This window comes from Lysinibacillus sp. ACHW1.5 (assembly GCF_022014815.1).
Taxonomy (GTDB): domain Bacteria; phylum Bacillota; class Bacilli; order Bacillales_A; family Planococcaceae; genus Lysinibacillus; species Lysinibacillus capsici.
Map to the genome: position 1 here is coordinate 922746 of NZ_CP091777.1, position 57671 is coordinate 980416.

Consider the following 57671-nt stretch of genomic DNA (forward strand, 5'->3'; position numbering starts at 1 on the left):
ATTTCCGTTACTTAAAAGAAGAACTATTAGCTCATGGCATTAAGCAGGTTGATGGTATTTTATATGACTTAGGCGTATCTTCTCCACAATTAGATACACCTGAGAGAGGCTTTAGTTATCACCACGATGCACCACTTGATATGCGTATGGACCAAACTGCAACACTGACAGCATCAGATGTTGTTAATCAATGGGCATACGAAGATCTTGTTCGTATATTTTTCCGTTATGGAGAAGAAAAATTTTCTAAACAAGTTGCTCGTAAAATTGAAGAGGCACGAAAAACAGCGCCGATTGAAACAACTGGTCAACTTGTAGAATTAATTAAAGAGGGTATTCCAGCAGCGGCACGCCGAAAAGGTGGACATCCGGCAAAGCGCATTTTCCAAGCAATAAGAATTGCTGTTAATGATGAGCTAGGCGCAGCAGAGGATTCATTAGTCGATGCGATTGATATGATTAACGTAGGGGGGCGCATTAGTGTCATTACGTTCCATTCATTGGAGGACCGCCTATGCAAGACAATCTTTAAGGAAGCGTCATCATTACCGGAATTACCGCCAAATTTACCTGTAATTCCTGATGACATGAAGCCAACTTTAAAGCTTATTACACGAAAGCCTATTATTCCTTCTGATGAAGAATTGGCAGTTAATAATCGTGCGCGTTCAGCGAAGCTTAGAGTGGTGGAGAAAATTAACGACAAAGGGCGTGAGTAAATGGCAGCAGTTCGTGTAAGGCAACAGCACCAACATCAACAAGTGCAACAACCGATAACACCACCTAGTCCACAACCCACTATCATACGTCGTAAAAAAACGAACCAGAAGTTTGAAAAGACAATGCTAATTGTTTTAATTGGCATTATTGCTGTACTAGGAATTCTTGTATTAAATAAACAAGCAGCGATTCAAACAACAAGTATAGACATTCAAAAAATCGAATCAGAAGCAGAAGAGATTGCGAAACAGAATGTTGACTTAACGGTTCGTGTAAGTGAACTTTCTACATACGAAAACATATGGAAAAAAGCCAAAGAACTCGGTTTAACTCAAAATGAGAAAAATGTAAAGGTAGTGCCGGGAGAATGAAAAAAAAGAGATTTCGATTCCAATGGGGAGCCTTTCTATTATTAATTTTTTATGGAGGGCTCTTTTTTCTATTATTCACAAGAATGGTGACATTACAGGCTACAGGTGAAGTGGAAGGACAAGAGCTTGCAGCGAGAGCAGCAGCTAAGTATGGTAAGGAAAGTGTAATTACAGCTAATCGTGGGAAGATTTATGATCAAAATGGACAAGTAATTGCAGAGGATACATTGAGTTATCGCATGATTGCCATTGTAAGCGAAAAGGCTACAACAGATCCAAAGAATCCTCGACATGTAGTAGATTCGGAGAAAACGGCAAAAGTACTAGCGAAATATATTCCAGCGATGAAGGAAAAGGAAGACGAGATTGTTAAAAAATTGAACAATCGATATAGAAGTGATGGTGAACCTTTATATCAAGTTGAGTTTGGTAGCGCAGGCCGTGGCATTAGTCACGAGGTCATGAGTAAAATAAAGGAAGAAAAATTACCAGGAATTCTCTTTGTGAGTGACTTAAAACGGTATTATCCAAATGGTGTATTTGCCTCTCATTTAATTGGCTATGCTCTCAAAAAAGATAATGAAGATGGCACGGTTACAACCAAGGGAGAAATGGGTCTAGAATATACGTATGATAAAGAATTAACAGGCGTTAATGGCAAGGTGGAATATGAGACAGATGCTTTCCGCTATTTGCTTCCAAACAGTGAGAAAATGATTACACCTGCAAAAAATGGGGACGACATTTATTTAACACTTGATAAAACAATCCAAAGCTTCTTAGAGGAAGCAATGACAAAGGTTGAACAGGAATATAATCCTGAGTCCATGACCGCGGTAGTAGCAGATCCGAAGACTGGGAAGATTTTAGCAATGTCACAGCGTCCTACATTTAACCCAGAAACACGTGAAAGTCAAAATATGAAGTGGCTGAATGAGGTGATTGAGGAGACAATTGAGCCTGGCTCAACGATGAAAACTTTCACGCTTGCTTCAGCTATCGATACTGGAAAATGGACACCGAATGATAGGTTTATGTCAGGTTCATATACAGTATTTGACCGTACGATTCGAGATCACAATAGATATGGTTGGGGTCCAATTACTTATTTAGAAGGTTTTCAACGCTCTGCCAATACTGGTATGGCCCATTTATTAACTAAGATTGGCGATGACGTATTTATTGATTATCTGGATCGCTTTGGTTTTGGGCACAAAACGGGAATTGATTTACCGAATGAAGCAGCGGGTACTATTTTATCGAAGTACCCTATTCAACGAGTAACAACAACTTACGGCCAAGGTTCAACAGTAACACCTATTCAGTTAATCCAAGCGATGACTGCTATTGCGAATGATGGCAAGATGATGCAACCGTATGTTATCGACCGTATTGTTGATTCTTCTACAGGGAAAATTATTCAAAATCATGAACCAGTTGAAAAAGGACAGCCGATTAAAGCTGATACAGCGAAACAAGTACGAGAAATCCTAGCTTCAACATTAACATCAAAACATGGGACAGCGAAGGATTTTATATTGGAGGATTATGAGGTTGCAGGGAAAACGGGGACTGCCCAAATTCCGAAAGCTAGTGGTGGATATCTTTCAAACCAATACCTTTATTCATTTTTAGGCTTAGCTCCTGTAGATGATCCACAGCTAATTGTATATGTCTCAGTGAAAAAACCTAAGCTGAACAATGAGCTTGGATCTGTACCAGTATCAAAAGTCTTTAATCCAGTTATGTTAAATAGCTTAAAGCACCTTAATATCAACCCAGACGATGTTCAACATGTCAATAAAGTCAGCATTCAGGACTTTACAGGTCAAAGTGCTGAAGCGGTTGAAGTAGAATTAGCCAATGATGGTTTACAACCAATTGTTGTTGGTAGTGGTGGTAAAATTATTGAACAATATCCATCGAACACTCAAAAACTGGTAAAAGGTAGTTTTGTATTTTTAAAGACAGATGGCGAGGTAACATTGCCAGACTTTACGAATTGGTCATTACGTAATTTACTAGTCTTCAAATCTATGACTGGACTCGAGATGGAAATATTCGGCGAAGGTTTTGTAGCAAGTCAAAGCGTTTCAGCTGGAACCGTCATCACTGATAGTTCCCCGATTGTTGTTAAGCTTAAAACACCTGCCGAAAGCTTTGTACAAGACGTTGAAGCTGCCTCTGAGGGCGAAGTTGAAGAAGTAGAGGATGAATAATACTGAATAGAAGTCCACTTTATTTCATACGTTGTAAAAAACAAGGTGTGATGTCGAATGAAGTGGATTTCTATCCATTCTAAAAAGCGTTTACGTATTTTATATGTGTTGTTTATGTGTGTAGCAGTGGCAATTGTTGTTAGGTTGTTCTTTTTGCAAGTGTTAGATCAAAAAGAATTGACTACCAAGGCAGAGGAGAACTGGGACAGGGAAATTCCATTTGCGAATGAACGAGGGCATATAACAGATCGAGATGGAGAGAGTATTGTAACTAATAAGCTAGCGCCTACTTTATATTTCATGCCTTCACAAAGCAATGATATTGAAGGAGCTGCTGAAAAAATTGCCCAGGTTCTCGAAGTGGATAAGGCGAAGCTATTAGAGAAAATGCAAAAAAAAGCGTACTTAGTGAAACTAGCACCTGAAGGCAAAAATATACCTTATGAAAAAGCAGTAGAATTACAAGGCATGCAAATTGAAGGGTTATATAGTGGTGTTGATTATTCTAGGGATTATCCTTACGGCACGCTATTATCTCGATTTTTAGGTTTTACAGGGTATGATGCCCAAGGATTAGCTGGAATAGAATATGAATATGATAAATTTCTGCAGGCTAATTCTTCTGCGATCCGTCTCTTTACAGATGCAAAAGGTAATAATTTGCCTAATGTTTCAAGTGCTTGGAAAGCAGGAGAGGATGGTGCTACGATCGAGCTAACAATTGACGTTGATGTACAGCAAGTCGTAGAGCGTGAGATGTCGCAAGCAATGAAGCGCTATGAAGCTGACCAAGCACTAGCGATTGCGATGAATCCAAACACTGGCGAAATTTTGGCATTAGCCTCTTATCCTACTTTCCATCCAGCTGAATATCAATTAGTAGAGCCAGCCATCTACAATCGAAATTTACCTGTATGGATGACGTATGAGCCAGGTTCTACTTTTAAAATTATTACCCTTAGTGCTGCGTTGGAAGAAAACCTAGTGGATTTGGAGCATGAAACCTTTTATGATCCAGGTTATACGATGGTGGCGGGTGCAAAGCTTCGCTGTTGGAAACGTGAAGGACATGGGCATGAAACCTTTTTAGAGGTGGTTGAGAACTCCTGTAACCCAGGCTTTATAGAATTAGGTCAGCGCCTAGGCAATGAACGACTACTACAATATATTAAAGACTTTGGTTTTGGAAAAAAGACAGGGTCTAATATAGCTGGTGAAGCATCGGGTATTTTATTTTCTAAGGATGCCTTTGGTCCTGTTGAGCAGGCCACCACTTCATTCGGGCAAGGGGTAGCCGTGACACCTATTCAACAAGTTCAAGCAGTAGCTGCTGCCATAAATGGAGGCAAGCTTTATACGCCATATGTTGTGAAAAAGGTATTTAATCCAAATACAGGAGAAGTCATACAAGAAACACAACCAGTTGTTAAAAATCAGGTAATTCGTGAAGAAACCTCTGCTAAGGTTCGAGGTGCTTTGGAATCAGTAGTAGCGAATGGTTCAGGTCGACAAGCCTTTCGAGATGGACTGCGCATTGGTGGTAAAACTGGTACAGCACAAAAAGTTGAAAATGGCCGTTATAAAAGTGGAGAATACATCGTATCCTTTATTGGCTTTGCACCAGCAGACAATCCGCAAATTGTTGTCTATGTAGCTGTTGACAATCCGAAAAAGACAACCCAGTTTGGTGGTGTTGTAGCAGCACCTATAGTGGGGCAAATTATTGAGGATGTTGCGCCTTTTGTAGGTATTGAAAAATCGAAGGAACAACTGGAAAAGGATTATCGTTATGGTGACCCAATTACTGTGAAGGTACCGAATTTTATTGGTCAAACAAAGGATGATATTGCCAAGCAATTTTATCCATTCCGTATTGAATGGCATGGAGAAGGGACTAAAATTGGTAATCAATTACCTGAAGTGGATAGTGTTATCAAACAAGATGGTACCATTCATTTATATTTGGAGAACTAAAATAACTTTACCTTTAAAAATTGGGAAAGAACCACTATTATTATGAAGGGTAGTAATAATAAAATGAAAGTTAATGCTTTTTTCTTAAAGAAGAAAGTGAAACAAGATTTAAAGGAGATTTTTCAATGAAACTCGCAACAACACTTACCATTTTAGCTCTTGCTTTTATAGTAACAGTTATCCTGGCACCAATTAGTATTCCACTTCTTCGTCGTCTCAAGTTTGGGCAAAGTATTCGAGAAGAGGGACCAAAATCACATATGAAAAAAGCTGGTACACCAACAATGGGGGGAATCATTTTCTTAATATCCATCCTCCTAACAACTGTTGGTGTAGGTAGCTTTTTAGATTTATTAACGACACAGACCGTAGTACTTTTATTAGTATTAGCAGGATTCGGCTTAATAGGTTTATTAGATGATGGTTTAAAGGTTGTATTTAAAAGAAATTTAGGTTTAACCTCTCTTCAAAAATTGATTGGTCAAATTGTTATTGCTATTCTTGCGTATTTCCTTCTACATGTAGGATCGTTTGATACAACGTTAGCTATTCCTTTTACGGAGTGGACAATTGATCTTGACGTATTCTATGTAGCCTTTTTAATTTTCTGGTTAGTAGGCTTCTCCAATGCAGTGAATTTGACAGATGGACTAGACGGGCTAGTGGCGGGTACTGCCTCCATTGCCTTTGCAGCATTCGGTGTTATTGCACTATTCCAAAGTCAGGCAGATATTGCACTATTTTCGTTTGCTGTAACAGGTGCTTTATTAGGCTTTTTATTATTTAATGCAAATCCTGCAAAGGTATTTATGGGGGATACGGGGTCATTAGCATTAGGTGGAGCATTGGCTATGGTATCTGTCTTAGTAAAAGAAGAATTCTTGCTTTTACTAGTTGGTTTAGTGTTTGTGATCGAAACACTTTCCGTTATTTTGCAGGTAGGTAGCTTTAAGCTTCGAAAAAAGCGTATTTTTAAAATGAGCCCTATTCATCATCATTTTGAATTATCGGGTTGGTCAGAATGGAAAGTAGTGCTTGTCTTCTGGTCAACTGCCTTAGCAGTAGCATTAATTGCAGTCTTATCGGAGGCGTTCTAATGAAAAACTATACAGATTTACAACATAAAAAAGTACTTGTGTTAGGTCTAGCAAAAAGTGGTGTGGCCGCTGCGGAAATTTTACATGAGCTTGGTGCATTTGTAACAGTAAATGATTCAAAACCATTTGATGAAAGTCCAGATGCACAAGGGCTATTACAGAAGGGGATTACTGTAATCTGTGGTCGCCATCCTGAAGATTTACTTGATGAAGGCTTTGAGTTAGTGGTAAAAAATCCAGGTATACCTTATAGCAATCGAATTGTGGCTGATGCCCTTAGTCGAGAGATTCCAGTCTGGACAGAGATTGAGCTAGCTTTTTTAATTAGTGATGCACCATTTATTGGTATAACAGGCTCAAATGGCAAAACAACGACGACAACTTTAATATTCGACATGTTAAGTAACGGAAGTAAAAATCCGTTAATTGCTGGAAATATTGGGACAGTTGCTTGTGGCGTTGCAAAAGAAGCTAATCAAGATGACATCATTGTAACAGAATTGTCTTCTTTCCAATTGATGGGGATCAAAACATTTAAGCCTAAAATTGCTATTTTGACAAATCTTTATGATGCGCATCTAGATTATCATGGAACATTTAATAACTATGCTGAAGCGAAGTTTGGCGTAACTCGTAATCAAGATGACAGTGATTATTTTATTTATAATGCCGACCAACCGATAGTGGTTGGATATGCAGCACAATCTCATGCACAGAAGATTCCATTCAGTTCGAAGGGGCGTACTGCAAATGGGATTAGTGCAGATGATACAACAATTTATTGGCAAGGTGAACCATACATGGATCGCGCGAGCATTGCCTTGCCTGGTAAGCATAATTTAGAAAACATCCTAGCAGCTGTGGCAGCCTGTATTTTAGTTGGCTGTGACAAAGAGAAGATGGAAGAGGTTTTAGCGACATTTGGTGGAGTTAGACACCGTACACAATTCGTACGTGAATGGAACGGTCGTAAGATTTACAACGACTCTAAGGCAACGAACTGTTTAGCGACAAAGAGTGCTTTAGATGCTTTCCAAGCTCCTGTCATTTTACTCGCAGGTGGCTTAGATCGTGGACATTCTTTCGAAGAACTTCGCCCTTGTATGAGTCATGTAAAGGGTGTTGTTGCGTTTGGAGAAACTGGCTTACGATTTGTAGAATTTGCAAAATCGTGTGGTGTCGAACATACCGTCATTGCTCAAAATGTAGAAGATGCTGTTCAATATGCAGCACCGATGTCTTCAGAAGGAGATGTTATTTTACTATCTCCAGCATGTGCAAGTTGGGATCAATATGACAGCTTTGAAATACGTGGAGATGTTTTTATTGATGCTGTAATGAAGCTGTAATGAGCCTGTAACTATTTTAGAATATACTTGACTTGGAAGGATGGCATTACTGAGAGGTAAAGAAAGCTACTTATTGCTCGTCACAACTTTGATGCTATCAATAATCGGCATTATTTTCGTCTATTCTGCAGGTACCTATTGGAGTGCCGTTCATTATAGTGGAAAAATGCCGTTTTATGTGAAGCAAAGCGTATACTTTGTGGTAGCCATTATCGTATTTTTAATCACGATTCGATTAAATATTTTGAGAGAGCAGTCCTTTTGGAAAATGGCCTATATATTTTCGTTAATTTTACTCGTTCTTGTACTGATTCCTGGTATAGGATTGGTGCGAAATGGTTCGCAAAGCTGGATTGGTGTAGGTCCATTAACAATACAGCCAGCAGAGCTAACGAAAATTACCGTCATTGTGTACTTGAGCCATATATTAGCCCAACATAAAACGGGCACTCCTGTTGTTAACTGGCGACATGGTTTCATCCTGTTACTTCCTGTTGTTCTTATCATGTTGCAGCCGGATTTTGGCTCAGTATTTATTCTCGTTGTATCTGTGTTTTTATTGTTTTTTGTCGCTGGCTATCCGCTCAAACTATACGCTATGATTATGCTTGCTGGCGTCGCTGGATTAGTAGGTCTCATAGCGACAGCGCCTTATCGTCTAAAGCGTATAGAAGCATTTCTTGATCCATGGGCTGATCCCTTGGTTAGTGGGTTCCAAGCGGTGCAATCTTTAATGGCTATCGGTCCAGCAGGAATTTTTGGGCATGGCTTTGGACAAAGCCGACAAAAGTTTCTGTATTTACCAGAGCCTCAAAATGATTTTATTTACGCCATTATTTTAGAAGAAGTCGGATTGATTGGTGGCCTCGTTATTTTAGCGCTTTTTGTACTAACGATTTATGCAGGCTACAGATTTGCTGTACAGGCTAAAAACCGAACGTCCTATTATGCGATAATCGGGCTAGTCACAATGCTTATGGTGCAGGCTTTTCTAAATATAGCCGTAGTAATAGGTTTAGTGCCAGTAACGGGTGTTACATTACCTTTTATTAGCTATGGTGGAACATCTTTAGTAACAATGTGGTTAATAATAGGTATTATTTATCAATTAGCGAAATAAATATAAAGGAGGAGTACTTTTGTGGAGAAAGTAATTGATATAGAAGAACGCATACCTACGCTAAAAAAGCGACGAAAAAAGCGTACAAACCGGAAATTTATAGTGCTAATATTACTTTTCTTTATTGTGTTAGCAGTACTCCTTTATTTTCAGTCTCCATACAGTAACATCAATAAAATTACAGTCAATGGTGCTAAGCTAGCGAATGACCAATATTATTTGGAGGCAAGTACTCTTGCACCAGGAAAATCAATGTGGAGTTTCAAAGTGGAAGATATTGAGCAGATTTTATTAAAGGATAAATGGGTAAAAGAAGTACAGGTTAACCGTAACTGGCTACAAGGCGTAACAATTGATATTAAAGAATGGAAAAAAGTTGCGTACTTAGCTGGAGATGGGACTTATTATCCTTTGCTAGAAAACGGCAAGCGCTTTGAACAAACGGGAAATGATACACCCATTGATGCACCTGTTTTTATCGGGATAACTGGTGAAAAGACAATTAATAAGCTTGTTGAACAGCTAGCACAATTAAAGCCAGAAGTATTAGCTTTAATTTCTCAGGTTAACACGAATAGTAATGAAGCAAATCCAAATGCAGTCAAGCTTTATATGAATGATGGCTACGAAGTACGTGCTGTTATTCAGACACTAGCGGAAAAGTTAAATTACTACCCCTCTATTGTCGCACAAATTGCTAACTTAGAAAAAGGTGTGATTGATTTAGAGGTCGGTTCATACTATCGTCCCTTTAACGAGGAATACAACAAGATTAGTATTGACATGGAAGTAAATGCAGATGGTGAAATGGTTAACCAGGAAGTGACAGAAGATGAACAACAAGAAGACGAATAGCAAAGGTAGTTTTTTTACTAGAAAACAATTCGAATTACTAATTGTTTGTGTAACAACAGGATTTATCATCGGCTATTCATACAACCAGGCGAAAGATAATCGAGAAGCAGGCACTCTTAATTCTGAGCTTTTTGAGCAAGAAGATTCTTATCGTGAGGAGCTAATCACTCAACAAGAGCGCAATAAAGAACTCACGGAAGAACTAAATAATTTACAAGAACAAATTCGAAAGTATGAAAAATCCTTTGCTTCAAACGAAAAGGACTATAAGAAGCTTGTTGAGCAAGCAGAAGATTTACGGCTTTTACTCGGTGAACTAAAGAGTGAGGGGAAGGGCATACGTATAACCCTTCAAGATGGAGACTATGATCCAAAATCCTTAAATCCAAATGACTATATTGTCCATGAAAGTCATGTATTTAAATTGTTAAATGAACTAAAAATTTCAGGCGCACAAGCTATTGCTATTAATGGACAACGTGTATTAGCGAGTTCTTATATTCGCTGTAATGGCCCAGTAATAACAATTGATGGTACACAACATCCAGCTCCGTTTGTGATCGAAGCGGTTGGTGATTCAGATACATTAATAGCTTCTTTAAACTTAAACGGGGGCGTGGTGGATCAATTATTAAATGACAATATTGTGGTGTCACTTGAAGAAAATCAGAAGCTTACCATGCCAAAAGTAAAAATAGAAAGTTAGGACAAGTTCTATACTTTAAATTTCATGTTTAATTTAGCCTCCAGTTATATAGTCGATTGTAGAAAATTATACAATGCAAAGTCGTATTCTGAGGGGCATACGATACGTCTAGGAGGGGCTATTTTGAAAAGAAATATGTACACCCGAATAACGATCGTGCTATTTATTATCGGTTTGATGATAGCGGTACAATACAATACCATACAAAAACCAGCTGAGCGAGATACACGAGATATTTGGGCAATAAGAGAGGAATTAGCACAAGAAAAACAAAGACATTCCGCACTACTGGCAGAAATTCGCTCACTTCATGAAGTAGTGGATCGCTATGAGCAATCTGAAAAAGTAAATCAGCAAGCAGCCTTAAATGAAACATTAAATCGTTTAAAGCTGCAAGCAGGATTAACAGAAGTTATAGGGCCAGGTGTTGTACTTCGAGTTGAACCTGCACCTGAACTGATAGAAATGGGCTATGAAATTCAAGAGATTTCACCTGATTTGTTAACTCAATTATTGAATACCCTTTTTAAGAACAATGCTACTAATGTCTCAATTGATGGTAATCGTGTAGTACAAACAACAGCCATACGTGATATCAATGGTAAGACAACGGTAAACAGTATACCACTGTCTTCGCCTTCATTTGAGATATTTGTTGGGACAAGCGATTATAAAGCAGCGCAAAAAATGTATAATTCCTTGCTGGCCTCAACATTTATAGACTCATTTTATTTAGACAATTTTAATTTAGTAATTGAAGAACCAATTGAACAGTTACAACTTCCAGCATTTGATCAGCCGTTGACAAATGATTATTTAGCAGAGGTAAAAAAAGGAGATTAATATATGTGGCTACCATTTTTAGGTTTGATATTTGGACTTGCCCTTGGCTTGTTAACAAATATACAAATCCCCTCTATGTATGAAAATTATCTGTCAATAGCTGTTTTAGCAGCTTTAGATACATTATTTGGAGGTATTCGTGCTCAATTACAGCAAGTTTACGATGATAAAGTTTTTGTATCAGGATTCTTTTTTAATATAGTTCTAGCAGCAGGATTAGCTTTTATAGGAGTGAATTTGGGGATAGATTTGTATTTAGCAGCGATTTTCGCTTTCGGAGTACGTTTATTCCAAAATATAGCAATCATTAGGCGTATATTACTAACTCGGTTAGATGAGAAACGTCACAAGCGGAAAAAAACTTCCATAGAATGAGAGAAAAATTGACCAAAATACTCGATTTGCTTAGACATTATGCGAAGTTTACAATAGAATGAAAACAAGAGCATTTTTCAAGGAGGTGCAGCGAATTGAATCAGCAAGATTTATACATTTCCCTTGATATTGGGTCCTCCTCTGTCAAGGTATTAATAGGTGAAATGAGTGACGGGCAATTACATGTAATTGGCGTCGGAAATGTAAAGTCGAATGGAGTTCGAAAAGGTGCGATTGTTGATATTGACGCAACAGTACAATCTATTCGAAAAGCAATAGAACAGGCCGAACGAATGACTGGTTATCAAATCCATGAAGTCGTTTTAGGCGTTCCAGCTAACCAGACGATGTTACAGCTAGTTAAAGGTGTTGTCGCTGTAAATAGTGAAAATAGAGAAATTACAGATGATGATTTAGACAGAGTGGTAGAATCTGCACAAGTCATGTCAATACCTCCTGAACGTGAATTAGTTAACATCATTCCAAGACAGTTTATTGTGGACAACCTTGATGAAATTAAAGATCCTCGTGGTATGATTGGCATCCGTCTTGAAATGGATGCAACAATGATAACGACATCCAAAACGCTTTTACACAATGTTCTTCGCTGTGTTGAGCGAGCGGGTTTAAGTATACGAGAAATATATTTGCAGCCATTAGCATCAGGCTACTTTGCATTAACAGAAGATGAAAAAAACCAAGGAACTGCCTTCATTGACTTAGGTGGCGGATCTACAACAATTGCAGTTTTTGAAGAGGGATTATTAACGCATACGGGTGTCATACCAGTTGGTGGTGATCATATAACGAAAGATATTTCAATCGTTTTAAAAACACCAACAGAACAAGCAGAACAAATTAAACACCAGTTTGGACATGCCTTTTATGATGACGCATCAGATGATGAACTCTTTGAAGTGCCTGTCGTGGGTACAGATTCTACTGATCAGTACAGCCAACGCTATATATCGGAGATTATCGGTGCTAGATTAGAAGAATTACTAGAGTTAGTTATAGATGAATTAGCACGTTTAGGTGTTAGAGATTTACCAGGCGGTGTAGTTTTAACTGGTGGTGTTGCAAAGCTTGAGGGGATTGCCCAATTAGCACGTCAAATTCTACAAACGCGTGTTAGAATCTATACACCCGATTATATCGGTGTTAGAGAGCCTTCATTTGCGACGGCAGTTGGACTTATTCGTTACGCCTATTTAGAAGATGATTTTTACGGTAAAAGTACGAATACGCAGCCTGTTGAATATGCAGTTGTAGGGGCTCAACCAGCTATAAGCAAAAAGCAAGAGTATTCTGCACCTTCAGAACCAAAAGAAAGCGTAATTGGGAGAGCAAAAAAATTATTTGATAAGTTTTTTGATTAACTAGAATGCGTAATGAATGATACAGAGTCGAGTTACCGTGGGAGGAAAAAGAGATGTTAGAATTTGATACAAGTGTTGACGAACTTGCAGTAATAAAGGTCATAGGTGTTGGTGGCGGCGGTAACAACGCTGTCAATCGAATGATAGAACATGGTGTACAGGGTGTTGACTTTATCGCAGTTAACACGGATGCACAGGCATTAAATTTATCCAAAGCGGAAGTAAGGCTACAAATTGGGGCTAAATTAACGCGTGGATTAGGTGCAGGTGCAAATCCAGAAGTAGGAAAAAAAGCTGCTGAAGAGAGCAGAGAACAGTTAGAAGAGGTTTTAAGAGGCGCCGATATGGTATTCGTGACTGCTGGTATGGGCGGCGGAACGGGTACTGGAGCAGCTCCAGTGATTGCACAAATTGCACGTGAATTGGGAGCCCTAACAGTAGGTGTTGTCACTCGTCCATTTACTTTTGAAGGTCGTAAACGTCAAACACAAGCAATCGGTGGAATTGGCGGTATGAAAGAAGCAGTAGATACACTGATTGTGATACCAAACGACAAGCTACTACAAATAGTTGATAAATCAACACCGATGTTAGAAGCCTTTAGAGAAGCCGATAATGTATTACGTCAAGGTGTACAAGGTATTTCAGATTTAATTGCTACACCTGGTCTTATTAACTTAGACTTTGCAGACGTGAAAACGATTATGTCCAACAAAGGTTCAGCTTTAATGGGAATTGGTATTGCAACAGGGGAAAACCGAGCTTCTGAGGCTGCAAAGAAAGCTATTTCAAGTCCATTGCTTGAATCATCCATTGATGGCGCTAAAGGTGTTCTTATGAACATTACAGGTGGTTCAAATCTTAGCTTATTTGAAGTACAAGAAGCAGCAGATATCGTAGCTTCTGCATCAGATGAAGAGGTAAATATGATTTTCGGTTCTGTAATTAATGAAAATCTTAAAGATGAAATTATTGTTACAGTTATTGCGACAGGCTTCACCGAGGAAGCTTTACAGCAACAACGACCTACAGCAAAACCAACACTTAACATGAACAGACAATCTGCTCCACAGCAACAAGCACCTATTCGTGAACAACGACAAGAAATGCATGTTCAACATGAGCAGCCACGTCAAAATCAGCAAAATTATGCACAGGATGACATGCTTGAGGTTCCGGCATTTTTACGTAACCGCAAAAATCGTGGTTAATTAACTTCTAAAAAGCTCGTATTTTACATATGTAAAATACGAGCTTTTTATATTGACTGCCATGATGTTCGAATGTGTAAGGAAACCATGTTTTTTGTCAAAACATTTTTAGGAAATGATGCGATTGTTTGACAATATTTGTGGGAGTAACGTGCTAACTTTGTAAGTAGGAGGCGGCTGTTATGTATGGAGAATGGCTGGTGCTCATTAATACGCTTTTTAATCTAGCGATACTCACGTTTACGGCAAGAGTAACAGGAGTCCTTGTAAAAAATTCAAGATTATTAATGAGTTCTATTTGTAGTAGTTTTGTAGCTGTCATTGGCGGTCAAATGCTGTGGACGACAATTCTGAGTTTTATATTGTTAATTGGTATAGCGTTTCACTTTAAGATTCGAAGCTTTCAGAAGCAAGGACCGATTGTATTAACAGCAACGATCGTCATTGGCGGATTGTTAACAGCGCTACAACCTTTTTTTAAAAATCTTTCTGCCACCCATTTCATTATGATTTGCTTTTTGCTTGCAGTTTTAAATCTTATTGCATTTTATAAGCAATGGGGTTTTGTAAAGCTAGAACGCTTAAGTGGTCAATTTGTATTTGATACAACTTTAACAATCTTTGGGGCAAAAATACCACTTTCTGCCTTTGTAGATACAGGAAATCAAGCCATTGAGCCATTATCAGGAAAGCCGGTTCATTTTGTTTCCTATACTGCTTTGAGACCACATTTACCTTCAGCGTTCCGGGAATCATTAATGAAATGGCAAGAAACAGATCCGTACAATGTATCTATGTTTTCAGAAGATTATCAGCGTTATATACGATTTATTCATGTCAATACAGTACAGCAGCAAACCGTTGTCCTTGGTTTTCGCTTTGATGAGTGGCATATAAAGGGGGAGCCTTCGCAAGTGAAAATGAATGAATATATCGTATTAACCAAAAAAGCTAAAAATTTTCCACATAGCACAGCAGCAATTTTACATTTTTCAGCGCTTTCAAATAACTCATAGAGGGGGAGAACTATTGCTTCTTAGGCTACTTGCTAGCTTGAAAAAATTATGGAGTAAGTTTCGGAGTCGTGAAACGTACTATATAGGGGGAAATGATTCATTGCCAGTGCCATTAAGTCGAGAAGAAGAAGTTACAGTCATTGCATCCTTTATGAATGGTGATTTACGAGCTAGAGACACACTAATTGAACGTAATTTACGTCTTGTTGTTTATATTGCTAGACGTTTTGATAATACGGGAACGCCAATCGAAGACTTAATCAGTATTGGCTCCATTGGTTTAATAAAGGCAATTGAGACGTTCAATACGGATAAAAATATTAAGCTTGCAACATACGCATCACGCTGTATTGAAAATGAAATTTTAATGCATTTACGAAAAACAAGTCGTATGAAGGGTGAAGTATCCTTAGATGAACCATTAAATTCTGATGCAGATGGAAATGAATTATTACTGTCAGATATTTTAGGAACAGAAGAGCATATTATTTTAGATAATGTAGAGAAAAAAATTGAACGTCAGCATATGTTCCACGCTATTAATTTACTAGGTGCGCGTGAACGTTATATTATGGAATGTCGCTTTGGTCTCAATGGAAAAGTTGAAATGACACAAAAAGAAGTTGCAGATCATTTAGGCATATCGCAATCATATATTTCCCGTTTAGAAAAGAAAATTATTCAAGATTTACGTGAAAATTTAAATCAACCAATTTCTTAGAAAGGGAAATTTATCCTACCTAAAATTGGTCGCAGCTTTTGTGCATATTCTTGTTTCTCTCGGACAAACTGATGTCACGGTTTAGTCAGAGAATAACATCCGGAGGAATCGAATATGCGAACAAAAGTAGATCTTTGCGGCTTAGATACATCGACTTTGCCAATTCTAAAGCACGAGGAAATGAAGGAACTCTTCATCCGATTGCAAGCTGGAGAAACAGAGATTAGAGAAGAGCTTGTGATGTGCAATTTAAGGTTAGTGCTTAGTATTGTCGGTAGATTTGCCTATAGAGGTGAACAGGCAGATGATTTATTTCAAGTTGGCTGTATTGGCCTCATGAAAGCCATTGATCATTTTGATTTAAAGCATAATGTACGATTTTCGACATATGCTGTACCAATGATTATTGGTGAAATTCGTCGCCATCTGCGTGATCATCATGCATTACGTGTATCTCGCTCTCTAAGAGATATAGCTTATAAGGCAATGCAGGCAAAAGAGCAATGGATAACCGATAATTTGCGAGAACCAACGATTGAAGAAATTGCCGAGATGATTGACATGAAAAAGGAAGACGTTTTATTTGCTTTAGATGCCATTCAAGATCCAGTTTCATTACAGGAACCCATTTATTCAGATGGCGGAGATGCAGTTTATATGATGGACCAATTACGTGATGATGATGTATCAGAGGATCAATGGGTTGCCTATGTGTCGGTAAAGGAAAGCTTGCAAAAGCTAGATGAACGTCAGCAAATGATCGTTGCCAAACGATTTTATTATGGAGAGACCCAAACTGAGATTGCCAAAGAACTTGGGATTTCTCAAGCACAAATATCACGTCTTGAAAAAAATGCAATTGAAACAATGCAAAAAGATTACAAATAAAAAAATGCGCATCGTATAATTCGGTGCGCATTTTATCTTCATTCAATGAACAAATGATACATAAATATAAAGTAACAGCAAAGTTTGATGGTAGTAGAAATGTTTATACGAAAGTAAACAATAGAGGAGGTATGTCATTGCGTTTTTCGATGTTACAACAAAAAGAAGTCATTGAAGCAGGAAATGGACGATTTATAGGCTTTGTAATAGATGCTGAAGTATCAAAAGAAACAGGCTATGTGACAGCATTTTTGATTGCAGAGCCTCGCAAATATCTTGGTTTTTTTAAAGGTGAAGAGTCTGTGAGAAAAGTGTATATGAAGGATGTGCTTGTTGTTGGTAAGGATGTCATTTTAGTCAAAGCCCTTTCCTAAGACATAGGCACATTAAAATTGTGAGAATTGTATGCTGACATAGGTCAGGCTATTCATTGATAAATCAAGCATTGCTTGTTACAATAAAAGAAACTATTGTTGTAAAGTTGGGAAAAACAGTGACAAAAATCTTAACAAATTTAAACAAACTAAATGATTTAATAACAGCAGCAGAAAAAAAAGGGAATCGTGAGGGCGAAAAAGTCCAAATAATTGCCGTGACGAAGGAAGTTTCTGTTGAAAGAACACAAGAAGCAATTGAAGCAGGGCTCACTCATTTAGGAGAAAACAGACCAGAGGGCTTACATCGTAAAATTACTGAGATACATGCTGATGTTCATTGGCATTACATTGGGTCGCTTCAAACACGTAAAGTAAAACAAGTGATTAACAGCATTGATTATTTACACTCCTTAGATCGTTTGATTTTGGCAGAAGAAATTGAAAAAAGAGCCGAACAACCTGTTAAATGTTTTGTACAAGTAAATATTTCTGGTGAAGAATCAAAACATGGTTTAACTATCGAAGAAGTTTTGCCTTTTGTAGAAGCATTAAAAGGTTTTACGAAGATTCAAGTTGTAGGTTTAATGACTATGGCACCAAACACCGAAAACGAAGCAATTATTCGCTCTGTTTTCAAGCAATTAAAACAATGTCAACAGCAAATAGCCGAGCAAGGATTCGCACACGCACCTTGTACCGAGTTATCAATGGGCATGTCTAATGACTTTGAAATTGCGGTAGAGGAAGGGGCTACTTTTGTTCGAGTCGGAACGGCTCTTGTTGGAAATGAAAGAGGGGAACAGGATGAGCATGAAAAATAAGATTAAAAACTTCTTTTACCTTGAAGAAGAATTAGAAGAAGAAATCACGCAAGCTCCTATTCAGCAACAACAACCCATACAACAACAGCAACCGATTCATTCAGTTAAGCCAAAAAAAATGATGAAAGAACGCAAAGCACCTATTCATGAAATCATGCCACAAAGCACAGCAACTCCTAATAACATTGTCAGTTTGCAGGCAGCTATGAGTTCTAAGGGAGCAAAAGTTGTTTTAATAGAACCGAGAGTTTATGCAGAAGCACAAGATATCGCAGAGCATTTAAAAAATAAACGTGCAACAATTGTCAATTTGCAACGTATCGAAAGAGAGCAAGGCAAACGCATTATTGATTTTTTAAGTGGCACAGTCTATGCTCTTGCTGGAGATATTCAACGTATTGGTAAAGATATCTTCCTTTGTACGCCAGATAATGTAGAAGTGACTGGTGAAATTACAAACTTTATTTTAGACGATAATTAATAGCGAGGATTGTAGTTTATATGACTTTTTTTATTATACTTGGTTATGTATCATTAGCATTTAAGATTTACTCATTCATGCTAATTGCATATATCTTAATGTCTTGGGTGCCTGCCGCTCAAAATTCAGCAATTGGTCGCATGCTTGAAAAAGTTTGTGAGCCATATTTAGGTATTTTTAGGAAATTCATTCCGCCTCTTGGTATGATTGATATTTCGCCAATTGTGGCCATCTTTATGCTGAATTTTATAGAAAGAGGGCTTTATATAGTCATTCAGAAAATATATTTTATGTTCGCTTAGAAATAAATCCTCACGTTTTGGTGGGGATTTTTTATTTATTTTAATTATCCTCGCTACAAAGCGACTAATAAAAAATATTAAAACAATGACGTCCAAACGTTATGAATTGGGAATACTAAGTTTCCAACTAACAAAGCAAAAAGGAACTAGTGAAAGAGGAGACAACAAGATGGAACACTTAATCCAGCATTTTCGAAAAGATGAACAGCCCTTTATTGAACAGGTAATAAGCTGGCAGCGTGAGGTTGAAGATCGTTATGCGCCTAAGCTGACAGATTTTCTTGATCCAAGACAGCGTTTTATTGTGACATCGATTATCGGGCAAGATGATACGCTAAAAACTGCATGCACAGGTTTATTTGAAGAGGCGGAGAGGCAGCGTATGCTTATTTTTCCTACTTACTATGAAGTGATAGAGGAGGACTTTCAGTTAGTGGCATTTACGATTCAATATCCAGTGAAATTTGTCCAATTACGACATCCTGATGTTTTAGGTGCGTTGCTTTCATTAGGTTTAAACCGTGGCAAGTTTGGTGATATTCGGGTAAATGATCAGCAGGTGCAATTCGTTGTAGCCCAAGAGGTAGCAGAATATGTTCGGTTACATTTAACAGGTATTGGTAAAGTTAAGGTGCATATTGAGTCTTTAAAAGAAGCGGATTCCCTTATTGTAAATGAGGAAGAATGGTTGGAGGAATCTCATACAGTATCTTCCATGCGCTTAGATGTAATTATTGCGACTGTATTAAATGTATCACGCCAAAAAGCTCAAGCTTTAATAACTGGAAAAAAAGTTCGTGTAAATTGGACAGAAAGAGATACAGTTGCTTTTGAATTACAGGAGGGAGATATTTTATCGATACGTGGAAGTGGACGGATGAAAATTATTATGACTGAAGGCCGAACTAAAAAAGATAAAATCCGTCTTCAAGTCGGTCGATTGGCCCAAAAAAGCTGAAAGTGAAGTAAATTTCATTAATTTTTACTGCTAAGTTGTCGGAACAATTGTATAATAGAAATTACGAATGTACATGTAAAGGAGAGAAGGATTGTATGCCATTATCACCTATTGATATACATAATAAGGAGTTTACAAAAGCCTTCAGAGGTTATGCTGAAGATGAAGTAAATGAATTTTTAGATCAGATTATTAAAGACTATGAAATTCTGCTTCGTGAAAAAAAAGAGGTTGATAAGCAATTAGAGATGGCTTTAGAACAAGCGAGACATTTCAACTCCTTAGAAGAAACTTTGCAGAAGTCTATTGTCGTTGCACAAGAAGCGGCTGATGAAGTGAGAAGAAATTCTCAAAAAGAGGCAAAACTCATTGTAAAAGAAGCTGAAAAAAATGCTGATCGAATTGTCAATGAAGCTTTGACGAAGGCTCGTAAGGTGACGATTGAAATTGATGAGCTTAAAAAGCAATCTAAGGTATTTCGTAATCGTTTCAAGATGCTTGTAGAAGCACAGCTGGATTTACTTAATGCAGATGACTGGGATCATTTGCTGCAATATGATATCGATTTAACAGAAATTCAAGCATCTGTTGAAGAAGCACAGGATTCTGAGGATATTTAACTTTTCTTTTTAATTGCTGTAATTGACAAATGAAACTTGACGCGATTGTTTGAATTTCATATACTTTGTAATAGTAATTATTTTGAACAGATATGCATAAAAGCAGAGACGAAGACAGTATTTGTTAGGCGTTGTTAAGCGATTTGGGGACAGTGAGAGCCCAAACATACAACTAGCATTGAACATCACTTCTGAGCTAAATAACTGAAAAAAGTAGGTTATTTCGTGATGCACGACGTTAAACGTGCTTTTAAGAGGTAGTGCAATTTTTTGTACTACAATTAGGGTGGTACCGCGAGTAGAAGCTTCTCGTCCCTTAGTGGGATTGAGGGCTTTTTTTGTTTGTTTCCGAATCGTTTTAGATAAGTTTGCCAATAACTGTCTTATGAGAAAAATGTCTACCTGTTTGTGTAAAATAAAGGAGGAATTTTAATGGTTGAATACAAAGATACTTTATTAATGCCAAAAACAGATTTCCCAATGCGTGGAAATTTACCGGCAAATGAGCCAAAAATGCAAGAAAAATGGAATGGCATGGATATTAACAAATTACAGATGGAACGTACGGAAGGTCGACCAGAATTTGTTCTACATGATGGTCCTCCCTATGCAAATGGTGATATCCATATCGGCCATGCTCTAAATAAAGTATTGAAGGATATGATTACACGTCATCGCTCCATGACTGGCTACCATGTCAATTATATTCCAGGTTGGGATACACATGGTTTACCAATTGAGCAAGCATTGACTAACAAAGGTGTAAAACGCAAAGAGATGTCAGTAGCAGCATTCCGCCAACTTTGTGAAGAGTATGCTTATGAGCAAATTGACAATCAACGTGCCCAATTCCGCCGTCTAGGCATTCGAGGTGATTGGGAAAATCCATATATTACATTAAAGCCTGAGTTTGAAGCTCGTCAAATTGAAGTATTCGGTAAAATGGCGGAAAAAGGTTATATCTATAAAGGGTTAAAGCCGGTTTATTGGTCTCCTTCTTCTGAATCTGCTTTGGCGGAAGCTGAAATTGAATATAAGGACATCAAATCTCCATCCATTTATGTAAGCTTTGCAATTAAGGATGCGAAGGGTGTTGTTCCAGCAGATGCTAAATTTATCATTTGGACAACAACACCATGGACATTACCAGCAAACTTAGGGATTTCTTTGAATCCTGAATTTATCTATGTAGTAGTTGCAGTGGCTAATAAAAAATTCATCATTGCCAAAGAGTTATTAGAGTCAGTGGCAACTACGCTTGGATGGGTAGACTATGAGGTTGTCCAAGAGGTAAAAGGAGAGGCATTAGATCGTATTGTAGCACAACATCCATTCTACGATCGTGAATCGCTTATTATGGTAGGTGAACACGTAACTGCTGAAGCGGGTACAGGTTGTGTTCATACAGCCCCAGGGCATGGTGAAGACGATTATCATATTGGTAAACAGTATGGTTTAGGTATTCTTAGCCCTCTTGATAATAGTGGCTGTTATACAGATGAAGCACCTGGTTTTGAAGGCGTGTTTTATAATGATGCAAATAAACTCGTCACAGAAAAACTAAAAGAAGTAGGAGCGTTAGAAAAGCTTGATTTCTTTACGCACTCCTATCCACATGACTGGCGTACGAAAAAGCCTGTTATTTATCGTGCGACACCACAATGGTTTGCATCTGTTGAAGCATTCCGTGGGGAGTTATTAGAGGCTGTAAAAGCAACAGCATTTACACCAGCTTGGGGAGAAACTCGTCTTTATAATATGATTCGTGATCGTGGAGACTGGGTAATTTCACGTCAACGTGCGTGGGGTGTGCCGATTCCGATTTTCTATGCTGAAAATGGTGAACCTATTATTACACCTCAAACAATTAGTCATGTCTCAGCATTATTCCGTGAGAATGGATCAAATATTTGGTTCCAAAAAACAGCAAAAGAGTTATTACCAGAAGGCTTTACACATCCAGGTAGCCCGAACGGCGAATTTACAAAAGAAAATGATATTATGGATGTATGGTTTGATTCCGGTTCATCACACCAAGGTGTACTAGTAGAACGTGGTATGAAATATCCAGCTGATCTCTATTTAGAGGGTTCTGACCAACATCGTGGTTGGTTTAATTCCTCTCTTATTACATCTGTAGCTATTAACGGCTATGCACCATACAAAGGACTTTTAACACATGGTTTTGTACTTGATGGTGAAGGACGTAAAATGAGTAAATCTTTAGGGAATGTGATTATTCCGCAAAAAGTAATGGATCAGTATGGAGCAGACATACTTCGTTTATGGGTTGCTTCTGTTGATTATACAGCAGATGTGCGCATCTCTATGGATATGTTAAAGCAAGTATCTGAGGTGTATCGTAAAATTCGTAATACTTTCCGTTTCTTGCACGGCAATATTGCTGATTTCGATCCTACGAAAGATCGTGTAAGTTATGCTGAGCTTCGTGAAATGGATCAATATGTGTATATGCGCTTACAGGATGTCTTAAAAACTGTACGTGCTGCCTATGATCGCTATGATTTTGCTGCTGTCTATCATGTAGTCAATAATTTCGTTGCTGTAGAGTTATCTTCATTCTATCTTGATATTGCCAAAGACGTAGTCTATATCGAGGGTCATGACAATAAGGATCGTCGTGCGATGCAAACAGTTATTTATGATACATTGATGACATTAGTAAAAATCATGACACCAATTATCCCACATACAACGGATGAAATGTGGTCTTATTTACATGTTCAAGGTATTGTAGAAGAAGTTTCTGTTCAATTAACAGATTTCCCAGAGGTAGATGTTCAAGCGAATTTTGACAGCCTACGTACAAAATGGGAAAAAATTATTGATGTACGCGATGATATTTTAAAAGCATTAGAGGAAGCACGTAATGCGAAAACAATTGGTAAATCACTTGAAGCAAAAGTCACTGTCTACGCGAAAGAAGATGTTGTCGCATTATTGAACGATGCCAACATTGACTTTGCACAACTTTCCATCGTTTCAGCTTTTGAGGTAGCTGCTATCGAGGAGGCACCTGCTGAAGCTTTAGCACTTGAGCATGTTTCCATTGTTGTTGAGAAGGCTACAGGTGAGAAATGTGAGCGTTGCTGGTCAATTTCTGAAACAGTTGGTTCAAATGAAGCACAACCTACAGTATGTGCTCGCTGTGCAGAAGTTGTAGAAAAGTATTACGTTTAATCTATAAATAACAAGAATCTGCATTTAAATGTAGAGGATGTGCAAGTCTCCTTGTTGGAGGCTTGCTTTTTTCATGGAAGTTTTGCAGATTCTTTTCCATTATTTAAATAAAATTTCTGTCGTATTGCGATAGTCTGTTGGAGAGATCCCTACATATTTTTTAAAAGTTAAGCTATAGTAATTTGGTGTATTGAAGCCACAGGTGGAGGAGATTTTTTCTATGGTGTAGTCGTACTTGCGTAAAAAAGGTAAGGTTTTGATAATGCGTGTATAAGCAACATAGTCAACAAAATTGCGACCTGTTTCTTTTTTAAATAGTCTACTAAAATGAGTTGGGCTAAAGTTAATATATTTTGCAACATCACGAATGGTCAGTTGTTCGTCGTAATGTTCTTCAATATACTGAATAGCTTTTTGCAGCTGCTCATGTCTTGTTAAATCTTCGTAATATCGGATGTGTATATTATGGATAGGTGGTTTTCTACGTGCTTTTCTAGCCTGGCTATAGGATTCCTTCACTTGCATAGCATCCTGAAATACACCTCCAACTCCCATAAAAAGATGAATAGAACAATCCCTTTTTAGGGTCTCGATAACCTCTAATAAACAGGCTTCACCCTCAGTCCAATGTTTGAAAGAGTTATAAGCAGTAGGAATTCGCATGAGAAGTAATAAATAGCGTTCAAAATGTAAAAAGGATAATGAGGCCTTCTCCGCAAAGTGCTGACGAAAAACAGTTGTAATACGACTACTTGCATCGTGTGGGACAGCTCTCTTATTATCCCCATCAATATAGCCTTGAATTAAAAATACAATATTAGGAATACAGCTTGTCGATAAAAATGAAGCAGATTGTATTATTTCTTGTTCATTGTCAATTTCTCCACGGATCAGGCGTTTTAAAAATGCTTCCCTAAATGGAGAGGTATGTTGTTGGGACACTTGTTGTGATAGCTCAAGTATTGTAAGCGTACTCGCCTTTTTTTCCTGATAGGACGTATACAGTTTTTTTACGATTCGTAAAAATTTTGATTTTTGTAATGGTTTTATGAGAAGTGCAGGTAAAGCTAATTCAATTGCTATACCAGTCGAGTAGGTAAGGTGTTCTGTAACAAACGGGACAATAATACTATTAGGATAGTTTCTTTTTAATCGATTAATTTTTACCCAGTCAAATAACCGATTGACTTCATAGACAATAATGACCTCATCTTCTGGCTTTGGCACTTTACATTCCTCTAAAGCGTTTGGTAAAACCTCTTTTAACCATTCACTCATCTGCAGCTTGTCAAATGAGCTTTCCATATACCATACCACCTTTAAAATGCTACCAGCCCCCTACGAATAAAAAGATAAAAATATTTTAACTTAAAATAGCAATTTTTTGTACTAATACAGCAATATTTTATATCTATATTGAAGTTGAAATAGAATAGAATAATTGTAGTGAATAATAATTTGAAATTTCAGATAATTATTTACTTATCAGAAAAGGGGGAGTTGGCTTATGGCGGAAGTAGGCAGTCATGATTATGACTATGTAGAAGCAGGAACAATTGATGTGAAAGATCTACCACCTTTAGATGCAACAACAAACAAAATTATGAAAGATGAATTTACAACAGGTTTAGGTTTATCGATATTTTACTTTATTTTGATTTTTAGTATCCCTGTTATGAATTGGTTTGCGCCAGCATTTGCGTTTAAGAAAATCTGGGGTGGTATGACAGTCACATGGTTTGTGACAACGATTGTAATGATGGCTATGGCATTTATTATTGCATATGTTCATACAGCCATGTACGAGAAACGTCTAAAAAAATACGATATAGCAAATAAGTAGTTGGAACAAAGGGGGAAATGTTGAATGATGGAAGCTCTATTAGAACCAAAGATGTTAATGACCATTGCTTTAATGGGGACAATTGTATACATTACGTATTTAACAAAAAGAAATGCAACAGCATCGGATTTCTTTGTAGGTGGCCGAAGCTTCGGATGGTTTACAAATGGTTCTGCCATTGGTGGGGATTACTTAAGTGCAGCAACATTTCTGGGCATCGCAGGGTTAACATTTCAACTTGGATATGATGGTGCTTATTATGCTTTTTGCTTTTCCATTGGGTTAACATTATTAGCGATTTTTGTGGCAGGTCCTTTAAGACGCTTCGGTGCATTTACCGTTGCAGATTTTTTAGGCTATCGTTTTCATAGTAGACGAGCACGGCTTGTAGCGGTAGCGGTGGTTTTAGCAATTTCTGGCTTTTATGCAGCTCCACAATTATTAGGTGCCGCACAAATTTTAAGTATGTTTTTTGGTACTTCTTATGAATTCGGCATTATATTTACTTGTGTTGTTATGATTTTTTATGTAGGTATTGGTGGTATGAAAGGAACAACCATCAACCAAGCATTAGAGTTGTGGATTCGTCTAGGTGCGTTTATCGTGATGTTAATTGCAGCAGTTTATGGCGGTTTACATTATGATAAAATTTTAGCAGCCATCCATTCATTTAGTGGTCCGATCACTGGCACTTCACCGTATGCCCTAGATGGCAATGATATCAATTTTGATGGTGCTGCTTGGACAGGCACAGGCTTCTATTTCCCAACGTTCTGGCAAACAATTAGTATGACGATTGGGTTAGCACTAGGAACAATTGGACTTCCACATATATTATTGCGTTTTTATACAAATCCAAGTGCTAAAGCAGCCCGTAAATCTGCACTCATGGCCATTGGGATTGCAAGCGCGTTCTTCTTGTTAGCTGTTTATTTAGGTGTTGTAGGTCGATCTATTTTCATTTCTGGGACAGCTAGTGAGGAAGTTATGCGTGATTTAGTGCTGGGTGGGAATAATATGGTCATTCCTACTACAGCCCTTGCACTAGGTGGCAAATGGCTACTTGGATTAGTTATAGCAGGAGCATTTGCAGCTATTTTCTCCAATCTTTCAGGATTGTTTATTACAAGCTCGGGTGCACTAGCTCATGATTTATATGCCAATATCATGAAAAAGGATATTACACAAAAACAACGAGTTATTGCTGGGAAAGTGGCTATTGTAATATTAGGTATTTTATATGGAGCATTGGGCTTACTTGTAAAGGATGCATCCATTGGCCATTTAGTGGCGCTCGCCTTTACTGTCGCTGCAAGTACATTTACCCCAATATTTATTTTAGGTATTTGGTGGAGAGGCATGACAGAGAAAGGAGCCATTGCAGGATTATTAATAGGACTTGGCGTGTCTATGTGGATGATCTTTTTACCAGGAACGTTACCAAGCTTCTTGCAGTTTAAAATTCCGGGTATTGTGACAGTGCCTGTGGGCTTCTTATCTGTTATTATCGTGTCTTTAATAGATCGCAAAGTTCCTGCTGATGTTAATGACTTCATGAAGCGAGTACATTCAAAAGAATCTGAAACTGTCTAACCAATAAGTTATGGCTATTTCTATTGCTTAAACGTAATAGGGGTAGCCTTTTTATATTTCTTGAAGAGATTTAGATTAGATAGGATATTAGTTATTGTGAATGGAACTGTTATGGTAGAATAGGTAAGATGTTGAGTGAACGGAGGAATGTCTGTGTATAAATATTATGGATTAGCTGCTTTTGTCGTTTTACTGGATCAATGGACAAAATGGCTGATTGTGAAAAATATGGAATATGCTGAACGCATTGCTGTATGGGACCCTTGGTTTGGTATTTTGTCTCATCGAAATAGAGGGGCAGCATGGGGGATGCTAGAGGGGCAAATGTGGTTGTTTAGTATTGTCACAGTTGCTGTTATCTGTGCGATTGTCTATTTTTATCATAAAGAAGCAAAGGGAAAGCCTGTTTTTCAAGTCGGCTTAATGCTTTTGCTTGGTGGTGCAGTAGGAAACTTTATTGACCGTCTATTTAGAGGAGAAGTGGTCGATTTTGTAGATGTTTTAATTCCGATTATTAATTATGATTTCCCTATTTTTAATGTGGCAGATGCTGCATTAACAATAGCGGTTGTCGTGCTGATGATTGGCTTAATTATGGAAGATAAAAAAGAGAAGAAACAGGTGAAACAATGATGCAAGTAACATATACAATCGAAGAACAGCAGCAAGGAGAGCGCATTGATAAAGCACTTTCCAGCTTACAATCTGAGTGGTCACGCACGCAAATTGGGAACTGGATTAGTGAGGGAGTCATTAAAGTAAACGGTGATGTGGTAAAGGCAAAATATAAGGTTAAAGCTGGTGACATCATCGCTATTGATGTACCAGAAGTGGAAGAATTGGATGTTGTCGCAGAAAATTTAGATTTAGATATTGTTTATGAGGATGCAGATGTTCTTGTTGTGAATAAACCAAAGGGTATGGTGGTACATCCAGCACCGGGCCATATGGGAGGTACACTGGTAAATGGCTTAATGTATCATTGTAAAGACTTATCAGGGATTAATGGTGTACTACGACCAGGGATTGTCCATCGTATCGACAAAGATACATCGGGCTTATTGATGGTTGCTAAAAACGATACGGCTCATGAATCATTAGTCAATCAATTAGTGAATAAAACAGTTACTCGTAAATATATTGCTCTTGTCCACGGGCATATTGCGCATGATAAGGGGACAATTGATGCACCAATTGGTCGTGACCAAAAAGATCGCCAAAAACAAGCAGTTGTCGATAATGGTAAACATGCTGTCACACACTTCCAAGTTGTTGAACGTTTTGGTGACTATACGCTTGTGGAATGTCGTTTAGAAACAGGACGTACACACCAAATTCGTGTGCATATGAATTATATTGGCTTCCCACTTGTTGGAGATCCAAAATATGGTCCGAAAAAGACAATCGACTTTGGGGGACAAGTTTTACATGCAGCGACTTTAGGTTTCGATCATCCTTCATCTGGAGAATATTTGGAGTTTGAAACACCACTTCCAGCTGATTATGAACAATTATTAAATGATTTACGAAATAGGCATTGACGTATACGAAAAGAAAGTCTATACTAACGACAGTGAATGAACAACATAACTAAATATTCACCTTTAATGGCAGTCCAGAGAGGCTGAGAAGGGACATGTGATAGTGTTGTGGAAATTTGTGCTGCAAATTTTTCCAACATGCTTTTTCGACACGTATACAACCCTCTCAGGCTATTCGCCTCGAGAGGTTTTTTTATGGACACATGGCCGATAATAGATTGGAGAGAGGAGGATACGAATATGGCACAAAATGAATTATTAGATGGCCCATCAATGACACGAGCATTAACACGTATTGCCCATGAAATAATTGAACGTAATAAAGGAATCGATGAATGTATTTTAGTTGGCATTAAAACAAGAGGTGCCTTTCTAGCCAGACGTTTGGCGCAGCGAATTGAAAAAATTGAAGGTAAACCGATTCGTACAGGGGAACTTGATATTACACTTTACCGAGATGATTTAACAACGAAACATGAAAACGAACAAGCACATGTAGAACAAGTTGATATCGAGTATCAAGTGAAAAATCAAAAAATCATCTTAGTGGATGATGTACTTTATACAGGTCGAACAGTACGTGCAGCTCTAGATGCTGTAATGGATTTAGGAAGACCGGCACAAATTCAACTAGCTGTTCTAGTAGATAGAGGACATCGAGAGCTACCAATTAGAGCAGACTATGTGGGAAAAAACGTTCCAACTTCTGGCTCTGAGCGCATTGTTGTCAATTTACAAGAGGTAGACGGAGAAGATTGCGTCATTATTTATAAAGAAGACGAACAATAAAGTGAGGAAACAGTATGTCAAATGCAGTTTTAGATATTAAGGATAAACCGACCCCGCTCCAGCTAGTGACATTAAGTTTCCAGCATATGTTTGCGATGTTTGGTTCAACGATTTTAGTACCGCAGTTAGTAGGTCTTAGTCCAGCGATTGCCCTTTTAACAAGCGGAATTGCTACATTATTCTTCCTATTAATTACAAAATTTCAGGTACCAGCTTATTTAGGATCATCCTTCGCCTTTATTGCACCAATCCTACTTGCTGCAGGTGGTTTAAATGAAGACGGTTCAAGTGTAAACCCAGGCAATGCCATGATCGGTGCTATGGCAGTCGGCATTACGTACGGGATTGTATCCTTAATCATTTGGAAAAGTGGTTATAAGTGGATTATGAAAATTTTGCCACCGATTGTGGTAGGCCCAGTAATTATGGTAATTGGGCTTGGACTTTCAGGTACGGCTGTGAATATGGCAATGAACGTCAATGGAGAGTATAGCTTTTTACACTTCTCAGCTGCTTTAGTGACGGTCTTTACAGCTATCATCTTTACGATTTTCTTTAAAGGAATTTTAAGCACTATGCCAATTTTGATGGGCCTAATTGTAGGGTACATTTACTCCATGATGATCGACATAGTAGACTATACACCGATTGCCAAAGCAAAATTCTTCGCAATGCCTGATTTCTTAATACCAGGTGTGCATTATGAGTTTGAAATAACAACAAAAATTCTACTTATCATGGTACCAATCGTAATTGTAACAATTTCGGAACATATAGGACATCAACTGGTATTAGGAAAAGTAGTAGATCGGGATTATATTAAAGAGCCAGGACTACACCGTTCGCTACTAGGTGACGGGCTTGGCACATTTGTGAGTGCTTTAATCGGAGGTCCTCCGAAAACAACATATGGTGAAAATATTGGTGTACTAGCCATTACTCGAGTATACAGTATCTACGTTATTGCAGGTGCAGCAGTGGTTGCTATCTTACTATCATTCTTCGGGAAAGCAATGGCAGTAATTGCAACGATTCCAACCGCAGTACTTGGTGGAGTTTCCATCTTACTCTTTGGAATTATCGCAGCAAGTGGCTTACGTATGCTGGTAGATAATCATATTGATTTTGGTAACAGTCGTAACCTAGTAATTGCTTCAGTGATTTTAGTCATTGGTATTGGCGGTGCCAAGTTTGTTATCTCAGAATCATTGAGTGTAGAAGGAATGGCACTAGCAGCGATTATTGGTGTGCTATTAAATGCGATTCTACCAGGTAAAAAAGAAGCTGATATACCCGTACAATACAATCAAAATAAAGATTCATAGTAGTACCTTTTAATGAATTGTCCAGAGAGGCAAAAAAAGGGAAGTTGTGGACAGGCTGAAGTGGGATGTATGTCTTGCTGTAGTTTGTCACGCCTCCTCATGCCTCGTTGATGACATCAACGGGGCTTTTACTTTATATACAGAGAACGTCATACATAGGCGTTCACGATTCACAACCTAATGGAGGTCACATGATGAAGAACTTATTATCGATGGAACATTTAACAACAGAAGAGATTAACCAAATCCTAGATCTTGCGCAAGCATTTGAAAATGGTGAAACATCATCGTTATCTCGCACACACAAAGTGGCCAATCTATTCTTTGAACCAAGTACTCGTACAAAAACAAGCTTTGAAATGGCAGAATACAAAATTGGCTGTCATGTTATCCCTTTTGATGCAGGGTTTTCGAGTGTTACGAAAGGGGAAACGATGTACGATACGGTCAAAACATTGGAAATGATTGGTTTAGATGCTGTCATCATTCGAGCGTCAGAAGATGAGTATTACAATGAGCTGCTGGATGGTATTAATGTAGCGATTATTAATGCAGGAGATGGTGCTGGGCAACACCCTTCACAATCCTTATTGGATCTTTATACCATCAAAAAGGAGTTTGGCTATTTCGAAGGGTTGAATGTCACAATTGCAGGAGATATCTCTCATAGTCGAGTAGCGAAATCAAATGCAACAGCATTACAAAATTTAGGGGCAAATGTTCATTTCCTTTGCCCAGAAGAATGGTCTGGCGGTTTTGAAGCGCACCATTCATGGGATAATCTGATCGAAATAAGTGATGTCATTATGTTACTACGTGTGCAACATGAACGTCATAAAGTAAATAAAAGCTTCTCAAAGGAAGGTTACCATCAAGAGTTTGGTTTAACAATTGAACGAGAAAAGCAAATGAAAGAATCGGCCATTATTATGCATCCAGCACCCGTTAATCGTGATGTCGAAATTGCTTCTGAGTTAGTCGAGTGTGATCGCTCTCGAATTTTTGAACAGGTGCGGAACGGTGTTTACACAAGGATGGCTATTATGGAAACCATTTTAAAGGGGAGAGAATAACATGACAAAGGTACTTCAAAATGTACAAATGCTAGATGAACAAGGTGAATTAAAGACAGTCAATATTGCAATGGCAGACGGAAAGATTACGGCTATTGGTCAAGATGTGACTGTAGCAGGTGCAGAACTGATTGAAGGACATGGTTTAATCGTAGCACCAGGCTTTATCGATGTTCATACACATTTACGAGAGCCAGGATTTGAGCATAAGGAAACCATTGCAACAGGTTCGGCATCAGCAGCAAAAGGTGGCTTTACGACAATTTGCGCAATGCCTAATACAAAGCCAGTACCTGATTCGGTTGAAAACATGCAACTCATCAATGGGCTCATTCAGGACAGTGCGGTTATTCGAGTACTCCCATACGGTTCCCTAACAAAGGATATATCGGGTGAGGTTCGAACAAATATTGAAGAATTAAAAGCACATGGAGCAGTGGCATTCTCAGATGATGGTGTTGGTATCCAGCTAGCCTCAACGATGTATGAGCAAATGAAAGATGCGGCCCAGCACGATATGGTCGTTGTAGCGCATTGTGAGGACAACTCATTAATCTATGATGGCGTGATGCATGAAGGAAAGCGTAATAAAGAGCTAGGCCTCTCAGGAATACCTTCCATCTGTGAATCCGTACAAATTGCACGAGATGTACTACTTGCAGAAGCAGCAGGCGCTCGTTACCATGTTTGTCATGTATCGACGAAGGAATCAGTGCGTGCGGTAAGAGATGCAAAGGCTGCGGGAATCCGTGTTACAGCAGAAGTTTGTCCACATCATTTATTGCTAGAAGAGATGGATATTCCATCTGATGATGCTAATTGGAAAATGAACCCACCATTACGCGCAGCTGATGATAAAGATTCTCTACATGCAGCACTACTTGATGGTACAATCGACTGCATTGCAACAGATCATGCGCCACACACAGTAGAAGAAAAATGCTGCGGTATGGTTGGCGCACCATTTGGTATTGTAGGTTTCGAAACTGCTTTCCCACTACTTTATACACAGTTTGTAGAAACAGGAAAGTGGACGTTAAAACAATTAATTGATTGGATGACAGTGAAAGCAGCTGAGATTTTTGATCTGCCATATGGCACATTAGAAGTAGGTGCTTCAGCTGATATGATTTTAATTGATATTCAAAAAGAACAAACGATTGATGCAGAAGGCTTTGTATCAAAAGGTCGTAATACACCATTCAACGGCTGGGTGGCAAAGGGTTGGCCAGTACTAACGATTTTTGAAGGCAATATCGTATATCAGGAGGCAGAGTAATGAAAAAACGTTTACTAGTTTTAGAAGATGGCACAGTATTTACAGGTACAGCATTTGGTAGCGAGCGCGCTTCACAAGGTGAGGTTGTATTCACAACAGGGATGACGGGTTATCAGGAAACGATTTCAGATCCTTCATTCTATGGACAAATTGTCACTTTAACTTATCCTTTAGTTGGTAACTACGGCATTAACCGTGATGACTTTGAATCGATTACGCCAGCAATTCGTGGATTTGTTGTACGTGAATTAGCTAAAAATCCTTCGAATTTCCGCTGTGATTTAACTTTAGATGACTATTTGACATCAAAGGATATCCCAGGAATTGAAGGGATTGATACACGAAAATTAACACGTATTATTCGTAGTAAAGGTTCCGTAAAAGCGATTTTGACAGCTGCTGATGAAGAAGTAAATGTGGATGAAATTGTGGCACAATTACAAGCAACGCCAGCCATTACGCACCATGTTCGTGAAGTATCACCAAAAGCAGCCTATCCATCTCCAGGACGTGGTAAACGAGTTGTTCTAATTGATTATGGAATGAAGCATGGAATTTTACGTGAGTTAAACAAACGTGATTGTGATGTGCTAGTCGTACCGTATAATACGTCAGCTGAGGAAATTTTAGCTTGGCATCCAGATGGCATCATGTTGTCGAATGGACCAGGAAATCCTGAAGATGTTCAAGAAGGCATTGAAACAGTACGTAACTTAATTGGAAAAGTGCCAATGTTCGGTATTTGTTTAGGCCATCAAATCTTTTCTTTAGCAAGTGGTGCGAAAGCCTTTAAATTACCATTTGGACACCGTGGTGGTAACCATCCAGTAAAAGATTTACGCACAGGTCGTACAGATTTAACATCTCAGAACCATGGCTATGCCATCGATATCGAATCATTAAAAGATACCGATTTAGAATTAACACATATCGCGTTAAATGATGGAACATGTGAAGGTGTACGTCATAAAAAATATCCAATTTTCACAGTGCAATATCACCCAGAAGCATCACCAGGTCCAGAAGATTCAAACCATTTATTTGATGAATTCATCGAAATGATGGAAGTAGAAGCAGGGAAGGGGAAACAACATGCCTAAACGTACAGATATTGAAACTATTTTAGTAATCGGCTCAGGCCCAATTGTTATCGGACAAGCAGCAGAATTTGACTATGCAGGAACACAAGCATGTCTTTCATTAAAAGAAGAGGGCTACCGCGTTATTTTAATTAACTCAAACCCTGCTACAATCATGACAGATACAGAAATCGCAGACAAAGTCTATATTGAGCCAATTTCTCTTGATTTTGTATCGCGTATATTACGTAAAGAACGCCCAGACGCGATTTTACCAACACTTGGTGGTCAAACAGGCCTAAATATGGCGATCGAATTAGACAAATCAGGTATTCTAGATGAGCTTGGAATTGAAATTCTAGGTACTAAATTAGATGCCATCCATAAAGCGGAGGACCGTGATTTATTCCGTAATTTAATGTATGAGTTAGGAGCTCCAGTTCCTGAATCTGATATTATTCATAACTTAGATGAAGCGAAAAGATTTGTTGCAAAAATTGGCTACCCTGTCATTGTTCGACCTGCCTTTACACTTGGCGGTACAGGTGGCGGTATTTGCTACAACGATCAAGACTTAGAAGAAATTGTGACATCGGGTTTAAAATATTCCCCTGTAACGCAATGTCTATTAGAGAAATCAATCGCAGGCTATAAAGAAATTGAATACGAAGTAATGCGTGATGCAGCTGACAATGCCATCGTTGTATGTAACATGGAAAACGTTGACCCAGTAGGGATTCATACAGGTGACTCAATCGTTGTTGCACCAACGCAAACACTATCTGATCGCGAAAACCAAATGCTACGTAATATTTCACTCGATATTATTCGCGCTTTAAAAATTGAAGGTGGCTGTAACGTACAGCTTGCACTTGATCCATATAGCTTTAATTACTATGTGATTGAAGTAAATCCACGTGTCTCTCGTTCATCTGCGTTAGCATCAAAAGCAACAGGTTATCCAATTGCTAAGCTAGCCGCTAAAATTGCAGTAGGCTTAACGTTAGATGAAATTAAAAATCCTGTAACAGGTTCAACATATGCTTGTTTTGAGCCTGCACTGGACTATATCGTAGCAAAAATTCCTCGTTGGCCATTCGATAAATTCGAATCTGCTAAACGTAATCTTGGTACGCAAATGAAAGCTACTGGTGAAGTAATGGCGTTAGGTCGTACTTTTGAGGAAGCTATGCTAAAAGCGGTTCGTTCTCTTGAGACAGGTCAAGTACACTTAGAGTTAAAACATGCTGAAGAAAATTCAGATTCTTGGATTGAAAAACGTATTCGCAAGGCTGGGGATGAACGTCTATTCTTCATCGGTGAAGCTTTACGTCGAGGTGTAACAATTGAACAAATTCATGAATGGTCAGCAATCGATCTATTCTTCTTAAATAAATTTAAAAATATTGTGGATATGGAACAAACGCTTGCTGACAATAAGAATGACAAAGACGTACTACGAACAGCTAAACGTTTAGGCTTTGCAGATAAGAAAATTGCTGAGCTTTGGGAAACAACACCAGAAGAACTGTATGCTTATCGTAAAGAGCATGGGATTATGCCAGTTTATAAAATGGTGGATACATGTGCAGCAGAATTTGAATCAGAAACACCATATTTCTATGGCACATATGAAGACGAAAATGAATCGATTAAGTCTGAAAAACCTTCTGTGGTGGTACTAGGTTCAGGTCCAATCCGCATTGGCCAAGGTGTAGAATTTGACTACGCCACAGTACACTCAGTTTGGGCGATTCAAGAAGCGGGTTATGAAGCGATCATCATTAACTCAAATCCAGAAACAGTGTCAACAGATTTCTCAATTTCCGATAAATTATACTTTGAACCATTAACAATTGAGGATGTTATGCATATTATCGACTTAGAACAACCAATTGGTGTTGTTGTTCAATTCGGTGGTCAAACGGCTATTAACCTTGCTGATAAATTAGCTGCTAATGGCGTGAAAATCTTAGGTACGTCTCTTGAGGATATTGACCGTGCAGAAAACCGCGATAAATTTGAGCAGGCGCTACGTGAATTAGATATTCCACAACCTCAAGGAGAAACAGCAGTTTCTACAGAGGAGGCTCTTGCCATTGGTGAGCGTCTAGGCTTCCCAGTGCTTGTTCGCCCTTCTTATGTACTTGGTGGACGTGCAATGGAAATTGTTTATAACCAAGAAGAATTACAGCACTATATGGAAAACGCGGTAGAGGCATCTCCAGATCATCCAGTATTAGTAGACCGTTACTTAACAGGACAGGAAATTGAAGTAGATGCTATCTGTGACGGTGAGAATGTGTTAATACCAGGAATTATGGAGCATATCGAGCGTGCAGGAGTTCACTCTGGTGACTCAATCTCTGTTTACCCACCGCAAAAATTAACACAGGCACAAAAAGATACATTAGTTGACTATACAACTCGTCTTGCGAAGGGGCTAGGCATCATCGGCTTAATGAACATCCAATATGTCATTTCACAAAACGAAGTATTTGTTATCGAGGTGAACCCACGTTCATCACGTACAGTACCGTTCCTAAGTAAGATTACAAATATCCCAATGGCTAATATTGCAACAAAAGCAATCCTTGGCAAATCCATTGTAGAGCAAGGCTATCCAACAGGCCTAGCAGCTGAGCAAAGAGGTGTATTTGTAAAAGTACCAGTGTTCTCATTCGCTAAATTACGACGTGTAGACATTACATTAGGACCTGAAATGAAATCTACTGGTGAAGTAATGGGGAAAGATGCAACATTAGAAAAAGCTCTTTATAAAGGCTTAGTTGCAGCAGGTATGGAAATACGAACAGAAGGTACAGTATTATTCACTGTGTCTGATAAAGATAAGGAAGAAGCGATTGCATTAGCAAAACGCTTCTCAACAGTAGGCTATCGCATTGTAGCAACAGAAGGTACAGCAAAAGCATTTGAAGCAGCAGGTGTACGAACTGATGTAGTAGGCAAGATTGGAGCGAAAGGACAAACATTGATTGACCTTATCCAAAATGGGGAAGCTCAGCTTGTTGTCAACACTTTAACAAAAGGCAAGCAACCAGCTCGTGACGGCTTCCGAATTCGTCGTGAGTCTGTAGAAAATGGTGTACCTTGCCTAACATCTTTAGATACAGCAGAAGCAATGGTACGTGTTATCGAATCTATGACATTTACAGCAGAACAAATGCCAAAAGCGGAGGTAGTACACTAATATGATACGTCAAGAGAAAATGACGGTCGTCTCTCAAAAGCAAATTGCGACAAACATTTTCGAACTGACACTTCATGGTGAACTGGTTCAGGAGATGACTCCTGGCCAGTTTGTCCATGTAAAGGTGTCGGATTCACTGGAGCCGCTTTTACGTCGACCAATTAGTATTGCAAATATTGATAAAGACAACAATGAGTTTACAATGATCTATCGTGCTGAGGGGCGTGGTACGAAAGTTCTGGCAACAAATCGAGAAGGTCAGCTGGTCAACATACTTGGACCAATTGGGAATGGTTTCCCAGTAGAAGCGGTGCAGGAGGGAGGTACTGCACTACTAGTTGGTGGTGGCATTGGTGTCCCTCCATTACATGAGCTAGCCAAGCAATTGAATGCTCGTGGTGTGAAAACAATCCACGTCTTAGGCTTCCAAACAAAAGACGTCTGCTTTTATGAGGATGAATTTAGTGCACTTGGTGAAACGCATTATGTTACGGTGGATGGCTCGAAAGGCACAAAAGGCTTTGTAACAACGGTTTTAGAGTCGTATGCTCCTGAATTTGATGTTTTTTATTCCTGTGGCCCCTTACCAATGTTAAGGGCATTAGAAGGCTTTTATCCTGAAAAAGAAGGCTATTTATCATTTGAAGAGCGTATGGGCTGTGGTATTGGAGCTTGCTTTGCATGCGTATGTAAAACAACTGATCAAGTTGAAAAAGACTATGTTAAAGTATGTTCTGATGGTCCAGTTTTCCCGAAAGGAACGGTGGCACTATGAGTCGTTTAACAATTCAAATACCAGGCTTAGATTTAAAAAACCCTATTATGCCAGCTTCAGGTTGCTTTGGCTTTGGTCGTGAATATGCACAGCTTTATGATTTGTCAAAACTAGGTGCTATCATGATTAAGGCAACAACGGTCGAAACGCGTGCAGGTAACCCAACGCCACGTGTTGCCGAAACAGCGGCGGGGATGTTAAATGCCATTGGTCTACAAAATCCAGGCATTGAAAAAGTGATGAATGAGGAATTAAAATTTTTAGAGGATTATGATGTACCTATCATCGCGAATGTTGCTGGAACAGAGACGGCAGACTATGTGGAAGTAGCACGCCGTATTTCAGCAGCACCGAATGTCAAAGCATTGGAGTTAAATATTTCTTGTCCAAACGTGAAATGTGGTGGTATTCAATTTGGAACAGATCCTGCTACAGCACGCGAGCTTGTCAAGGCTGTCAAGGCTGTGTCAGAAGTGCCAGTCTATGTGAAGCTATCACCAAACGTGACGAACATCGTTGATATTGCCCTAGCTGTTGAAGCAGGTGGAGCAGATGGTATTACCATGATTAATACATTGGTTGGTATGCGTTTAGATGAGCGTACAGGTAAGCCAGTCATAGCTAATGGCACAGGTGGACTATCTGGTCCTGCTGTAAAACCTGTAGCAATACGAATGGTTTATGAGGTGTACAAGGCTGTCAATATTCCGATAATTGGTATGGGCGGTGTAACGGAAGCACAGGATGTCATTGATTTTATGTCCGCAGGTGCTTCAGCTGTAGCAGTAGGAACAGCTAACTTTGTTGACCATTTCGTTTGTCCAAACATCATTGAAGAATTACCAGCAAAGCTGGATGCATTAGGTGTAGAACATATAACAGAGATTATTGGAAGGAGCCATCGTTGATGAATACGAAACCTATACTAGCTCTAGATTTTCCAGGAGAAAAAGAAGTATTCGATTTCCTTAAAAAGTTCGATGAGCCTCTTTTCGTGAAAATTGGAATGGAATTATATATGCAAGAGGGACCTGATATCGTACGCAAAGTAAAGGAGTTAGGTCATGATATTTTCCTTGATTTAAAATTACATGATATCCCGAATACAGTAGGCTCTGCGATGAAGGGTCTAGCAAAATTAGGGGTAGATTTAGTCAATGTCCATGCTGCAGGCGGACGTCCTATGATGGAAGCAGCTCTAGAAGGACTTGAAGCAGGAACACCAACAGGCAAACAACGTCCTGCACTAATAGCCGTTACTCAATTAACATCTACAACAGAAGAACAAATGCAAGCTGAACAAAAAATTGCTCTTTCATTGAAAGAGTCTGTCCTACACTACGCAGGGCTGACAAAGGAAGCAGGTTTACAAGGTGTTGTTTGCTCTGTCCATGAGGCTAAGGCGATTGCTGAGGTGTGTGGAGATGAGTTTCTACGTGTCACACCTGGAATTCGTTTAGCTGGTGGTGCTGCACACGATCAAAAACGTATAGCAACACCTGATGGGGCAAAGCGTGATGGTTCATCACTCATCGTTGTTGGCCGTGCTGTAACAGGTGCACAGGATCCAGTAGCAGCATATAAAATCGTAAGTGAATTATGGGAGGCATAAATTATGACATTACAAAATGAAATTGCACACGCTATGTTAAAAGTTGGAGCTGTAGAATTAAATCCTACAGAGCTATTTACATGGGCATCTGGTATTAAATCACCTATATACTGTGATACACGCTTAACAATTTCCGATCCAGTTATTCGTAAACAATTAGCAAATGGTTTAGCCTCTGTCATCAAAGAAAACTTCGGAGCGACAGAAATTGTAGCAGGAACAGCTACAGCAGGTATCCCACATGCGGCGTGGGTAAGTGATATTTTAGAATTACCAATGGTTTATGTACGCTCTAAAGCGAAGGAGCATGGCCGTGGTAATCAAATTGAAGGAAAATACGCAGCAGGACAAAAAGTAGTGGTTGTGGAGGATATCGTCTCTACAGGTGGTTCTTCCATTACAGCAGTAGAAGCATTGCGTGCAGCAGGCTGTGAGGTGCTTGGAGTTGTTTGTGTTTACACATATAATCTTCCACGCGCTGAACAAGCATTTGATGAGGCTGGCATTCAATACGTATCATTAACTAATTTTGATTATCTGATTGAAGCAGCAAATGAATCAGGCGCTATCAAAGAAGAAGATATTCCATTCTTAAAAGAGTGGCATGGAAAATTAAAAGCTGGAGAATTGTAAAAGTAGTAGTAAAACATAGAGTTACTGGAATATAAAAGAGAGCAAATGCATAGAAACAACTATCGATACTTTTGTTGATAGTTGTTTTTTGTGTTTTTTCGACGTAGTCAAAGGAAAATAAACTTTATTAACTTTTAAGAGAAGTATGGCCTGTAGATTAAAGAAATTGTAAAAATAATTTATTTTTTTAATGTAATATAAAACACTTCATTTGTTTAGTGCTTTAGTAAATAAAATTATTCGTTAATAATAATTAGGAAAATTTAGTATCATTCTATGAATTAAATAAACAATAAAAATCCTTTTATAATCATGTTTTCCAAATAAAAGTAAATTTTGACATAGTATGTGTGGATCAAATGAGTAGGTTATTATTATTTTAATAAAATAAAAAAATGATACTTTAGGCAAATAAAGTTGAAAATGAACTAATATTCAGTATGCTAAAATCTAAAGCATCCAATCTGAAATGGTATAGTTGTATGGATTATTTTGTATGTAATATTATAAGAATTGTAAAAATTCACTTGATTAAATGTATTATTTCCAGATAAAATAGCATTACGCCTAATTGTCAGAATATTATATACCGATCCAGTTACTATTACATTTGGAAAATAGGATCAATTTATGTAATGAAGATGTTCTCTTTAAAATTTGATGTTTTTTTTAGGTAATATAATTTTGAAATAGGTTTAACATCTTATGATCTAATTTTTCGGAATATTGAATCTTATGAGGGAAACCAAAAGCTAATTTCTATTTACATCTTTTACTTAAAGAATACATTTTAGACATATGTTTCTGTTGCTTACATAAAGGATGTAGTGATTTTTAGTAAAAAAATTAAAGGTGTGATATTAAATGAGCTTAATGTTAGAAGTGAAAAACCTTAAAACTGGTTTCGATATAGATGGGGATATCTATCATGCTGTTGATGATGTTTCTTTTTCAGTCAAATCAGGTCAAATTATTGGGGTAGTTGGAGAATCTGGATGTGGAAAAAGTGTCATGTCACTTTCAGTTATGCAGCTTCTTCCAAAAGGGATTGGCAAAATCACAGGCGGAGAAATTAAGTTTGAAGGAAAAAACATCGAAAATTATTCTAGCGATGACATGAATAAGATTAGAGGAAAAGATATCAGTATGATTTTCCAAGAACCCATGACATCATTAAATCCCGTTTTTACAATTGGTTCACAAATACAAGAGATTATCTTAAATCACTCTAAAATCTCAAAGGCTGAGGCTAAAAGTAAAGCAATTGACTTATTAAAACAAGTCGGCATACCCAGAGCGGATCAAATTGTAGATGAGTATCCTCACCAATTATCTGGTGGAATGAGACAAAGGGTTATGATTGCCATTGCCATTGCATGTCAACCTAAACTATTAATTGCAGATGAGCCTACTACGGCACTTGATGTGACGGTGCAAGCTCAAATCTTAGAGCTATTAAAGACAATTCAAGCAAAAAATGATATGTCCATCGTACTTATTACACATGATTTAGGCGTCGTAGCCGAAATGTGTGATGAAGTAATTATCATGTACGCGGGGAAAATTGTAGAAAAAACAAATGTAGATAATTTGTTCCACAATCCGCAGCATCCTTATACAAAGCTATTAATGGCTTCTATACCAAGAATCGATGAGGAAGTTGAAAAGTTAACGACCATTCAAGGGATTGTACCTTCATTGAAAAATATGCCCCAAATAGGTTGCCGTTTTGTGGATAGATGTCCTTCAGCTATGCCTGATTGTAGCAAGGTTACGCCGCAACTTTCCTTTATAGATGATGGACATGAGGTATCTTGTTTACTTTATGAAAGTTGCGATACTAGAAAGGGTGTGAGCTGACAGCATGAATGAAACAAGCGTAAAACAAAAAAAGGATAACTTATTAGAAATAATTGATTTGAAAACATATTACCCAATCAAAGGTGGCTTCTTAAGGCATACTGTTGGTCATGTAAAAGCAGTGGATAACATTTCTTTTTCTATTAAAAATGGCGAGACATTAGGGTTAGTTGGAGAATCGGGTTGCGGAAAATCGACAACTGGACGGACAATTTTAAGATTATTAGACTCGACGGATGGAAAAATTATCTTTGATGGTAAAGATATTACAAACTTGAGAGGGAAATCTTTAAGAGATATACGAAAAGATATTCAAATGGTATTTCAGGATCCATACGCATCTTTAAATCCTATGCAAATGGTAGGAAGCATTGTTGCAGAGCCAATTATGAATTTCAGTAACAAATCATTGAAATCATTAAAAGGCGAGGTAATGGAGCTATTAAGAAAAGTCGGCTTACCTGAAGATGCCTATTATAAATATGCTCATGAGTTCTCAGGTGGTCAGCGCCAGCGTATTGGTATTGCTCGGGCACTTGCACTTAGACCAAAGCTTATTATTGCAGACGAGCCTGTTTCAGCCTTAGATGTATCAGTACAATCACAAGTTCTTAATCTATTAAAAGAACTTCAGGATGAGTTTGATTTAACATTCCTGTTTATCGCACATGATTTAAGTGTGGTCAAGCATATGAGCGATCGAATTGGCGTGATGTATCTAGGAAATATTGTAGAAATAGCTGATAAGGAACATATTTACGATGAGCCATTACATCCTTATACACAAGCATTGATCTCTGCAATACCTGTGCCAGATCCGAGAAAGAAAAATAGTCGTATTGTTTTAGAGGGAGATATACCGAGTCCTGCTAATCCACCGTCAGGCTGTCCATTCCATCCAAGATGTCCAAAGGCAATGGCAGAATGTTCATTATCTAAGCCAGCTTTAAAGGAGGTGAAGTCGGGGCATAGTGTTGCTTGTCATTTATATTAAAAACTAAAAACGGAAAATAGTTATTGACAAAAATAAAATTACGGGGGGAAAAAAATGAAAAAATCAGCATTATGGTCATTTATGCTATTGCTAGTTATGGCATTATTTTTAGCTGCATGTAATAATGACTCATCAAAAACAGAGAAGGAAAATGAAAAGGATACAAGCGGGGATACAACGACAACAACAGATGAACCTTCTACAGAGGGTGGCATCGTAACATATGGTACAGATGTTGCACCTGAAGGCGTATATGATCCTGCTTATTCAGGTAGTATTGTAGACAGCTATATTCAAAATTTCACAATGGAAGGTATTTATGATGTAAATGATGACTTAGAATATGTTCCAAACTTAGCTTCATGGGAAATTAGTGAGGATAAATTAACGTATACGTTTACATTCCAGAAGGGTGTAAAATGGCATAATGGTGAGGAATTAACAGCTGATGACTGGGTTTTTGCTTTAGAAACTCTTGCGCATCCTGATTATGCTGGACCTCGCTACAATTATGTTGAGGGAATTAAAGGTGCCAAAGCTAAAAAAGAAGGTAAGGCTGACAAAATCGAAGGTATTGAAGTAGTAGATCCATACACTGTAAAAATCACTTTTGAACAAGTGAAAATTAATAATTTAGAAAATCTATGGTCAAATCCAATGCCGAAGAAACATTATGAAGGTATTGCTGTTAAGGATTTAGAGGAGTCAAAGCAAGTTCGTGAAAATCCTGTTGGCTTAGGGCCATTTAAGGTGAAAAAAGTTGTAGATGGAGAATATTCTGAATTAGAGCGTTTTGATGATTACTGGAAGGGCAAACCACAGCTTGATGGTGTTATTGTAAAAGTAATTGACCCATCATTAGCAACTGGTGCATTCCAAAATGGAGAAATTGACATTATGGATATTAGACCACAATCCGTAAAAGAATTAGAAGCATTAGGCAATGTACGTATTGAAGAAACTAATGGTGTGGGCTATTCATACATCGGACTTCGTTTTGGTCATCGTGATAAAGCTACATTAAAAAATGTGGCAGATTTTGATAAATTTAATGCAAAAGAATTACGTCAAGCATTATTATATGCAATTAACCGTCCAGCAATGATCGATGCTTTCTTAGAAGGAAAAGCAACAGTTGCCAACACTGTGATTCCAACTACTTTCTGGACTGCTGCACCAGAGTCAGAACTAAACCAATATGAATTCAACCCAGAAAAAGCAAAAGAGCTATTAGCATCTGCAGGTTATGTAGATAAAGATGGTGATGGTTTCGTAGAAGATCCAAAGGGACAACCATTTAAAATTTCATTTGGTCACTATGCAGGTTCAGCAGCATTTGAAGGACGTGCACAAGCAATTGTTCAATCTTGGAATGATATTGGTGTGAAAACAGAATTAGCGACAGGTAGTTTAATTGAGTTTAACTTATATAATGATATGAAAGATAATGATGATGCAGCTTTAGAGGCATTCTTCGGTGCGTGGAGTACAGGTGCTGATCCAGATCCATCAGGATTATGGGGTAATGACGCTGAGTGGAACTATGGTCGTTGGGTAGATCCTAAAAACCAAGAATTATTGGATAAAGGCTTAAGTGAAGAAGCATTTGACAAAGACAAACGTATGGCAACATATGTTGAATGGCAAAAATACTTCAACGAAGAATTACCTGCACTTCCTTTATGGGAAAACTTAGATTTATATGGTATTAATAACCGTTTACAAGGTGTTCATGTCAACGCTGTTGGCTTCCAAACGGATGTTTATAAATGGCATATTAAAGAATAAGCTAATTTGTACTTTAATTCTTGCTAACTAAGTCCTTGAAAAGAGGACTTAGTTAGTAAATTTATAGATAAGGAGACGTTACATGCTTCAATATACACTTCGACGACTACTTGGCATGATCCCATTGTTACTCCTTATTTCGTTGGTGGTATTCTTTTTAGCGAAAATGATGCCAGGAGATGCATTTGCTGGTGAAATTGATCCTTCTAATACGAATCCACAATATATCGAAGAAATGAGAGAAAAATTAGGCTATAACGATCCTATTATCCAGCAATACGGTAGATGGATTGTTAATTTTATGCAAGGGGATTTTGGTAAATCAACTGTTTATAAGAAACCAGCAGTAGAAATTATTGCGCAGCGTATACCTAATACCATATTTTTAGCTTTAACATCGTTAATTTTTACCTACATATTTGCATTTATCATGGGCATGTATGCTGGTAGAAAACCCTATACACTTGGGGATAATTTGATTGCAACGTATAATTATCTAGCTTTAGCCATTCCGTCATTTGTTGCGGGAATTGTAGCCATTTACTTTTTCTCGTTCAAGTTAGGTTGGTTCCCATTTAACGGATCTGTTGGTGTAGGGCTAGAGCCTGGAAATTTGGACTACTATATAAGTAGATTCCACCATGTTTTACTACCTGCGCTTATATTAGGATTGATGGGAACAGCATCCTATACACAATTTTTGCGGAATGACATTATTGAAAATAGTAGAAAAGATTTTGTAAGAACTGCGAGAGCAAAGGGAACAAAAGAATCGAAAATTTATAACAAACATATTTTACGAAATTCTATTATTCCTCTTATTACGTTCCTTGGGTTTGATATCGCAACATTAATTAGCGGTGCAGTAATAACAGAAACGATCTTTACGTATCCTGGAATAGGTGCTCTCTTCCTTGAATCAGTTGGAAGAAGGGATTATGCAGTCATGATGTCGATCACAATGTTACTTTCGTTTTTAACACTTTTTGGAAATTTAATAGCGGATTTATTATATGGTGTAGTAGATCCACGTATTAGATTGGATTAAGGAGGGGGAAATATGACATTGGTAACGGATCAAGAAGTTTTAACGCCAAAATCGCCAAAGAAAAGCCCCTCGCCATGGGTAATTGCGAGACGAAAGTTCTTTAAAAATAAACTAGCCTTGATTAGCCTTATATTTCTACTGATCGTTATTATCTTATCGTTTCTAGCACCATATATTACAACTAAAGATATTGTCCGGGTTGATTTTACCCAAATAAGTAAACCACCATCTAGTGAAAATTGGTTAGGAACAGATACAAATGGACGAGATGTGTTTACAAGAATGCTCTATGCTGGTCGATCCTCCTTAACAGTAGGATTAAGCTGTATGTTCTTTATTGTTTTAATTGGAACTACAGTCGGCGCTATTTCAGGGTACTTTGGTGGAAAAATAGATCAAATACTCATGAGATTTACAGATTTTATCTTAATGTTTCCATTTATGATTTTTGTAATTGTTTTAAATCAAATTCTAATTGGAAAAGTATCTGGTCTATGGACTTTGATTTTTGTTATCTCACTATTAATGTGGGGATCAGTTGCAAGGATTGTACGAAGTAGAGTGCTTGCTGAAAAGGAAAATGAGTATATATTAGCAGCTCAATCAATAGGATGTAAATCATCAAAGATTATTATGAAGCATTTACTACCTAATGTTGCTTCGACGATTATTGTACAAGCAACATTGCTGATGGCTGTAACAATCGTCGCTGAATCTGGTTTAAGCTTTTTAGGGTTAGGCGTACCAGCAGATACGCCAAGTTGGGGGAATATGCTGTCCGAAGCTAGAAACTCAGAGGTATTAAAGGAGAAGCTTTGGATGTGGGTGCCTCCTGCAACAGCTATTACGCTAGTAATTTTGTCCATTAATTTTATCGGAGAAGGCTTAAAGGATGCATTAAATCCAAAATCCAGAAGATAATCAAAAAATGGATATTAAATAAGTGACAAGAAAATAGGGCACCTTTAAATGTAAAAGTAATCACATTTAAAGGTGCCGAATTTTATAAAGGATAATAGTTTAATACATAGTAATATTGATTGTCCTTACAGAGACCATAGAGACCTGGAAATAATGTTTTGAGAGCAACTATTATGGTCTAATCACACAAGGCTTTGGACTGTGGCATGGACCAGGATAGGCAGATGCTGTGGTAGAACCAACACTAATTAATACGATTGTAAAACAACATGTAGCAAGAAGAAGTTTCATACTTTTTTTCATTGGACTACACCCCTTTATTCGTGTTAACTCTATCATAATATATTCGGGAAATTATTTAAACTAATTTTACAAAAATGGTATTTATTAACTATTTATTTTGTGTAAAATAAAAGAGTGAAGGGAATTATAGTCTACTAAAAGGTTTTAAGTTTATTTAGGTTTCATTGACGGGGATATTGGGTAACAAAGAAGTAAATAAAAAAACTCCCATCACAGTTTTTGTACTGTCGATAGGAGTTATAGCTTTTAGCGATTACCAACCCAAGTTTTTACTAGATCAGCAGTACCATAAACATAATGCTGGTCACCTACTTCATGGTAGGTTGCACTTTCGTCAACCTCTGTATGCTTGTACTGAATACGTTGACGGCGCTTCTCTGACATTGGATCAGGAAGTGGGATAGCTGATAATAAAGATTTTGTATACGGATGAACAGGGTGATTGTAAATATCATCTGCTTTACCGATTTCCATGATTTTACCACGGTACATTACAGCAATACGGTCACTGATGTATTTTACCATAGATAAGTCATGGGCAATGAAAAGATATGTTAAGCCACGTTCTTTTTGTAATTCTTTTAGTAAGTTTACAACTTGTGCTTGGATCGATACGTCCAGAGCAGAAATTGGCTCATCGGCAATGATGAATTTCGGGTCTAGGCTTAATGCACGTGCAATTCCTATACGTTGACGTTGACCACCAGAGAATTCGTGCGCGTAACGATTCGCGTGCTCTTTGTTTAAACCAACAGCTTCAAGTAACTCTTGGATTTTTGCACGACGTTCTTTTTTATCCTTGTAAAGGCCATGAATATCAAAGGCTTCTCCAATGATCTCACCAGCTGTCATACGAGGGTTTAAAGAAGCATAAGGATCTTGGAAAATCATTTGCATTTGACGGTTAAATTTCTTTAACTCATTTTTAGATTTTTTTCCATGGACATTTTCACCATCGAAAACAATCTCGCCACCTGTAATATCATATAATCGAATGATTGAACGACCAGTTGTTGACTTTCCACAACCTGATTCACCTACAAGACCAAGTGTTTCACCTTCGTAAACATCGAAGCTGATACCATCTACAGCTTTGATAGGATTACTTGGCGAACCAAAATGCTGCTGTAAATTTTTGATTTCAAGAATTTTTTTCGCACCAGTTTTAGTCATTTTCTTGTGCCTCCTTTGCTAAATACCCTTCAATACGTTTAGCAACCGCATCTGGAAGAGGAATCTTTGGTGCATCAGGATGCAACAACCAAGTCTTTGCAAAATGTGTTTCGCTTACTTGGAACATTGGTGGCTCTTGTTCATAATCAATCGCCATAGCATACTCGTTACGAGCTGCAAATGCATCACCCTTAGGTGGATTTGTAAGATCTGGTGGTGAGCCTGGAATGGTACGTAATAGCTCATCAGTATCATTATCTAAATCTGGCATTGAACCAAGTAGACCCCATGTGTAAGGATGCTTTGGATTATAGAAAATATCATTTACAGTACCATATTCAACGATTTGTCCAGCGTACATTACTGCTACACGGTCAGCGATATTCGCCACTACACCTAAATCGTGTGTAATGAAAATGATAGATGTTTTCGAGTTTTTCTGAATTTCTTTCATTAATTCTAAAATTTGCGCTTGAATGGTTACGTCTAGAGCTGTTGTTGGCTCATCTGCAATTAATAGCTTAGGATCAGCTGCAAGGGCAATGGCAATAACAACACGTTGACGCATACCACCTGAAAATTCATGTGGGTATTGGTTATAGCGTTTTTCAGGGAAGGGGATACCTACCTGTGTTAAAAGCTCAATCGCACGTTTTTTCGCTTCATTTTTAGAAACTTTTTTGTGTTGCAAAATTACTTCAGTTATTTGACGTCCGACCTTCATTGTTGGGTTCAAACTTGTCATAGGATCTTGGAAAATCATTGCAATTTCATTTCCGCGTACTTTAGACATTTCTTTATCAGTTAATGGAACTAAATCACGACCATTAAATAAAATTTGTCCTGACTCATAAATACCAGGTGGCTGTGGAATTAGTTTCATTAATGCATTACTCGTAACACTTTTACCAGAGCCTGATTCACCTACTATAGCGAGTGTTTCACCCTCCTTTAAATCAAAGTTAACACCACGCACAGCATGGACAAGTCCTGCATAAGTTTTAAAGTTAATTCTTAAATCTTTTACTTCTAGAACTGTTTTACTCATTTTGGCCACCTCCTTATTTACGTAGTTTTGGATCTAGAGCGTCACGTAAGCCGTCACCAACTGCGTTAAACGCAAAGATTGTTAGTGAAATAAATACCGCAGGGAAAATCAAGCGCCATGGGGCATTCGCAATGGCTTTATTACCATCAGAGGCCATTGTCCCCCAAGAAGCTGTTGGAGCAGGCACCCCAAGACCAAGGTAGCTTAGGAATGATTCGGTGAAAATAGCAGATGGAATTGTTAACGTCATCGTTACTAAGATTGCACCAAGGGCATTCGGTACCAAGTGTTTGATAATTAAATGGCCTGTACTAGCACCTAATGTACGAGCAGCAAGAACATACTCTTGATTTTTAATAGATAATACTTCACCACGAACGATACGAGCCATGTTAATCCATCCAGTGATGGACAGGGCAATAATCATAGGAATTAAACCAGGTTGCATAACAACTAAAAGTACGATTACTACTAAAAGGTAAGGTACTGCTGTTAAAACGTCAGCAATACGCATCATGATGTTATCAACGCGACCACCTGCTAAGCCTGAAATACTTCCCCAAATAACACCGATAATTAAGTCAATAATCGCTGCAGCAATTCCGATAAATAGGGAAATACGAGCACCTTCCCAAATACGAACGAAAATATCACGACCAAGGTCATCCGTCCCGAACCAAAATTGTGCAGATGGTGGTGCATTGAAAACACCCAGTTGATCACTTGATTTATACTGAGAAAACATTGGTACGAATGTAGCCATTAAAATAACAATGATTAAAATGATTACCCCAATGATGGCTAATTTATTATGAGAGAAACGGAGAAATACTTCTTTCCAAAAGGAGACTGATTTGTCAGCTAACTTATCCGTTGCTTCATGATTGCCACCAACAATTTTAAATTTATCTTTTTCAATTTGTTGCTGTGTCATTATTTTTTCGCTCCTTTCAGTTTAATACGCGGGTCAATCACGCTATATAGAATATCAACGATTAATACCGCAAATAAAAGGATGATGGAATAGAACACCGTCGTACCCATAATGACTGTATAGTCACGGTTTGTAATACTTTGAACGAAGTGTTTACCAAGTCCAGGAATAGCGAAGATTTGTTCAACAATGAAACTACCTGTTACAACACCAGCTGTTAATGGACCAAGGTATGTTACGACTGGTAGAAGGGCATTTCGTAATGTATGACGGAATACGATTGTCCATTTTCCAATACCTTTCGCACGAGCCATTTTTACATAATCACTATTGTTTTGTTCAAGCATACTAGAACGTGTTAATTTTGCAATAAAGCCCATGTGAGAGAAAGCGATTGCAAGAGCTGGCAATATACTATAGACGAAGCCCTTCCAGCCACTAATCGGGAACCAACCTAGCTTGAAGGCTAGGAAATACTGCATTAAACCTGCTAAGATAAATGAAGGTACTGATATACCCAGCACCGCAAAGGACGTTGCCAAATAATCCGGGAACCTATTATGATATAGCGCGGAAACTACGCCAATTAATACACCGAATCCAACTGCTAATAGCATAGCTTCAATCCCTAATGTTAATGAAACAGGGAAACTTTCAGAAATCATATCATTTGTAGAACGCGCTTTATATTTCATTGACTCACCGAAATTGAATGTGGCCGTATCGATTAAATAATCTTTATATTGTATATACCAAGGGTTATTTAATCCATACGTTTCGTTTAACTTCTCCTCAATTTGAGGTGGGAAATTACGTTCACTCGCAAAAGGACTACCAGGAGCGAGACGCATTAAGAAAAACGTAACCGTTACGATGACGAAAAGCGCGAGAAGTATATACATCAGCCTTTTCAAAATATATTTAATCACATAAAACTCCTCCTTCTATTTGTCAATTTTCAGACAAATATATGCCTTCGTATTTTAAAAAGAGCTGACTCGTGCCGAAGTGGCTACGAGGCAGCTCTTCGCTGTAGAGCTAAATAAGCGAAAGGTTGTTGATTATTTCTCTACTTTAACCTCTTTAAGAGAGATGTTACCAAGGATGTCTGCCTTCATGTCTTTCACATAATCTTGTACTACAGAAAGGTTCGTGTAGTAGTAAATTGGAACAACTGGGAACTCAGAAACAGCAATTGCTTCAGCTTGTTTTAAAAGCTCAAGACGCTTGGCTGGATCTGCTTCTGTATTAGATTGATCTAATAATTTTTTGTATTCTGCATTTTCCCAACCTGTATCATTGTTACCGTTTGCAGCAGTGTCATACATTTCTAAGAAAGTATAAGCATCGTTGTAGTCACCAACCCAGCCCATACGGCCAACTTGGTAATCTAATTGGTTAAGTTTTTCTAAATATACTTGCCATTCAGAGTTATCAAGACTTACAGTGATACCAAGGTTTTTAGTCCAGCCCTCTTGAACGAATTGTGCGATAGCAGCGTGTGCTTCACTTGTGTTGTAAGAAAGGTTAATTTTAATATCTGCTGGGTTTGTAATTCCAAGTTCTTTCATACCAGCTTCAAGTGCTGCTTTAGCACCTTCGATATCATTATCTTTGTAGTAACCACGGTCTTCTTCAAAGCCATGAACGGCGATAGGAACCATACCTAATGCAGGTTTTTGCTCACCTTTAGTAACATTATCAATTAAAGTTTGACGGTCAACTGCTAATGCTAACGCTTTACGGATGTTAGCGTTTCCAGTGATTTTATCTTTTGTATTTAGCTTGTACCAATAAACAGAAGCTTGGTCTTCAATACGTAATTTCCCATCTGCTTTGAATCCATCGATTGAGTCAAGTGCAACACTTTGGAAAGGTGCACCTACATAATCAAGTTCTCCAGCTTTGAAGCTTGTAGCTACAGTTGTTTCAGATTCAACCATACCAATATTAACAGTCTCTAAAGAAACTTTATCAGCATCCCAGTATTCTGGGTTTTTCTTTAATACGATTGTATCATTGTGTCTCCATTCAGCTAATGTGAAAGGACCGTTTGTAACAAAGTTTTCACCAGCATCTGTGTACCACTCATCATTACCTTCAACTACTTTTTGGTTTAATGGTGCATATGTTTTGAATGCTGTTAATTCTAAGAAGTAAGGTGTTGGATTTTCTAAAGTTACTACTAATGTTTTTTCATCTTGAGCTTTAACGCCTACATCATCAGCAGAACCTTCACCGTTGTTATATGCTGTAGCACCTTTAATTGGGTAAAGGATTGAAGCATATTCAGAAAGATTGTCTGGGTTTAATGCCCATTTCCAAGCGTATTCGAAGTCACCAGCTACTACTGGATCTCCGTTTGACCATTTAGCATCACGTAATTTGAACGTGTATGTTTTTAAATCTTCACTAACTTCCCAGCTTTCAGCAGCAGCAGCAACTGGACGAGCGTCTGCATCAAGTGTTGTTAATCCTTCAAAAGTATTTGTAAGAATAACACCAGAAGTTGTATCTGTTGCTAATGCAGGATGAAGTGATGGTGGCTCAGAAGCTACAGCTACATTTAATTCGCCGCCTGAAGTTGTTTCAGAAGAACCTGAATCTTTTTCATCGTCTTTTGATTTGTCAGACGAATCTCCACCGAAGCCACATGCAGCAAGTACTAAAGAAAATACTGCAAGGACTGTTAGTAATAAAAACTTTTTGTTTTTATTCATGTGAATCCCCCTTATACAATTTTTAAGCCTTTTGTGAAGCTCCTATTTAATATACCAAAAAAATCATTGTGTACAAAATAAAAAAGATTCGAATTTATATAGTATTATCTGACATTTAGGAGAATAATAAATTTTTCCGATTTATCACGCTAAAGAGGCGAAGTGTATATATATTAAAAATTTGATATTTACTTATTCTGAATATCAAAAATAAAGTAAAAATAAAAAAATGATTTACTATACGGAAAATTCCTATTTTTTTGATAATATTATCGATATTTGAAAAATGAATCAAAAGTCATAGATGTAATACCTTGAGGAATTTGTATAGATTTGTAGAAAATCTATGTAAAACTCAGTGAATTAGATTCTTTTACAGGCAATTTCTTGTAATTTATTATCGCAAAACATGAATATTTTTATCTATTAATGATATATAAGAAACTTGTTTTGTATTTTTCTAGGATTATCCATTTGTGGGGAAGGAAAAGAAAAAAATGAGCATTTGTATGAAAAAAGGTACCCATACTAAGAAAAAATTGGATTTAGTGACAAGCTAGTTTACGAGATTAAGTTTTTTTGAAATAATTTTAGAGCTAGTTGTATATACATGCATATATGCAGTTGGTTACTGTTTTATTCATCAGTCAAAAAAGAAAAGAAATGCTTCATTTAGCCTTATATTCTTTCTCAGAGAACCGTTTAAATCGTATTGTTTTTTTGAGGATGTCATTTGTCTTACTGAAGAGGATTGATAATGCAAATAATTACTAAAAATCAGTTTATTCATCGAATGAAAACGTTAACAATAGCTATTCAAAAGGATATTCTTCCGCATTTTAAGTAGTGTACTATGAAAAAAATATAAAAAAACAGTGCATCCCAACTATAAAATGCACTGTTTTCTATTTAAAGTTTAAATTGATTGATTTGATTCTGTAAATCTAAGGACTTTTCACTTAGATCTGCGGCAACTTGGTTTACTTGTTGTACTGTTATAGATTGTTCTCTTGTTGCTGAAGCTACAATTTTTGTATTATCCGCGCTCGTTGAAGCACCATGGGCGATTTCTGCAACGGATGCTGCAACCTGTTCAGCGCTAGCTGAAATTTCTTCAGAGGTAGCTGATATATCTTCTATCTGATCTGTCATCGTATTAATTGCTTTCACAATTCCTTCAAAGGCTTGTCCTGCATGTCCAATGATTTTAACGCCCTCTGTGACAGAATGAAGTCCATCAAAGACAGCTTTTTCTACATTATGTGTATCCTGTTGAATATCTAGGGTTAAGGCAACGATTTGGTTGGCGGATTGTTTTGATTCCTCAGCTAACTTACGAACCTCATCTGCTACTACCGCAAATCCTTTGCCATGCTCTCCAGCTCTAGCCGCTTCAATGGCTGCATTGAGTGCCAATAAATTTGTTTGATCGGTAATGGCTGTAATAACTGCTGTGATCTGACTAATTTCATCTGACTGCTTACTCAATTTTTGAACAAGATTATTAATCGTTTGTGTTGATTCATGGATGACGTTCATTTGTTGCTGAGCTTCTTCTATCGTCTCGTTTCCATTTGTTGCTAATTCAGAAGTTGTTATAGCGTTTTGATGTAGTTGTTGAGTTGCCTCAGCTATTCGTTGAACACCTACAGCCGTTTCATCCATTGCGTGTGCGCTTTCGTTAGCTGCAACTGTAGCTGTCACTGCAGTATCAGCTGTATCATTAATCCGTATTGTAATTTCATCAGCAGTGGCAGTAATTTCTTCAGTTGAGGCAGAAAGTTCCTCTACTGAAGCTGTTAAATGCTCCGCATTGTCCTGTATATGCGTTAATAAATTTTTCAGATTACCCTTCATGGCATTAAAAGATGCTGAAAGCTGACCAATTTCATCTTTTGATTGATGGGTAATATCTGGATGAATTAATTCACCATTAGCTACATGGTTTGCTGCCAGAACGACAGATTTTAAAGGGCGTGAGATTGTTCGTTGTATATAGAAAATAAGGAAAATACCTAGAGCGATACCAATAATGATTGCGATAATGGAAATAAGTTGGGAATTAAACACAGCCTGTTTAGATTCTTTTGTCACAATATCTAGTTGTTCCTTTTGATAGGTTCCAATTTTATCGGATACATCTTGTATACCTTTATTAGCTTGTTGTACTTCACCATTTACCTTCTGCAAAGCACCTTCTAGATTACCAGCTTCAAATAGAGCTATTGCTTCGGTTGCTGCCTTGTTAAAAGTATCATTATAAACTTTTAATTCCTGTGCATATGTTTCCATTTCGGCTGAATTCGATTTTTCAATGATTTCTTCTACATGTGTGTCGAGCATACTTGCATATTTTGAGAAACTCTCTTTGTTAGCAGGTTTGTCTTCGATGATGATGGCACGAATGAAAAGACCTTGCATAGCCATTTCGTATTGAATATCATCTGCTAATTCTACAAGGGCAACATGTCCTTCTAATGCATTTTCAATCTTTTTTTCAATGTTTGAAAATAACAGGAACATAATGAACAAAGAAATGATTAATGTGAGAATAATTGCAAAGAAACCAAAGCTTAATTTTTTACCTACAGACATATAGATACGCCCTTTCCTTAAATGCTCTATAAAATTTTTTATACTTTAATTTAGCGTTTCTCAGTAGTAGAAGTCAATATTCGTTGAAGGAAACAGTGCAGATTATTCATGTGCTTTTATATTGTTATTATAATAAGGAAGATTGTCTGTAAAAATCAATCAAAAGAAGGTTGTTTTCATCGTTTTATAGTACTGATTACGTGTACGCGTTATAAAAAAGAAGAAACCGATACAATTTGTATCGGTTTCTTCCTTTATGACTGTTTCTTTAACTGTAAAATGACTGCCTCATCAGGGTCAATATACAGTGTCTTTTGTTCAAAATAGATGACGAAACCAGGTTTAGCACCATTTGGTTTTTTGACCTGTCGTATTTCGGTATAGTCTACAGGGACAGAAGAGGATTCTCTGGCCTTAGAAAAATAGGCGGCTAATGTGGCAGCTTCTCGCAATGTCGTTTCATCTGGTTCACTTGAATGAATGACAACATGAGATCCAGGAATATCTTTTGTGTGTAACCAAATATCAGTTCGTTTTGCTAGTTTAAATGTCAGCATGTCATTTTGTTTATTGTTTTTCCCAACAGAGATTGTTACACCTGTAGAAGAAACATAGCGTTCTGGTTCAGGTTTTGCTTGTTTTTTCTTTTTCTTCGCATGACGTAGTTTTAAGTAACCTTGCTCTGCTAGCTCTTCACGAATTTCCTCAATATCTCCAGGGGAAGCCTGCTGAACTTGCTGAGCTAGCATTTCGAAGTAAGAAATTTCATCAGTTGTTTTTTCTAGCTGCTCTTGAACCATGACTAAAGCATTTTTTGCCTTTGTATATTTTGTATAATAGCTTTGGGCATTTTCAATCGGTGTTTTACGTTCGCTTACTGGAATCGTTATTTCTTCGCCAGTTTCACTATAGTAATTTGTAACAGTAACTTCCTTAACTCCTTTTTCAAAGGCATAGATGTTAGCCATTAATAGCTCACCATATAGTTGGAATTGATCGAGCTTGGAGGCACGTTCATAATCCTTTGTTAATTTTTTTGTTTTTAAAGCTAGTTTATCAATCTCATTTTGTAGCCAGCGCTCTAAATCGCCTGCTTGTTGTTTTACACGATCTCGCTCTGCACGTGCAAAGAATACACGATCAAGAAGCGCATGGACATTAGGATAGATTGTTATATCCCCATCATGCAAGTGCGTTAATTCGATAGGGGAAAAGTATACTTTCTGATTAAAGAGTACGTACATAGGCTTTATTCCACCGTTCGCAAAGGCGGTCATAAAATCCTTGAAACATGCTAGCGTATTTGAAGTCGTCTTCATTCGATACAATAATTCTTCCGCGTGAAGAGGTGAAAAACCAGCTAATTGTTGCACTAGCTCTTTAGAGGTTTTTCCTTCAGCAAAAAATGCTGTTAGTTCTTCATCTGTCACTGTTAAAGGATTCCATTTGTTTTGTGGGGGTGGCGCAATATACGGTTGCCCTGGTAGTACAGTACGGAAGCTATTGACTGAAGGCGGTAGATGTTTTAGGCTGTCAATAATTTTTCCCTGCTCTTGATCAATCAACAGTAGATTACTATGTCTACCCATAATTTCAGCATGTATTTCTCTTACAATTGGATCTCCAATTTCATTTTTACTTTCAATTTCTACTATTATAATGCGATCAAAATCACGCTGTTTTATAGAAGCAATAAAACCACCCTCTATATGCTTACGCAAAAGCATACAAAACATTGGCGGCTCTGCTGGATTTTCAATCACATGTTCAGTAAGGTGTACACGTGCATAAGAAGAGTGGATGGAAAACAGTAATTTATGATTCTTTCCGTTCGCTCGCACATGTAAAATAACTTCTTGTGCATTAGGTTGATGTATTTTGGTAATCCGACCAGTGACTAGCTGTTGTAGGTCGGCAGTTATTGAATAAG

At 37.8% G+C, this 57671-nt stretch carries 50 protein-coding genes and 1 other annotated feature (2 of these 51 cut by a window edge); of the genes, 42 read left to right on the top strand and 8 right to left on the bottom strand.

All coding sequences use genetic code 11. The features are described from left to right. The 23 genes from rsmH to ileS all read left to right on the top strand — a co-directional run. Positions 1-719, top strand: partial view of a 16S rRNA (cytosine(1402)-N(4))-methyltransferase RsmH gene (gene rsmH, locus L6W14_RS04255; protein ID WP_048394669.1) — the 3' portion only. 232 nt of this gene lie to the left of the window's left edge; the window shows 719 of its 951 coding nt (coding positions 233-951); its start codon lies beyond the left edge, outside the window; its stop codon occupies positions 717-719. Continuing rightward, a complete protein-coding gene (gene ftsL, locus L6W14_RS04260; protein WP_004224836.1) occupies positions 720-1091 on the top strand; it encodes a cell division protein FtsL in 372 nt (123 codons plus the stop codon). It abuts the gene before it with no gap. Next, positions 1088-3310 (top strand): penicillin-binding protein, encoded by a 2223-nt coding sequence (locus L6W14_RS04265; protein ID WP_131521630.1) that lies wholly within the window; start codon positions 1088-1090, stop codon positions 3308-3310. The genes ftsL and L6W14_RS04265 overlap by 4 nt, the downstream gene beginning before the upstream one ends. A gap of 57 nt (positions 3311-3367) precedes the next feature. Further along, positions 3368-5284: a stage V sporulation protein D gene (locus L6W14_RS04270; RefSeq protein WP_103117543.1), complete on the top strand. Its 1917-nt coding sequence runs from the start codon at positions 3368-3370 to the stop codon at positions 5282-5284. A gap of 125 nt (positions 5285-5409) precedes the next feature. After that, positions 5410-6381, top strand: coding sequence for a phospho-N-acetylmuramoyl-pentapeptide-transferase (gene mraY / locus L6W14_RS04275; protein ID WP_131521629.1), 972 nt, complete (start codon positions 5410-5412; stop codon positions 6379-6381). After that, on the top strand, positions 6381-7730 hold the full coding sequence (murD, locus tag L6W14_RS04280) for a UDP-N-acetylmuramoyl-L-alanine--D-glutamate ligase (RefSeq protein ID WP_131521628.1): 1350 nt from the start codon (positions 6381-6383) through the stop codon (positions 7728-7730). Before mraY ends, murD begins: the two co-directional genes overlap by 1 nt. 40 nt (positions 7731-7770) lie before the next feature. Continuing rightward, positions 7771-8850, top strand: coding sequence for a putative lipid II flippase FtsW (gene ftsW, locus L6W14_RS04285; RefSeq protein ID WP_131521627.1), 1080 nt, complete (start codon positions 7771-7773; stop codon positions 8848-8850). 21 nt (positions 8851-8871) lie between these two features. After that, positions 8872-9705: a cell division protein FtsQ/DivIB gene (locus L6W14_RS04290; RefSeq protein ID WP_048394656.1), complete on the top strand. Its 834-nt coding sequence runs from the start codon at positions 8872-8874 to the stop codon at positions 9703-9705. After that, positions 9683-10411, top strand: coding sequence for a DUF881 domain-containing protein (locus L6W14_RS04295; RefSeq protein WP_131521626.1), 729 nt, complete (start codon positions 9683-9685; stop codon positions 10409-10411). Before L6W14_RS04290 ends, L6W14_RS04295 begins: the two co-directional genes overlap by 23 nt. Positions 10412-10534: 123 nt before the next feature. After that, positions 10535-11254, top strand: a complete 720-nt coding sequence (locus L6W14_RS04300; protein WP_237899549.1) for a DUF881 domain-containing protein — start codon at positions 10535-10537, stop codon at positions 11252-11254. Between the two features lie 3 nt (positions 11255-11257). Continuing rightward, positions 11258-11629 (top strand): small basic family protein, encoded by a 372-nt coding sequence (locus L6W14_RS04305; protein ID WP_004224852.1) that lies wholly within the window; start codon positions 11258-11260, stop codon positions 11627-11629. A 95-nt stretch (positions 11630-11724) separates the two neighbouring features. Continuing rightward, entirely contained in the window at positions 11725-13008 is a 1284-nt protein-coding gene (gene ftsA / locus L6W14_RS04310) for a cell division protein FtsA (protein WP_004224856.1), read from the top strand. Between the two features lie 53 nt (positions 13009-13061). After that, positions 13062-14219: a cell division protein FtsZ gene (gene ftsZ / locus L6W14_RS04315; protein ID WP_004224858.1), complete on the top strand. Its 1158-nt coding sequence runs from the start codon at positions 13062-13064 to the stop codon at positions 14217-14219. A 182-nt stretch (positions 14220-14401) separates the two neighbouring features. After that, positions 14402-15235, top strand: a complete 834-nt coding sequence (locus L6W14_RS04320) for a sigma-E processing peptidase SpoIIGA (RefSeq protein WP_237899551.1) — start codon at positions 14402-14404, stop codon at positions 15233-15235. A 13-nt stretch (positions 15236-15248) separates the two neighbouring features. Then, the gene (gene sigE, locus L6W14_RS04325) at positions 15249-15956 is read left to right on the top strand and encodes an RNA polymerase sporulation sigma factor SigE (RefSeq protein WP_009373518.1); all 708 of its coding nucleotides are present in this window, start codon (positions 15249-15251) and stop codon (positions 15954-15956) included. Positions 15957-16070: 114 nt separating this feature from the next. Next, entirely contained in the window at positions 16071-16844 is a 774-nt protein-coding gene (gene sigG / locus L6W14_RS04330; protein WP_004227313.1) for an RNA polymerase sporulation sigma factor SigG, read from the top strand. Positions 16845-16975: 131 nt separating this feature from the next. Then, positions 16976-17218 (top strand): PRC-barrel domain-containing protein, encoded by a 243-nt coding sequence (locus L6W14_RS04335; RefSeq protein ID WP_225340754.1) that lies wholly within the window; start codon positions 16976-16978, stop codon positions 17216-17218. Between the two features lie 119 nt (positions 17219-17337). Beyond that, entirely contained in the window at positions 17338-18042 is a 705-nt protein-coding gene (locus L6W14_RS04340; protein WP_305799920.1) for a YggS family pyridoxal phosphate-dependent enzyme, read from the top strand. Continuing rightward, positions 18026-18523, top strand: a complete 498-nt coding sequence (locus tag L6W14_RS04345; RefSeq protein WP_004227319.1) for a cell division protein SepF — start codon at positions 18026-18028, stop codon at positions 18521-18523. The genes L6W14_RS04340 and L6W14_RS04345 overlap by 17 nt, the downstream gene beginning before the upstream one ends. A gap of 20 nt (positions 18524-18543) precedes the next feature. Next, on the top strand, positions 18544-18825 hold the full coding sequence (locus L6W14_RS04350) for a YggT family protein (RefSeq protein WP_004227322.1): 282 nt from the start codon (positions 18544-18546) through the stop codon (positions 18823-18825). Between the two features lie 169 nt (positions 18826-18994). After that, positions 18995-19783, top strand: coding sequence for a YlmH family RNA-binding protein (locus L6W14_RS04355; protein WP_237899562.1), 789 nt, complete (start codon positions 18995-18997; stop codon positions 19781-19783). Between the two features lie 95 nt (positions 19784-19878). Next, complete coding sequence (locus L6W14_RS04360; protein WP_131521621.1) at positions 19879-20403, top strand: DivIVA domain-containing protein; 525 nt, start codon at positions 19879-19881, stop codon at positions 20401-20403. A gap of 96 nt (positions 20404-20499) precedes the next feature. After that, positions 20500-20723: a binding site (T-box leader), on the top strand. A gap of 112 nt (positions 20724-20835) precedes the next feature. Further along, the gene (gene ileS / locus L6W14_RS04365; RefSeq protein WP_131521620.1) at positions 20836-23604 is read left to right on the top strand and encodes an isoleucine--tRNA ligase; all 2769 of its coding nucleotides are present in this window, start codon (positions 20836-20838) and stop codon (positions 23602-23604) included. Between the two features lie 99 nt (positions 23605-23703). Here ileS and L6W14_RS04370 read toward each other — a convergent pair whose 3' ends face one another. Then, on the bottom strand, positions 23704-24909 hold the full coding sequence (locus tag L6W14_RS04370) for an AraC family transcriptional regulator (protein WP_237899570.1): 1206 nt from the start codon (positions 24907-24909) through the stop codon (positions 23704-23706). Positions 24910-25111: 202 nt separating this feature from the next. Between L6W14_RS04370 and L6W14_RS04375 the strand changes: the two genes are divergently transcribed. From L6W14_RS04375 to opp4C, 19 genes are all read left to right on the top strand, one after another. After that, positions 25112-25447 (top strand): DUF485 domain-containing protein, encoded by a 336-nt coding sequence (locus L6W14_RS04375; RefSeq protein WP_131521618.1) that lies wholly within the window; start codon positions 25112-25114, stop codon positions 25445-25447. 24 nt (positions 25448-25471) lie between these two features. Further along, positions 25472-27040, top strand: coding sequence for a sodium/solute symporter (locus L6W14_RS04380; RefSeq protein WP_131521617.1), 1569 nt, complete (start codon positions 25472-25474; stop codon positions 27038-27040). A 153-nt stretch (positions 27041-27193) separates the two neighbouring features. Further along, the gene (lspA, locus tag L6W14_RS04385; protein ID WP_004227346.1) at positions 27194-27673 is read left to right on the top strand and encodes a signal peptidase II; all 480 of its coding nucleotides are present in this window, start codon (positions 27194-27196) and stop codon (positions 27671-27673) included. Further along, positions 27670-28581 carry an RluA family pseudouridine synthase gene (locus tag L6W14_RS04390; RefSeq protein WP_237899572.1) on the top strand — a complete coding sequence of 304 codons (912 nt, stop codon included), beginning with the start codon at positions 27670-27672 and terminating at the stop codon, positions 28579-28581. Before lspA ends, L6W14_RS04390 begins: the two co-directional genes overlap by 4 nt. Before the next feature lie 240 nt (positions 28582-28821). Further along, entirely contained in the window at positions 28822-29370 is a 549-nt protein-coding gene (gene pyrR / locus L6W14_RS04395; protein ID WP_004227349.1) for a bifunctional pyr operon transcriptional regulator/uracil phosphoribosyltransferase PyrR, read from the top strand. A gap of 14 nt (positions 29371-29384) precedes the next feature. Next, complete coding sequence (locus L6W14_RS04400; protein WP_131521615.1) at positions 29385-30695, top strand: uracil-xanthine permease family protein; 1311 nt, start codon at positions 29385-29387, stop codon at positions 30693-30695. A 194-nt stretch (positions 30696-30889) separates the two neighbouring features. Next, the gene (locus L6W14_RS04405; RefSeq protein ID WP_131521614.1) at positions 30890-31768 is read left to right on the top strand and encodes an aspartate carbamoyltransferase catalytic subunit; all 879 of its coding nucleotides are present in this window, start codon (positions 30890-30892) and stop codon (positions 31766-31768) included. Position 31769: 1 nt separating this feature from the next. Further along, the gene (locus L6W14_RS04410; protein WP_237899574.1) at positions 31770-33047 is read left to right on the top strand and encodes a dihydroorotase; all 1278 of its coding nucleotides are present in this window, start codon (positions 31770-31772) and stop codon (positions 33045-33047) included. Next, a complete protein-coding gene (gene carA, locus L6W14_RS04415; RefSeq protein WP_016994256.1) occupies positions 33047-34147 on the top strand; it encodes a glutamine-hydrolyzing carbamoyl-phosphate synthase small subunit in 1101 nt (366 codons plus the stop codon). The genes L6W14_RS04410 and carA overlap by 1 nt, the downstream gene beginning before the upstream one ends. Further along, positions 34140-37337: a carbamoyl-phosphate synthase large subunit gene (carB, locus tag L6W14_RS04420; protein WP_115673784.1), complete on the top strand. Its 3198-nt coding sequence runs from the start codon at positions 34140-34142 to the stop codon at positions 37335-37337. The genes carA and carB overlap by 8 nt, the downstream gene beginning before the upstream one ends. Before the next feature lies 1 nt (position 37338). Then, the gene (locus L6W14_RS04425) at positions 37339-38112 is read left to right on the top strand and encodes a dihydroorotate dehydrogenase electron transfer subunit (RefSeq protein ID WP_237899576.1); all 774 of its coding nucleotides are present in this window, start codon (positions 37339-37341) and stop codon (positions 38110-38112) included. Further along, entirely contained in the window at positions 38109-39020 is a 912-nt protein-coding gene (locus L6W14_RS04430; RefSeq protein WP_131521611.1) for a dihydroorotate dehydrogenase, read from the top strand. Before L6W14_RS04425 ends, L6W14_RS04430 begins: the two co-directional genes overlap by 4 nt. Continuing rightward, positions 39020-39724, top strand: coding sequence for an orotidine-5'-phosphate decarboxylase (gene pyrF, locus L6W14_RS04435; protein ID WP_237899585.1), 705 nt, complete (start codon positions 39020-39022; stop codon positions 39722-39724). The genes L6W14_RS04430 and pyrF overlap by 1 nt, the downstream gene beginning before the upstream one ends. A 3-nt stretch (positions 39725-39727) precedes the next feature. Then, positions 39728-40357 carry an orotate phosphoribosyltransferase gene (pyrE, locus tag L6W14_RS04440; RefSeq protein ID WP_016994265.1) on the top strand — a complete coding sequence of 210 codons (630 nt, stop codon included), beginning with the start codon at positions 39728-39730 and terminating at the stop codon, positions 40355-40357. Between the two features lie 864 nt (positions 40358-41221). Continuing rightward, positions 41222-42217 (top strand): ABC transporter ATP-binding protein, encoded by a 996-nt coding sequence (locus L6W14_RS04445; protein WP_048395394.1) that lies wholly within the window; start codon positions 41222-41224, stop codon positions 42215-42217. Positions 42218-42221: 4 nt separating this feature from the next. Beyond that, complete coding sequence (locus L6W14_RS04450; protein WP_237899587.1) at positions 42222-43211, top strand: ABC transporter ATP-binding protein; 990 nt, start codon at positions 42222-42224, stop codon at positions 43209-43211. Between the two features lie 54 nt (positions 43212-43265). After that, a complete protein-coding gene (gene opp4A / locus L6W14_RS04455) occupies positions 43266-44999 on the top strand; it encodes an oligopeptide ABC transporter substrate-binding protein (RefSeq protein WP_237899590.1) in 1734 nt (577 codons plus the stop codon). 82 nt (positions 45000-45081) lie between these two features. Further along, positions 45082-46047, top strand: a complete 966-nt coding sequence (opp4B, locus tag L6W14_RS04460) for an oligopeptide ABC transporter permease (protein ID WP_016994271.1) — start codon at positions 45082-45084, stop codon at positions 46045-46047. A 12-nt stretch (positions 46048-46059) separates the two neighbouring features. After that, complete coding sequence (opp4C, locus tag L6W14_RS04465; protein WP_048395389.1) at positions 46060-46968, top strand: oligopeptide ABC transporter permease; 909 nt, start codon at positions 46060-46062, stop codon at positions 46966-46968. A gap of 549 nt (positions 46969-47517) precedes the next feature. Here opp4C and L6W14_RS04470 read toward each other — a convergent pair. The 7 genes from L6W14_RS04470 to L6W14_RS04500 form a co-directional block, all read right to left on the bottom strand. Then, positions 47518-48444: an ABC transporter ATP-binding protein gene (locus L6W14_RS04470; RefSeq protein ID WP_131521606.1), complete on the bottom strand. Its 927-nt coding sequence runs from the start codon at positions 48442-48444 to the stop codon at positions 47518-47520. Beyond that, positions 48437-49492: an ABC transporter ATP-binding protein gene (locus tag L6W14_RS04475; RefSeq protein ID WP_131521605.1), complete on the bottom strand. Its 1056-nt coding sequence runs from the start codon at positions 49490-49492 to the stop codon at positions 48437-48439. The genes L6W14_RS04470 and L6W14_RS04475 overlap by 8 nt, the downstream gene beginning before the upstream one ends. Before the next feature lie 13 nt (positions 49493-49505). Continuing rightward, positions 49506-50426: an ABC transporter permease gene (locus L6W14_RS04480; protein ID WP_131521604.1), complete on the bottom strand. Its 921-nt coding sequence runs from the start codon at positions 50424-50426 to the stop codon at positions 49506-49508. Beyond that, the gene (locus L6W14_RS04485; RefSeq protein WP_131521603.1) at positions 50426-51355 is read right to left on the bottom strand and encodes an ABC transporter permease; all 930 of its coding nucleotides are present in this window, start codon (positions 51353-51355) and stop codon (positions 50426-50428) included. The genes L6W14_RS04480 and L6W14_RS04485 overlap by 1 nt, the downstream gene beginning before the upstream one ends. A 132-nt stretch (positions 51356-51487) precedes the next feature. Continuing rightward, a complete protein-coding gene (locus tag L6W14_RS04490; RefSeq protein ID WP_237899592.1) occupies positions 51488-53146 on the bottom strand; it encodes a peptide ABC transporter substrate-binding protein in 1659 nt (552 codons plus the stop codon). Between the two features lie 909 nt (positions 53147-54055). Continuing rightward, the gene (locus L6W14_RS04495; RefSeq protein ID WP_237899594.1) at positions 54056-55741 is read right to left on the bottom strand and encodes a methyl-accepting chemotaxis protein; all 1686 of its coding nucleotides are present in this window, start codon (positions 55739-55741) and stop codon (positions 54056-54058) included. A gap of 254 nt (positions 55742-55995) precedes the next feature. Further along, positions 55996-57671 carry the 3' portion of an Rqc2 family fibronectin-binding protein gene (locus L6W14_RS04500; protein WP_237899596.1) on the bottom strand. Its footprint extends 22 nt past the window's final position, so only the last 1676 of its 1698 coding nucleotides appear in the window; its start codon lies off the right edge, out of view — the gene reads right to left on this strand; the stop codon is at positions 55996-55998.

Bases quoted from the DNA above. Each gene is read 5' to 3' on its own strand.
- ftsL (WP_004224836.1), top strand. From the start codon at position 720: ATGGCAGCAGTTCGTGTAAGGCAACAGCACCAACATCAACAAGTGCAA.
- L6W14_RS04265 (WP_131521630.1), top strand. From the start codon at position 1,088: ATGAAAAAAAAGAGATTTCGATTCCAATGGGGAGCCTTTCTATTATTA.
- L6W14_RS04270 (WP_103117543.1), top strand. From the start codon at position 3,368: ATGAAGTGGATTTCTATCCATTCTAAAAAGCGTTTACGTATTTTATAT.
- mraY (WP_131521629.1), top strand. From the start codon at position 5,410: ATGAAACTCGCAACAACACTTACCATTTTAGCTCTTGCTTTTATAGTA.
- murD (WP_131521628.1), top strand. From the start codon at position 6,381: ATGAAAAACTATACAGATTTACAACATAAAAAAGTACTTGTGTTAGGT.
- ftsW (WP_131521627.1), top strand. From the start codon at position 7,771: ATGGCATTACTGAGAGGTAAAGAAAGCTACTTATTGCTCGTCACAACT.
- L6W14_RS04295 (WP_131521626.1), top strand. From the start codon at position 9,683: ATGAACAACAAGAAGACGAATAGCAAAGGTAGTTTTTTTACTAGAAAA.
- L6W14_RS04305 (WP_004224852.1), top strand. From the start codon at position 11,258: ATGTGGCTACCATTTTTAGGTTTGATATTTGGACTTGCCCTTGGCTTG.
- ftsZ (WP_004224858.1), top strand. From the start codon at position 13,062: ATGTTAGAATTTGATACAAGTGTTGACGAACTTGCAGTAATAAAGGTC.
- L6W14_RS04320 (WP_237899551.1), top strand. From the start codon at position 14,402: ATGTATGGAGAATGGCTGGTGCTCATTAATACGCTTTTTAATCTAGCG.
- sigG (WP_004227313.1), top strand. From the start codon at position 16,071: ATGCGAACAAAAGTAGATCTTTGCGGCTTAGATACATCGACTTTGCCA.
- L6W14_RS04335 (WP_225340754.1), top strand. From the start codon at position 16,976: ATGTCATTGCGTTTTTCGATGTTACAACAAAAAGAAGTCATTGAAGCA.
- L6W14_RS04345 (WP_004227319.1), top strand. From the start codon at position 18,026: ATGAGCATGAAAAATAAGATTAAAAACTTCTTTTACCTTGAAGAAGAA.
- L6W14_RS04350 (WP_004227322.1), top strand. From the start codon at position 18,544: ATGACTTTTTTTATTATACTTGGTTATGTATCATTAGCATTTAAGATT.
- L6W14_RS04355 (WP_237899562.1), top strand. From the start codon at position 18,995: ATGGAACACTTAATCCAGCATTTTCGAAAAGATGAACAGCCCTTTATT.
- L6W14_RS04360 (WP_131521621.1), top strand. From the start codon at position 19,879: ATGCCATTATCACCTATTGATATACATAATAAGGAGTTTACAAAAGCC.
- ileS (WP_131521620.1), top strand. From the start codon at position 20,836: ATGGTTGAATACAAAGATACTTTATTAATGCCAAAAACAGATTTCCCA.
- L6W14_RS04370 (WP_237899570.1), bottom strand. From the start codon at position 24,909: ATGGAAAGCTCATTTGACAAGCTGCAGATGAGTGAATGGTTAAAAGAG.
- L6W14_RS04375 (WP_131521618.1), top strand. From the start codon at position 25,112: ATGGCGGAAGTAGGCAGTCATGATTATGACTATGTAGAAGCAGGAACA.
- L6W14_RS04380 (WP_131521617.1), top strand. From the start codon at position 25,472: ATGATGGAAGCTCTATTAGAACCAAAGATGTTAATGACCATTGCTTTA.
- L6W14_RS04390 (WP_237899572.1), top strand. From the start codon at position 27,670: ATGATGCAAGTAACATATACAATCGAAGAACAGCAGCAAGGAGAGCGC.
- pyrR (WP_004227349.1), top strand. From the start codon at position 28,822: ATGGCACAAAATGAATTATTAGATGGCCCATCAATGACACGAGCATTA.
- L6W14_RS04400 (WP_131521615.1), top strand. From the start codon at position 29,385: ATGTCAAATGCAGTTTTAGATATTAAGGATAAACCGACCCCGCTCCAG.
- L6W14_RS04405 (WP_131521614.1), top strand. From the start codon at position 30,890: ATGAAGAACTTATTATCGATGGAACATTTAACAACAGAAGAGATTAAC.
- L6W14_RS04410 (WP_237899574.1), top strand. From the start codon at position 31,770: ATGACAAAGGTACTTCAAAATGTACAAATGCTAGATGAACAAGGTGAA.
- carA (WP_016994256.1), top strand. From the start codon at position 33,047: ATGAAAAAACGTTTACTAGTTTTAGAAGATGGCACAGTATTTACAGGT.
- carB (WP_115673784.1), top strand. From the start codon at position 34,140: ATGCCTAAACGTACAGATATTGAAACTATTTTAGTAATCGGCTCAGGC.
- L6W14_RS04425 (WP_237899576.1), top strand. From the start codon at position 37,339: ATGATACGTCAAGAGAAAATGACGGTCGTCTCTCAAAAGCAAATTGCG.
- L6W14_RS04430 (WP_131521611.1), top strand. From the start codon at position 38,109: ATGAGTCGTTTAACAATTCAAATACCAGGCTTAGATTTAAAAAACCCT.
- pyrF (WP_237899585.1), top strand. From the start codon at position 39,020: ATGAATACGAAACCTATACTAGCTCTAGATTTTCCAGGAGAAAAAGAA.
- pyrE (WP_016994265.1), top strand. From the start codon at position 39,728: ATGACATTACAAAATGAAATTGCACACGCTATGTTAAAAGTTGGAGCT.
- L6W14_RS04445 (WP_048395394.1), top strand. From the start codon at position 41,222: ATGAGCTTAATGTTAGAAGTGAAAAACCTTAAAACTGGTTTCGATATA.
- L6W14_RS04450 (WP_237899587.1), top strand. From the start codon at position 42,222: ATGAATGAAACAAGCGTAAAACAAAAAAAGGATAACTTATTAGAAATA.
- opp4A (WP_237899590.1), top strand. From the start codon at position 43,266: ATGAAAAAATCAGCATTATGGTCATTTATGCTATTGCTAGTTATGGCA.
- opp4B (WP_016994271.1), top strand. From the start codon at position 45,082: ATGCTTCAATATACACTTCGACGACTACTTGGCATGATCCCATTGTTA.
- opp4C (WP_048395389.1), top strand. From the start codon at position 46,060: ATGACATTGGTAACGGATCAAGAAGTTTTAACGCCAAAATCGCCAAAG.
- L6W14_RS04470 (WP_131521606.1), bottom strand. From the start codon at position 48,444: ATGACTAAAACTGGTGCGAAAAAAATTCTTGAAATCAAAAATTTACAG.
- L6W14_RS04475 (WP_131521605.1), bottom strand. From the start codon at position 49,492: ATGAGTAAAACAGTTCTAGAAGTAAAAGATTTAAGAATTAACTTTAAA.
- L6W14_RS04480 (WP_131521604.1), bottom strand. From the start codon at position 50,426: ATGACACAGCAACAAATTGAAAAAGATAAATTTAAAATTGTTGGTGGC.
- L6W14_RS04490 (WP_237899592.1), bottom strand. From the start codon at position 53,146: ATGAATAAAAACAAAAAGTTTTTATTACTAACAGTCCTTGCAGTATTT.
- L6W14_RS04495 (WP_237899594.1), bottom strand. From the start codon at position 55,741: ATGTCTGTAGGTAAAAAATTAAGCTTTGGTTTCTTTGCAATTATTCTC.